Origin of the sequence: Acinetobacter sp. TUM15064 (genome assembly GCF_008980265.1) — a bacterium.
Classification (GTDB): Bacteria; Pseudomonadota; Gammaproteobacteria; order Pseudomonadales; family Moraxellaceae; genus Acinetobacter.
Map to the genome: position 1 here is coordinate 1 of NZ_BKFU01000017.1, position 56,467 is coordinate 56,467.

The following is a 56,467-nucleotide window of genomic DNA, read 5'->3' on the forward strand; positions in this document are numbered from 1 at the left end:
TATATATGATGCGTATCATACGCATCATATATAAAACGTTCTAGTTTGATATAATTGATCCAATCAATCATCTGATAGGTTTCATTTAAATTCCATGAGTCTTACTGAAATTAAAGTTCGCCAAGCTCATTGCAAGGAAAAAACGTGTTTTTTATCCGATGAAGATGGACTTAGCCTGAAGATTGAGACGAATGGAAGAAAATCTTGGTGCTATCGCTATACAGATCCACAAATAAAAAAACGTCGCCGCATTCAGTTAGGACTTTATCCTGATTTATCACTGAAAAAGGCACGACAAGTCAGAGATGATTTTAAAGACAATAATTTTAGTTTTGAAAAAGATACTATTTCTAATGTAATTACTTTTCGTAAAGTAGGGGAGGAATGGCTACAGTTCAAACTTAAGAATGCATTTAATGATTTACCCCGCTGCGGTGTACTACAGTTAGCAGAAAGATGTTTACAGCATGATATTTACCCAGACCTTCAGGATTTACCTTTTGAAAACGTCAAGCGCTATGACTTGGTTTCAGTAATAAAAAAAATAGAGGCGCGCCAAGTAAAAGAACCTGAACCGTACCGGGTTTGTCGGAGAGTCAATATTCTGAGAGACTATCCCGATGACAAAATTAAAATATACCCCTGAAATCAGAGAAAGAGCGGTTCAATTATTGATTGAATCTGAAAAAGATTATCCATCGAATTGGGCTGCGATCACCGCTATTGCTCCCAAGATAGGTTGTACTCCTGAAACACTACGTGTTTGGTATCAAAAATATTTAGATAAACTAAATCCAGTTAAAGTACAGCAGCTTTCAGATCAAGAACGTATTAAACAACTCTAACGTGAAAATAAAGAACTGCAACGCGCCAATGAGATTCTACGTAAAGCAGCCGCTTTTTTCGCCCAGGCGGAGCTCGACCGCCCACACAAATAATGGTGGATTTTATCCATAATAATAAAGAGCTGTACGGAGTCGAGGCGATTTGTAGAATTTTACCGATCGCACCCTCAACCTATTACCGGACTCTAGATCTCTGCGAAAATCCAGAACATCGAGCGAAACGAGATCTACATGATGAGCATCATGCTGAACAAATTAAACGAATTTGGAAAGAAAGTTCAGGTCGATATGGTGTGCGTAAGGTCTGGCAACAATTGAAACGTGAAGGTTATGTTATCGCACGTTGTACAGTTGCTCGATTGATGCAGAAGCTAGGTATACAAGGTGTTTGGCGTGGTAAGAATAAACAAACCACCCGTAGCCGAGATGACCAAAAACGAGCAGATGATTTAGTGAAACGTAATTTTACTGCTGATCATCCTGACCAACTGTGGGTCAGTGACTTTACGTATATTCAAACTCATTCAGGCTGGGTCTATACCGCCTTTATTATTGATGTGTTCTCACGAGCAATTGTTGGCTGGAAAGTATCTACACGAATGAATACAGATATGGTGCTCGATGCATTAGAGCAAGCATTGCATGATCGAGGCATGCCAAAGAATGTGATTCATCATTCCGACAGGGGTGTGCAATATCTTTCGATTCGCTATACCAATCGTTTAGAAGCAGCAAATTTACGAGCATCAGTCGGTACAACTGGTGATTCATACGATAATGCTTTGGCTGAAACGGTGAATGGCTTATACAAAACAGAGGTGATTGAATATTTAAAAGCAGATTGGCAAGGTTTAGCAGATGTACAACTTGCGACACTAAACTGGGTAGATTGGTTCAATAAAAAGCGTGTACACAGTGCACTGGGTTATGTGTCGCCTTTTGAGTTTGAAGCAATGTACTATGATAAGATTAACCCGTTAGGTCAGGTGGCCTAACTTAAATAAAAAAGTCTCCGACAAACCCGGTACGGTTCACCAATATGATGCCTCACTCGATGGCTGGGGGGCTCTAGAATTTTGGTGGCTATTCAGTCCATCATTACCTACATTCCAACTCTCTAGTTTTCCAACTAGCCCAGGTTATAATAGCCACCCAAAATACGATTGATCTATTATGAACACCTCCAATGACCCTTTACACGGCAAAAAACTTGCTGACATTTTGGATGAATTATTGGATTACTACGGTGGCTTTGAAGGCTTAAGTCACAAAATTGAAATTAGATGTTTTTGCATAGACCCAAGTGTTAAATCATCATTACGATTCTTGCGTACCATACCATGGGCACGTGAAAAAGTAGAAAGCTTATATTTGTACGTCTTACGCCAAAAGGCCAAACAGAAACCGTAGCCTCAGGCAACACCCCTCTCATCATAAAATTATACCAGTCAGTAAAATACCTTTAGATTAAGCATATGTATGTTGGTTATTATTGTTGATTATCACAATAAATTAGTGACCAAAAATCAAAGTACCCCACCCCATCTTAAATTACGTCACACAAAATAAAAACTCTATATAACTGTTATATATAGAGTTTATTAACGTACCAATTGTGTTATTTAGTGTATTTTATGTCGGTGACTCTTGCCAAGGTTGGGGTCGCGAGTTCGAGTCTCGTTTCCCGCTCCAGATTCAAAAAAGCCCTCATCGAAAGATGGGGGCTTTTTTATTGATTTGATTACAATTTTCTCTAACATCTAAAGGCAGTATAGACAATTTCAGCAAAGTCTTACCATAGATAGTGTCACCTTTACATCAATTTCTAAGCTGCCTACATGGCAGTGAACCATCCCCAAGCTCAAAACCTTTCTTTTTCCTATTTCTAAGCTGCCTACATGGCAGTGAACCGCGACATTTCGTTTTTACTGGTCTTGTACTTTTTCTAAGCTGCCTACATGGCAGTGAACATTTCTTGGGGCCAGTAAAAACTGCTATGGGTTTTCTAAGCTGCCTACATGGCAGTGAACGAGCATAAATTTGATTTGACAGCATACGCTCATTTCTAAGCTGCCTACATGGCAGTGAACGGGCTGTCGCAGTATCGGGTGCGACAGCAACTTTTCTAAGCTGCCTACATGGCAGTGAGCGTTGTAACTTGATCAATTCAAAGAGATTTGACTTTCTAAGCTGCCTACATGGCAGTGAACGAGGTCGGATAACTATTGCTCCTCGTTGTTACTTTCTAAGCTGCCTACATGGCAGTGAACAAATCAAGGCAAGCCCTGCAAAACTTCTACAATTTCTAAGCTGCCTACATGGCAGTGAACAGTTATTGTTTTTATGTAATTAGTGTTAGCCATTTCTAAGCTGCCTACATGGCAGTGAACGTTGAGTGCAACATTGTGCGAATCCACCTCATTTTCTAAGCTGCCTACATGGCAGTGAACTGACTAAGCATGCATCCAAAACACCAATCATTTTTCTAAGCTGCCTACATGGCAGTGAACCAGAACTAACGAAGTGAATGAGCGTCCTAATTTTTCTAAGCTGCCTACATGGCAGTGAACTCCAATGCTTCCGATCTTCTTGATCCTGCCATTTTCTAAGCTGCCTACATGGCAGTGAACACCAATTCATTGCACCAGTTGATTACCAAAATTTTCTAAGCTGCCTACATGGCAGTGAACTACGATTAAAGCATTAAAACTTTTATCGGGTTTTTCTAAGCTGCCTACATGGCAGTGAACGTTCGCCACATGTCCACCTCTTTTATGTCGATTTTCTAAGCTGCCTACATGGCAGTGAACCATCAATTTGATGCCTTTCAATTTCTTTTTCATTTCTAAGCTGCCTACATGGCAGTGAACACAACCTCCCCAGTAGTAGGGTCTACAACTTCTTTCTAAGCCGCCTACATGGCAGTGAACTAGCCTATATATCTAAAAAAGTCGCAGATACTTTTCTAAGCTGCCTACATGGCAGTGAACGAGGGTCTAATGCGTGGCATTGATTACGTAATTTTCTAAGCTGCCTACATGGCAGTGAACGGCTCTCTGATTCTCAATTGAACACTGTTCAATTTCTAAGCTGCCTACATGGCAGTGAACATATAGAGCTGGCTAATCCTGAATTGGTCTTATTTCTAAGCTGCCTACATGGCAGTGAACCGGTGAAGTAATTGGTCAGCCATTCTTAAATATTTCTAAGCTGCCTACATGGCAGTGAACTTCTGCATCGGTCAGAATACCTTGTTCATGCATTTCTAAGCTGCCTACATGGCAGTGAACTAGGTACTGATGCAGCAGCAATCCTTTTGATTTTTCTAAGCTGCCTACATGGCAGTGAACTTTATAAATGCCTAAATTCACTTTTAGATTGTTTTCTAAGCTGCCTACATGGCAGTGAACAAGAATCGTGCTTTCTGAGTAATAATCCAAATTTTCTAAGCTGCCTACATGGCAGTGAACTATTTTTCAAAGGCAAACAATTTTTTAGTTTTTTTCTAAGCTGCCTACATGGCAGTGAACCTAGAAGTAGCCATTTTCTAACACCATTTGCTTTTCTAAGCTGCCTACATGGCAGTGAACGTAGGTTTTTGGCTCTTGTGTTGGGGCTACAATTTCTAAGCTGCCTACATGGCAGTGAACGACAGTAGTGTGCCTCTCTGGAAAATCAGTCATTTCTAAGCTGCCTACATGGCAGTGAACCGTCAATATAACCATACATCGTGATTACTAAATTTCTAAGCTGCCTACATGGCAGTGAACTTGTAAAGGGGGCATGCCCCCTTTATTTTTTATTTCTAAGCTGCCTACATGGCAGTGAACGATCGTATGTAGGGTTTGCAACTTGTCGAACTTTTCTAAGCTGCCTACATGGCAGTGAACCCAATCATCTCGAAATAGAACCATTTCATAAATTTCTAAGCTGCCTACATGGCAGTGAACGTGATAGATAAAGTTTGATCCAAGTCATCAGATTTCTAAGCTGCCTACATGGCAGTGAACAGTAACTATCGCTTTGCTTTTGCACTTAAAGCTTTCTAAGCTGCCTACATGGCAGTGAACGATAAAAAGCTGAACCAATAATACTTGAACCATTTCTAAGCTGCCTACATGGCAGTGAACTCCAAATGTAAAGCGTGATTTACTTGGTATGATTTCTAAGCTGCCTACATGGCAGTGAACGAATAGTAATCACGTTCAGGATTCTTTTCATATTTCTAAGCTGCCTACATGGCAGTGAACTTATCAAATAGCACCATGGCATAACCTTGCTCTTTCTAAGCTGCCTACATGGCAGTGAACAGTAAAATTAACACAAAAAATAAAGCTATAACAGTGAGTTAAGCTTTAAATCTAGTAAAAGACCCAAGTTTTAACCCACGTTTATAACTTATTGATTTTATTAAGCTGTTAAAGAGTATAAAAATATTGGGTTAAAATTCGGGTACAGAACTCTGTGAACTTAAACCATAGGTACTAAAAACCTGAGTTGCAGATTTTTCCGTAGCGTTCTTTTCAATGAACAACTTAAACCATCTCTTATCTTGTTCATCAGAAGTACTTAAACTTTGCAATTGGATATAAGGTAAATCCGTTGTTGTTACAACATTACTATAACGAGCCAATGCTTCATCAAAACTAATATCACCACGCTTCACACGGTGACGAGCCAAACGCTGTGGATTAGTTTTCACCTGTTTACGCCTATAAATGGCATAGCCTGTGATTCTATTTTCAGGAACAGGACGTACACTCGTGATATGTGTGTAATCTAATAAACGATCTAGCCATTTTCGGATATCTAGTTTTTGTAAATCTATTTCAGATATAGCAAAAATACGTAGTTTCCCACCTAAACCAACTTTAGATCTTTTATTTTCCTTTGTTTCATACACATAATCAGGAAAAGAAATTCCGATTGGCACTTGATTGTACTGATCTTTCATTTCCACTAAAGCAAAATGTAACTGCATATAGATTTTTGACCAAAGGAAATAAGGTGAAATCTCAGCTTGATCAATCAAAGTAATTTCTTGGTAATAATCCATTGATTACTCCTTACCACTTTGACCAAATACTCCACCACGAACTAAAACTGCCATCACATAATGTTCTTGTTCAGTATTAGCCAATGACTCACCTAAAGCGTACTTATCAAATAAATTAAAAAAATCAACTTTATCTTTCGGTGTTCTATACGCTTTTCCTAGATTTGTAACCGCGCCATACGGTTCTATCGCAATTGCTGTTTTTTTCTCATCAAATTCAGGATACCAAGTATCAATTGTACGTAGTGCATTACCGATTTTTTGAGAATGCATTGCAGCAACATCATTCACTTGATAAAGAATTTTGCTCTTATTGCCTTTTCCTTTATCTAATACCAACTCTTCACTTGGATAGACTTCTTGCGCTTTACCAACTAATGCATAAGCTTCAACTTTAATTAATAGATAAGCAGTTTCACCTTTCAAAGCCTGTGCAATTTGGTTCGCTAAGTTTTGTACTTTCTCATCAATCTGATCAAAGTCATGCAATGGATATTCCAAAGCATTAAAAGTGATTGCTGCTTGATCATTAATCGTAACAACAACTTCTACTTTTTCAGCTCCAACACGATTACGCCATAAAAACCGAGCATTGGCTATATTAAGTGCATAGCGTTTAGCAAGCTCAGTAAAGCCATATTGTTCAATATAGTTTTTTGCTACAACTTGATAAGAAGCTAAGAAATTTTCATTGTTACAAGCAGATAGATTTTCAATTCCACCGAGTACTTTTAAGGTAAATCTAACTTTTAAAGTGTCCTGATTTTCTCCCAAAGCACATGCATCTACAGTCTGTAAATTGGCTTTCTCAACCTCTGCATTCAGTTTCATTGGGTCACCTGCAACAGCAGGCTTTAAACGGTTTGAAATCGTTCCTCGTACCGATTTTTCAATCAGCTTTAATGCTGTTTGTTCATTACGATTAGTCCAAGTTGTTCCGTAAAAATAACCATCTGATGGAACAAGTTTCTTTTCAAATGCCAATACACTTGCAACTGCTTTTTCATTTTTAGCCATGAGTTTTTCCTTTTTTCAATATCAAGTTAGTTTGTTGTAAAATTTTCACAAAGGTATAAATTATTTTCTAAATCAACATGATACTTCCATAACAGTTGATCAATGTGTTCTATACGATATGGCATCACAAATTCACCTAACGTTAAAACACTTTCTGCAAAGCGATGCGGAGTATTGGCATCACGTTGATTTTTTGCTTGTCCCAGTTCGGAAATTCCCTGAAAACCAACAGCAATAGGCACAAGCCAACCTTGAGCTTTACGCTTTGATGTCCATGTCACTTTGTCATCTTGATCTAGACTAGAACTATGTATGACTTTTAAATAATCTAAAACCGCATCTAACGCATCTCTGCCCTGATTCATACTTTCTATAACAAGATCACGACGCTCAATCAGTACATGTCCAAGCATGAGCTTATTTAAGATGGGTTTTAATTCCTTATCCTGACTTTCATCTTCATCAAAATCCAATATTTGACAATTCTTAACTGCTAAAACATCTCCACTCGCAAATTTCATGCTGCACACTAGATCAGGGATAAGCTCTAAAAGTTGATCTCTTTTTTTCTTACTCAAATTTTCAATTTCAATTAAAAGTGAAACTTCTAAATGACAACGAGCTTCTTCAATAAAAGCAGGTCTACTCCCATCCTTATCTAATGGATTCGCTGTACCTATAATGGAGTGAACAAAATCCCCTTGCCCTTTATAGGTTTGCAAATTAAATTCATGACAGCTAATTGCCACTTTAGTTAAAGCCACATCACACGTTTTAGTTTGTAATTTACGTTGCAAGGCATGAACTGCACCGAGCCACGCTGTCATTGCAGGAAATCCGATGGTATATGGACTACTCATTGCATTGGCATTGTGAAGTTTTAAATGTGAAATCAATAAAAAATGACGCATTAAAAAAACTCCTTATCTTCATCCAGTGCTTCAAATACAATACCTTTTAACTCAATAATTTCAGGGCTACCAAATAACTTAGAACCATAAAAGTCTTCAAAGCTGTCTAAAATCCATTTTGCAGTTCTTCGAGCAATTTCATCTCGCCATTCACTTTCGGTTTCTCTTACATCTAAATATGCATCGTCAAGCCATATTTTTTGCTTTAGAGCTAAGGATTGATAATGCTCCTTTTTAGACCATCCCTTTTCATTTTTACGTATACAAAAGGCAATAAATAAAATATCTCCAACCATTTGACGTAAAATTTTTTTAATTTTTTTACGTGTATGCTGATTATTAATTCCAGTGACATATTTCTGTAAGCTTTCAAATTCACTACCAAATCTTTTCCAATATAGACACTGTTGAAAAAAATCTTGACTGGGTAATTTAATATTACGGTTTTCAAACTTAGGTGGACAAGTTGATAATAAATAAGCTCGTCCTGCATTTTGACTATTTAAAACACTGACATTTTGAGGTTGAGTTCCACCATACCCCGTTACAGTTAAATCAAAAATATCGGAATAGCCTATTTCATGATGCTCATTTTTCTTACGTGACTCTTTAGCTTGTTTAGTGTCTTCAGAAAAACGTATCGCATCAATGGATTGTTTTAGTCGAGTGATTAATCCTGATGGCGTTAAAATAGAGAGTAAATGATATTGTGCTTCACGAACTGGAAAATAAACTTGTTTCACTAAGTGATCTGTTTTAACAGAATGATCTGTTACTTTTATTTTTAAAAATTCTGTACTTAAAGTATCAAAGTTTAATTTTGCATGAGTAATTAGAGTTTTCAATGCTTGATCTTGCTGTTCAAAACCGTCCAATACCGTGAACTTTTCATTTAATGGTAAGGACAAAAACTTAAATACATCCATTGCAGCAGCATTGCCAAATACATCTAATGAATAATCCACATTCCCACTTCGTAAATAGCCATCATTAGATTGTTCTACTTTAGCAATCACGCTTGAAGTTTTTGCACTTGGGTGACTGAATTTACTTGGGTGACTGACCATAGAAAGCTGTGTAACTCGCTTTGCTGCATCAGGTAGCCATTCATTTAAACTAAACTTATCATTTGCCTGTTTTTGTAATTCGCTTATTACCGTTTCATTTTCAGCCTTTTTTATTCGCTCTTTTAACCAAAGTTCTTTTCGCTCATTCAAAAATGTATAAATGCTTTCAGCCATATATCCCCCACTTATTATTTATCTAAAACTACAAGTCCAAATTGTTCAGAATAAACAAGTCTTTTATTCTCATCATATTCAGATAACATAATTTCCCCATAGCGTTCTGATAATGTTTCTACCTTTTCAGAAATATCCTCATTTTCGCTCAATTTATCAAGAGAGAGACGACACAAAATGTCGTGATAATTTCGATTTAACCATAATCTTTGTTGTTCTAATTCGTTTAATTGCATGTGATGAATATTATAAAAACCATTACGATCAATATATTTTCCAAAATCATCTTTTACACAAAATACAAGCTTGTGATTTTTTAACACTGCAAAAAGCTGACTATTAGGTGAACTTTGTCTAAAAGGCGTAAATCGCTGAGGTAAAGCCGTTAAAAACCAGTTTTGAGTCAACCACGCATTGAGAGGCTTCGCACCCACTTTATTATATGAAGTTAAAGCATCAGCCATGACCGCATGTTCAAGATCAGCCAATTTTTTTATAGCTTGTAAAGGTTGATTTGCCTGAATACGTGGAACGGCATTGATATTAAAATCAACATTTGAAATATCGAGTAATTCTTTTAGATCTTTGGTCTGTAATTTGAATTTATCATTATTCATTTCAAAACCTGGCTTTTCAAATGCGACCTTCGCCTTTCGTACGCCTTTCAAATTATATTGCATCAAAGCAATATTTGGTTTTTGAATATCCTGTTCCAGTTTTCGATGCCGTAATACCCGCCCAGCAAGTTGGATGATAGAGCGATAAGAGGATGGCTCTACAATTGCCCAATCAAAATCATGATCTCGACCAACTTCCTCTACAGGCGTAGCAACCAAGATAAAAACAACATGTTCATGCTCTGTTGAATCTAAATGCTGTCGAATCACATTTTCTGAAAATGCAGTCGCCTGCTCTCCTACTTTTTCTTTGCGCTTCAAAACCTGATCTAAATGTCGCTCCTGCTCACTACGTAATAGCAAAACTTGACGACTATGATATGCCATGACACGAGGTGCAATTCCTTGTGACCACTCGGCATTTAATAGATATTGAGTGAGCGCGACACATGGCGAAATATTCGCTATACGTACCACACCAAAAGAAACTTTTTTGCCTGTCTTAATATCGATGCTGTAATGATTTAGATGCAATTGTTCAGCATTCTGCTTAATTCGTTCAAAATATTGCGACTGTAAACTTTGATCTAAACGTTGTACTTCTTTTTCTGCAACAAGGTCAGCACAATCTATAATATAAGCTCTATGTTTTACGATTTGTTTACTTAATGCATTTACTCGAAGCTCAATAAATTGATCATGTGTATTCTTATATTGCTGTATCGTTTCTTTTGATTTGCTTGAATCAATGATTTGAATTTTAGTTTTAAATTCATCAACCCACATTGCAGTCATATTTGTATTTTTAAGTTTTTTAAACGCACAATACAATGACCAACCTTGCTGATACGCATTAAAGAAACCCTCAGCTAATGCAGGTGGAATGGTTGCCGAGGAAATCATCACTTTTCGCCCTAACATCCCTGCCAAATGTACAAGTCGAGCAATCGCAATTAAGTCCTGACCGTTAAAATCATCAACTTCATCAATCACCAAATCTGAAGATGAAAGTCTCAAACTGGGTAAAATATATTTTCCACCTCGTTTGGTTTCCGTGGCTGCCATCATATGATCAATGGTGCAAGCTAAAACAGGTTTATATAAAAAAGCTTTATTACGTTGTTCCTGATGCTTTGGAAATAAAGCATTCATAAACTCTGCTTGAGGCATAGCGTCATAATCAAGTTCATTGTCTAATAGTTCTTCCAGTGACTCTGAACCTATTTCCTCAATACTTACTTCATCTGGCTGAGTATTTTTTATATTTTGATGATGTAATTCCTGAACAGCTTTTGAACCAATTAAAACAGCAAGCTCATCATTGCTCAAACCAATATCATGACGATATGAATCACCAGTTTGTAAAGTTAATGTTCTGAGTCCTAAAGCTAAGATATAGCGTAATGATTGCCCATCTTTGGATAGAGCTTGCATAATTTTAGCATTGGCAATCGTTTTACCCTTACCCGTACTCGCCATATTGACAATAAACCAACCTTGTTTCTCCACTCCCTCATTTTTTTGAATAAACTGTTGTATCCCTTTCACTGCCTGATCTTGCCATTCAAAACCTTGAGGACTTTTCTTTTTTAATTTTTGAATATCATAAGCGGGTTCCATGTCATCGGCTAAGCGACTTAAAGACTGAGCAACTCGCATTGCATTGTCACTGACCCGTACTAAATGCTCATCTAAAAATTGTTTGGCTTGTTTCGTTTTTGGGTCAGTATTTGCAACGAGTGATAAATTGGTTTTCCACGTTTTATCTGCCTCACAAGATGAATAATAGTGATCACCCAACATGAGACATAATCGTGCATGATGTAAAATCACTCGCCAACTGCCATCAACAAAAATCTGCTGTGATGCTTGAGACTCTTGTAATAAACGTGTTGACCATTTTTTAATTTGCTTGTTCCATTCAGATGACTGAGTCAACAAACCTTGTTTAAACTCAAAACACAATTTAAGACGTTGTTGATACTCTTTTTCCTCAAATTTATTTTGATAACCCCAATCTGCTTCGATAAATTCAAATAATTCAACGATGCTATTTGCAGGTTGAACCGTATATTCTTTTAACGCTTTATCATCTTTTAAATTAGGTAAACGATGATGTGACACAATCAACCATGCGACCAACTGTGCTAAAGGTGGAAGTTGGTCTAAAACTTTTGATTGATCTGAATTTTTCACAATCGTTTGTTTGAGTACTTCTTCATTCCAACTTTGACTGATAAATAAATTTAGCCATGCTTCATCAGTTTCAATATCGCCTGATGATTGAACCAATGCATTGAGCAAAAGACAGGAAATCCATTCATGCCGTAAAGGATCACCTTTAAATTGATTGTTTTTACTGAGGAGTTTCTGCTGAAATAAAACCGTTGCTTTGCCCCAATCGTGAAGTAGTGCGGACACTGCAACCAACGCTTTAATAAGAGGTAAATAATGCCAATCATTTTCCCATTTATTTTGATCTAATTTTTTCTTCGTGGTATTTACAGGCACAATCCCCTGCGTATTAAACTTATTCCGATTTCCAACAATCCACAGCAACTCACTTCTACGACGACCACGTATCCAATGACAACTGACCGCCGTACTTTTGGTAACGGTCTTTCTCAACAATTTTTTAACAGCAATCAAACCATCTTCGGTAATGACTGTTTGCCATGTATTGTCACCAATTCGATCTGCAAAAGCATCGAGTACACGGCGAGTACGAGCAATCGCTTTCTTTTCACACTGGCTAATGAAGGTCACAATCATAATTCACTTGCCTCTGTATTAAAGTTTTTACAAGCTTGCGTTTTCACATGATCAAACATCCAATCCAAACAGCGATATTCAGTAAGTTTTTGTAGTAACTGCTGTCTAAACTCTTGCTCTTTCATGCCCTCTTTGGCACAAATAAATGCCCAAGGCAAAACCACAGTATCCTTAATTAAATCAGCGACATCAAACACCAAAGCACCACGTCGAGTTTTACCGTGCATCACTGCAAATGAATGAGAAATGCCTAACACCCAAAGCGTGGTTGCGGCTAAACCATAGGCGAGATAATTACCATGATTCAAAAAATCATTGGCTAAATCCCCCTGCTCAGGATTGCGTTCAAAACTGAGTTTGCAACGTGTTGCCGCAATCTTATAAAGTTGCTTGGTCATTTGTGCTTCAGCAAGCAACAAATCACCAACTTTGCTTTGATGCGGAATTTTCTTTTCAAATCCTGTTAACGCTTGAGTGATATCTTGGTCATCCAGATAAAATCCTTCGGCTTGTAAATCCCGATCTTTAGCCCAAACTTTACGAATAAACTCAATACGCGCGAACTGAAATTGTTTTGCGACCTCTAAACGTTTGGCATCGTCGAACCAAAAGCTCATCCACCCCTGCATATATTCCGTGGGGCGATATTCACTTTGTGGCATCATCCATTCAATTTCGCTCCCCATAAATAAAGGCGTTCCACCGCCGCCTGTAAAACCGACCAATACTCCTGCACTGGCGAGCATCCGCATCGCTGCTTGGGTAATGGATGTGCCTGTACCCAATAAAATGACCGTGGTATTGGCGATTGGAATATTCCAATATTGGTTTTCATTTTTGGCTTCTGTGAGATATAAAACTCGACCATCTTTTTGCATGACACGTGCATGTTCAAGGTAGTAAAGATTGGCACGTTTAGAATGTAAAATTGCTTTTAAATCGGAAGGATTAAGTTGTTCCATTATTGTTATCAATTTTAAAGAGGCGTTATTATTAAAATATCTTCACCCCATCTTTATTGAAATAAAATTAAGCAAGCTAACGTCACATCTTGACGCAGAATCTTCGCAAGATGCATCTGTATGGTAATTTATACCTCGATTTGCTGAAACTACTTCGTAACAACCCTCTTTAACTTCCTAAACCCCTAGTTATCTATTCTCAATAGAATTTCCATCAAGGTCATAAAGATTTACTGCTCGTGCACCAGTATCAAGAAATAATTCTTTAAAAGCTCGTATTTCAATCTTAGCTAAATTAGCCTGTATTGGCTCCATTATTTGGACAATCGCAATAGGAGCTGTAAACTTGAAAAAAGATAAACTATTAGAATGATGTTTCATTAAAGCTTTCAATGTTGTTGTAGCACTTTCAAAATCTGCCAAAATCATTCTCGGATGATCATAAGGTATTTGAGGAACTTCTGTTGCTTTGACAGTACCATCCCCTGACATCAAATCCATACGGTTTTTATAAAAATGTACCCACATTGCTTTAGGATGTTTCTTTAAATCGTCGCTTATCATCTTGATTCTTAATTTTCTCTAAATTAACATAATACGCTTATACGAAGTGCTTGAAATTTTCCTTTTAGCATCAATCCCCCAGCCAAAAAGATTTTAGAATTCAGCATACTAGAACGGCTTTTCATCATTATTCATGCTTCACACTTACTGTTTAAACAAGATAAAGCCACTGAGCCTAACCGCTCATGAAAACCGCTGACTTGAGCGATAAAACCATGATTATTTTATATCAAGCCGAGCCTTTCTCTTGTTTATAGAAAGACCCAGCCCATCAGTCACATTAGAACTTTACTAAGTCACCTTTTAACGCCACCCCTGCTAATGCCGTACCTTTCGCACATTGGTAAGTCGTGGTGCTACGTGTTTCGTTGGACTTATAGAAACTCACCAAATTGGTCACGGCATTTGCACCTTTTGCTTTTGCCGTATTTTGGAACTGAATCAACGCAGAACGTAGCACATGATCACATGAACTTTCTGCCGATTTAGCAAAACCATTGGTTTTTTTATTGGTCACTAAGCCTTTTTGAATGACCTTGCCACCTGACTTAGTGCCCGCTAAATAAAACTTGACTGAACCATCCAACACCCCATCAGCGACAGCACGGTTTACGGCTTCTTGGAAATTGAAATCATGCATTTGGTCAGCTGCTTGAGCCGATGCAATCCCACATAAAGACAATACTGTTACTGCAAAAGCTTTTTTAAAAGACATCATTTTTCCCTCATCTTATTTGAAACGTTTAAAAATTAAGGAGGTATTAATCCCTCCAAAAGCAAAATTATTGCTCATCATGGTTTGCGTTTCTGCTGAACGCATGCCCGATACCACATAATCCAGATCACCGCAGGCGCTGTCAATCTGATCTAAATTTAAAGTCGGCACCAATTGATTGCGTCGCATCATTTCAATACTGAGCCATGCTTCAATGGCGCCACACGCCCCAAGCGTATGCCCAAAATAACTTTTTAATGAGCTAATCGGTTTTTTGCCTAAGATCCGCGCAGTCGCTTGTGATTCAGCAATATCCCCCTGATCGGTCGAGGTACCATGCGCATTAACATAATCAATATCTTCGGCTGTAAGCTGTGCATCTTTGAGTGCCAACTGCATACAACGGCCCATCATTTCAGAATCAGGTCGGGTCACATGCTGACCATCGGTATTGCTGCCATACCCCACAATCTCGGCATAAATGGTCGCCCCACGTGCTTGCGCATGTTCATACTCTTCTAAAATCAAACAACCTGCGCCTTCACCCACCACCAAACCATCTCGGCTTGCATCAAATGGACGTGGGGTTTTCTCTGGATGGTCATTTTGCACACTGGTCGCCAATAGCACATCGAACACGGCTGAACCCGCTGCACTGAGCTCTTCCGCACCACCTGCAATCATCACAGTTTGCTTGCCATATTTGATCGCTTCATAAGCTTGGCCAATCGCCATAGAACCTGAAGTACAAGCACTCGAAGTTGGTAGGGTTAAACCCTTTAAACCAAAATACACCGTCATATTGACTGCACTGGTATGCGACATCATACGAATGTAGGTCGTGGCATTCAGTTGGCTCATATTGTGCTCAATCAACATGGCGCCAAACTCACGTACGGCATCCACACTGCCCGCAGAGGAACCAAAGGCCACACCTGCATCACCACTTTTTAAGATATCCGCATGCAGTAAACCTGCATCTTCTAATGCTTTTTCAGCACATACCGTAGACATTAAAGCAACACGCCCCATGCCACGGGTTACTTTACGGTTAAAATGCTTCGGTACAGTAAATGACTCCACCGGGCCAGCCAATTTACTGCGTAAATCAGGATAAATCTCCCAGTCAGGCATATAGCGAATACCGCTTTTGCCTTGTGCAAACTGCTCAAAAATTTGTTCTGCGGTTTCACCCAAAGAAGTAATTCCAGACATGCCTGTTACGACAACACGTTTCATTAGATCAAGCCTCCATTGACTGAAATCACTTGACGAGTGATATAACTGGCATCATCACTACATAAAAACTTCACCGCTTTTGCGACTTCTTCTACCTGTCCCATGCGTTGCATCGGGATCATTTTCAAGGCGTGTTCTTTAACTTCTTCGTTCACCATTTCGGTTTCAATCAAGCCCGGAGCAACACAGTTCACCGTAATTTTACGTTTGGCCAATTCCAGTGCCAATGCTTTAGTCGCTCCAATCAAGCCTGCCTTAGCAGCGCTATAGTTCACCTGACCACGATTCCCCATGATTCCAGATACTGAAGACAAGGTCACAATACGTCCGCCCTTTTTCAAGCGAATCATCGGCATCATCAGGGGTTTCAGCACATTATAAAAACCGTTCAGAGAGGTCGAGACCACATCATCCCAGTCTTCATCGGTCAATGCGGGGAAAGCACCATCACGGGTTAGTCCTGCATTCAACACCGCACCGTAAAAAGCACCATGCTGTGCTATATCTTGCTCCAAAATGTCAGCAATCTTTTCACGCTCATTCACATCGAACATCAGTACATGACTCGCCTGTCCAAGCGCTTGAATCTCCTGAGCCACTGCTTCGGCCTCAGACTGTCTTGAGCGGGCATGGACCGTGACATCAAAGCCTGCCTTTGCCAACTCCAAAGCGATCGCTTTACCTATTCCACGACTCGAACCCGTGACTAAAACTCTTCTGTTCACACTAATTTTCCAATGATTTCATTCATATTTTCAGGCTCAAATACGCTCAACATAGCGCTGAACCGATGTTCTTGATATTCAATTTCACAATTAAACTGCCCCAAACCTTCGTGCAGATAACTTTGTTCGACCCGAATCTGCACGGTTGTACCCAAACTAAAATAGGCACAGGGTAACTGCATTTTACGCGTTCCCAATAAAAAGCCAATTTTCGGTGGCCAACCCTTGGTTTGCCCTTTATAGCCTGCATAGGCACTAATGGTCTGCGCCATCAGCTCAATACTGCTCCATGTGGGCAAGCCATCTAGCTCACAAAACATCAAATCAGCTGTGATATTAAGTTCTGCAATCGCAAACGTATCATTGGCTTCAATCAGATGACTTACAAAAACCATCGGTTTCGCATGTGGAATAAACTGTACTGCGTCCATCATGACAAAGCCGTCCCGAAAATTAAACTGATATTGCTCCCCCCAAAAGCAAAAGAATTACTCATCGCATAGCGAATGGGTGTATTCAAATATGGTGTAAGCACATAATTTTGCCCAGCCAAAACATCATCCAATTCACCTGCATGATGCAGCGGCAACCAAGATTGATCTAATAAAACCTGCTGGCAAATAAAGGCTTCGATTGCACCCGCTGCCCCCAGACAATGCCCTGTTTTATGTTTGGTACTGCTCAAAGCCACAGCTGCATTTGAGAAAACAGTCTGTACCGCCTTGATCTCCATCGCATCATTTTGGGGTGTAGAAGTCCCATGCAAATTTAAATACCCAATATCGCCTGCTTCAAGCTGTGCCATATCTAAAGCTTTTTGCATCGCCTCCGCAGCCCCTCGTCCTTCTGGATGTGGTGCCGAAATATGCCATGCATCCATTGACTCGCCACTCGACAGTAACATCACAGGAGCGGGCGTTTTGGACAGTAAAAACAGTCCTGCGGCTTCACCAATATTGATACCGTCACGGTTGGCACCACAGGGCTGACAAATTCCGCTCGATAAGCTTTCTAAACTATCAAAGCCATTTAAAGTCAGCTTGCATAAGGTGTCTACTCCACCGACTAAGACAGCATCGGCCAGATCGGCATTCAGCAGACGTTGCCCCGCCGCCAGCGCTTTAGCTGCCGAGGAACAAGCGGTAGAAATGGTATAGGCAGGCCCTTTCCAGCCCAAATACTGTTGTAAGGCTTTCGCTAAACTGCCCATTTCTTGCTTTTGGTGCTGTACAGACTGCGGTACTGACTGTTGAAACTGGACTTTTAAGACAGGCTCATTATCTGCGATGCCTGAGGTTGACGTGCCGATAATCACAGCAAGACGTTGTTGAGCAAACTGTGCTGTATAAGCATGAATTTCAGTTTCAATGTGCGCCAAAGCCGTCAGCGCAAAGCGTAGATTCCGTGAATCTGCACCGCTCAAGCTTTCAGGCACTGCTTGAAGCAAGGTTTGATCAGATGCACCGACCCAGACCGAACGCCCCACGATCAAATCCTCTCGTTGCGACAAAGTATTTTCTGTGCCTGTTAAGGCATGCTGAAGCTCAGTGGCATTTTGCCCCAAAGCCGATAGCGCCGCACTGAACTGAATCCCCACGGCTGAAACATGCTGTAGATTTTTAGTCATGATGGTCACCTTGATCATCTTCTAAAGTATTGCTCACCGTGCTGATCACCATTTGATAAGGCACTTGCAGATTATCCAGTTCAATTGTTCCTTCATTTTGCTGAATTTTCAACACGGGTTGCTGCTGTATATAAATGGTATCGTCTTTCTGCACGACCGCATTTTGAGCAGTATGTAAGGCAGCAAAATTTGGATACGTAGCATACAGAATATCACGCACCACATAATCAAAAGGCAACCGTTTCATTGGATCAATCCGCTGTTCAACTTCGACCTTTTGACCATCAAAACTGAGCTTAAACAACTGCTGTCCTGTGAGGCTGAGCGCTAACATATCAAGCGACTGCCCCCGTTGTTGCTGATACAGTAAAAAGCTGAAACTCTGGGTTTTCCACTGTACTTCGATTTGATCTTGACGTTGATAATTTTGCACAGCCCACTGCGGGGTCGCGAGTCCCTGCGCCTTGGGAATCCAGCTTTGGCAGGCACTACAGAGCAGAGCACTGGCTAAAACCCAACTGACGGTTTTCAAACGCAGCTTAAGTTTCATCAGTCAACGACTCTTTTTGCGGTTGTTCTTCTCGGCAATATTCGGCCAAAGTGCTCAAGCGTTGCTTGGCATTACGATGAATCGGGTTGCTTGCATCCCACGCATAACCTGCCAGTAAGGAAGCAATCATACGGCGGATTTTTTCATCCTGATGAGTGGAGAACACCACATCCTGAAACTCCCCCGAATACCATGACTCGACATAGGCACGAAATACTTGAATGCCTTTACGTAGTGGCTTTTCATATTGCTCCATCCAATCGACTGCCTGACCTTGCAGCACTTGCTCAACCAATGGCACCGCTAGACTGGACGATTTTAAGGCAATCGTTACCCCTGAAGAAAAGACAGGATCGAGGAACTCTCCCGCATTACCGAGTAGCGCATAATTGTTTGATGCCAAATGTTTCACATCGGCAGAATAGCCCACCAAAGTACGCACAGGAGTATCATGTTTGGCGTGACGCAGTACATGCGACAAACTGGCATCATCGGCTAAAATACGTTTCTGCAAGGCTTCAAGGTCATAATCTGCACTGCCGTCATAACCATATTTTTCAAAGAAATCCTGCTCCGCCACGATGCCAAATGAAGAACGCCCATCGGCAAAGGGAATCAGCCAATACCATGCACGGTGGTCTTTTTCATGTACGGTAATTAAAATTTTCTCACGGTCAAACTCAGGGTCATTCAATAGACCGTCTTCAATGTGGGTAAAGACCGCACGGCGCACAGGAAAGTCCGATGGGCTTTCTAAGTCGAGAAACTTCGGCAAAATACGGCCAAAACCACTGGCATCTAACAGGAACTTGCCTTGAATTTGGTAGCTGTTGCCTTGCTCATCTTTGACCGTCAAAATCGGCTGTGTGGATTTGACATCGACGGCCAAGACTTCATGGCCAAAACGGATGTCCGCGCCCATTTTTTCGGCTTGCTGTGCCAAAAGCTGGTCAAAGTTGGCACGTCGGACCTGCCATGTAGTGCCTGGGCCTTCACTAAATTTTTGGGTAAAGTCATAAAAACTACGCTGTCTGCCTCTTAAAAAAGCCGCGCCATTTTTAAACTGAAAGGCATATTCGTCGGCATGTGCACGCACCGTTTCCAATAAACCCGCTTCTTCTAAAAACACCATACACTGCGGCAATAAAGACTCGCCGATGGAAAAACGCGGAAAATATTGCTTTTCAATGACCGTGACTTGGTAACCTTTTTGGCGCAACAAAGCTGCAGCCGAGCTGCCTGATGGTCCCGCCCCAATAATTAAAACATCTGTCTGTTGCATGGTGCTCATTGCACTGTACCCTTTGACTCAGCTCTTTGGCTGATATTGTTGAACCACCACATGTTTTGCATCGGAGGATGTAAAAAGTGTGGCATAAATAAATGAAAAAATAACGCCCAGCAACACTGTTAAGCCAAAACTGTGAATGGCATAGGTATGACTAAAGGACAGCAAACCAAAACTAAAAAACGTCGACATCATGCACAGGAATAAAGCCATCCCCACCACCTGCGGATGATCATGTCCGTGGCGGTAGAAAATCGCATAGTCCACCCCAATCCCAATGATTAGGAAGGTACCCATAATGCTGAATAAATTAATCTCGACACCCAGCCATGCTTGAATCGCAAACGTGGTCATTAAGGCCATGCTGACAGGCAACACCAAAGGCAGAATGGATTTTTTGCCATATAGTGTCCCTAAGCCAATGGCTAAAATCACCAAAGCGCTGAGTAATAGCCACTGTGCCTGCTCACGGTGCTGTTTAAACAATTCAGACAGTTGATGAACGGGACGTAACAGTTGTACATCAGCATTCTCAAGCTGCTGTACGGCTTTGACATCATGCACATTTTGCAGCATCACCAAACGTTGTGTCGGACTCATCTGCAGAAAATGCAGAGGATGATCTTTAATGACTGCTTCGGTCAACAACGGTTGGTCTTTTAAATGGGCTTGCCAGTTTAAAACATCGGCTGCGTTGAGCTGTAGCGCTTGCGCATATTTCACTAAAGCTGGCTTGGGAATCGCCTGCAACATCGCGATATTGTGCTTCTGCTGCTCAAGCGAGGGAATCCACTGCCCTAAAGCTTGTACAGCATCCAACTTGCCAGCCTGTTGTAAGGGCGCAAGCTCTGCCAGTAGTTGCTGTTCGCGCTGCTCCAACTCTGCTGGGGTTCTGCCCTGTACCACAAAGTATTCACTGCTTTGCTGTTGCATAAAACGCGAACGAATATATTGATCTTCCTGCTTTAAGGTGGCATCCATACTTTGTAAATTACGGATGTCATCATTGCTTCTCAGCAAGGCGAGACTACTACCCATCACCAGTAGAATCAGTGCAATCATGCCATAACGCAGTGTGTTACGGCTCTGCACATAACTGCGTGCTTTGCCAATAAAGCCCAAAGCACGTATCGCAGGTTCCGCATTCAACGCAGGCAAACGTGGTAGCAATAAAATACTGGTCACCCATGCTGCGCTCAGTCCAACCATGGAAAAGACCGCAATCTGCTTAAAACCCGGAAATGGGGTAAAACTCAGCACTACATAAGCCAACAATGTAGTCATCAAACCCACAAATAGGCTTGGCAATAATGGTTTTAAAACTGCAAATCCATCCACCTGTCGGTGCTGAGACTGCATGGCCATAAAGTAAAATGAAAAATCGACACAAACCCCTATCAGACTGGCGCCAAAGACCAGTGTCATCAGGTGAATTTCACCGAAAACCCAATACGTCACCGCAAAGGCCACCAGACTGCCGGTACCGACTGCAACCATTTCCGTCAGCATCGGGCGTATCGAACGGAAGCCAAACCAGACCAGTAGTAATATTCCGATGGTCGAACCCACGCCAATAGTCGAGATTTCCTCTTTGGCAGAATTGGTGCCAAACTGTGCAAACAGTAACGTGCCTGTCCAGTGCGGTTTAACCTGCAACTGGTTGAGCTGCCGATTGATATTCTGAATAAATGCAGCAGTCTGCTCTTGGTAGGCAATGTTATAGGGACTGCTATTGAACTGAAGCACCATCAGGCGCGAGATGCCCTGCTCATCACGAATCGTGGCAAAGCCCTGCTCTAAATTGATATCGGCATTACTTTGTAGGGCACTTAAACCCACTGCATAACGGGGAAACAGCAATAAAGGATCTTGCTTGAGCATTTCAGCCGTGATTGGCATGCCCGGACTCATCAGTTGTAATAAGCCCTGCTCCATCAACGCGGCATCATCCTGCCCTTGCACAATCTGTTGATCTGTCTTAGATAATAGCCCTGCTTTGTGCTGATACAGCGCTTGAGCAAATTGATCAGGATCGAGTTGTGGGCGAACAGGTAAAAATAGCTGACTTTGGTCGGCTTGGGTTTTGAGTGCTTGCGTTGCCTGTTCGAGTTGCTGATCTGTTTTGGCATCCAGCACCACAAAGACTTTGTCATTTAACTGCTGACTGACATATTGCTGTGCTTGTTCCAGATAAGCATCTTGATGTGCCTCAGGCAGCAAAGCAAAAATATTGGTCTCAATCTTAATGCCTTTATTCAGCCAAGCCACGCCCAGTGCCAAAGCAATGACACACAGCACCAACAGCCACAGGGCGCTAAATTTATTTTGCCAATTGGAAAAGCGCATTTTCCACAGCCGTTAAAGTTTGAGGTTGAGCCGTTTGCTGGCTAAAACGAATGATGGTGCGATTATTGGCTTGTTCCAAAATCGTAATACGATCCACATAACGCTGACCTTGCGCATCAACTTGGACAAAAAGCTTTTTAAACAGACTGCTTTTCGGCGTTAAGCTGACATTCCACTGCGTCGGACTGTAATTGGCAGACACCACATTAAAGTTTTTAGCGAGTGCCGCTTCATTGCCCGACATCAACTGTAAAAACATCGTCGCTACAGAGCCATAAGGAGTCTTATCGACTTCAATTTGACTGGATGTGCGTTGTGTCTTTTGTACCAGCTTACGCGGTGTCACCACCAAATCGGCTTTGACTGGACTTTGAATCTGCCACAGCACCCCTTGGTTTTTGCTGAACAGCACCGTGCCTTTGGACACATAGGTTTTATTCAAAGTGGCCAATTTCTTCTGCTGCTCAAATTGGGCACGCACCACAGGCGTTGCACCGAGCTGAGCAAACACCTGTTTCAATTCAGTATTTTGTGCATTCACTGCGGGAGCAAGCAGTGTCATCACGCTAGCTGTACACGCAACCAAAATCGGCTTAAAAAATTTGTATCGAATCATGCTTGCATTACTCCGCTTTAAATTCAGGCCATGCATTTAAACAGTCCAGCAACACCTGTGGTGACTGGAAGCACATTTCACGTTTTTCAATATGTACCGCCACTTGCGAGGTATAACCCTTGGTCAGCTTTCTGCCTGAAACCGCATCGAAAATCAGATATTCGATTTTTAAGCGATTTTCCCATTCTTTCAAAACGGCGCGCACACGAATTTTTTGCTCAAACTCAATGCCTTGTACATAACGCACATGACTTTCAATCACCGGCCATGCATAGCCCGAGTCACGCATTTGGTTATAGTTATAGTGAAATTGATCCAGCAATTTGCAGCGCGCAATTTCAAAATATTTTAAATAATGCCCGTGCCACACCACATTCATGGTGTCGACATCATGAAAAGGCACTTCAATGATTACATCAGCATGCATGCTCATTTCCTATGAATATTGAACAGCAATGCTGTCTAACAGTTCTAAATCCTCAAAGCGATGAACCAATGCCTGAAGCTCTTGTTGCAAAGGACGATCTTCCGCTACATAGGTGAAGCTCTGAAGCACCCAGTGTTGAAATGCTGTTAAAACAGGGCTGAGTTCTGTATCTACCCCTTTGAGTTTGACCGCCTGAACCGCTGCACAGCTGAGTGCCACAATCACTTGTTCAGTCAGGGTAATCACTCGACTGGCATCACGCGCAGCAATGGTACCCATACTGACTTTGTCTTGATTATGACATTCGGTTGAGCGTGAGAAAATCGACGCAGCGAGGGTTTGTTTCAAGGCTTCTGCTGTCCATGCCGAAACCCCAATTTGCACCGCTTTAAAGCCATGATTCAACGGCAAACGCTCAGGGCTTGAACCGGTTAAATTGCGCGGCAAACCATTGTTCATTTTATAGTCGACCAACTGTGCCAACTGACGATCCATCAAGTCGGCAATATTCGCGATCATAATTTTCAGGCTGTCCATGGCTTGGGCAATATGTCCTCCATAGAAATGTCCACCATGCAGTACCCGCAAATTGACAGGATCAATCAATGGGTTGTCATTACTTGAATTCAGCTCATTTTCAATAAACTGACGCAACCAGACTTTAGAATCTTCAAATACCCCAATCACATGCGGCGCACAGCGCAATGAATAACGGTCTTGCAGACGTGAACTTTGGTGTTCAGTCTGCACTTCACTGTTTAACCAGTCACGTAACTGAGCTGCAATATGTTGCTGTCCTGGATGTGGTTTCTGCGCAAACAGGACTTCATCAAAATGGCTTGGATTCCCTTCTAAAGCCAAGACATTCAGGGCAGTAATCAAAGTACTGGCAAAAGAAATCTGTTCGGCTTTTTTATAATTCAGGCAGGCAATCGCGGTCATAACCGCTGTACCATTCATCAGGGCTAAGCCTTCTTTAGGACGCATCACCAAAGGCTGTATACCTTTTTCGGCATACACTTGTGCAATCGGCACAATCTGGTCTTGATAGTACACATCACGCTCACCGACCAAGGCCCCAGCGATATAAGACAAAGGCGTCAAGTCCCCACTGGCACCCACCGAACCTTCTGAGGGAATTACAGGAATGACATCTTCATTCAGCATCCAGACCAAACGCTGTAACAAGGCATGTGAAACACCCGAATAACCGCGTGCTAAAGAACATAAACGCACCACCACGACAGCACGTGCGGTAATTAAGTCTAAGTTTTGTCCCATGCCACAGCCATGAAAACGCGACAAATGTAGTGGTAGCTCATGCACTTGATGGGCTGGAATTTCAACCAAGCACGAATCGCCATAGCCCGTGGTCACGCCATAAATGACGCCTTCGTCTTGCAACAGCTGATCGAGGAAATCTGCGCCACGTTGAATCAATGCTGTCCATTCAGCAGAGGCAGGCAATGCCACCTGTTTTTCTTTACGCGCTACAGCCACAACATCTTCAATACTGAGCGGAGTTTCCCCAACAATTAACACAAGACTTATCCTTTATTCCAAAAATTATAAAAATTAAACCATTGATAGGGTGCGCGTATGCAATGCTGTTCCAACAGCTCCACATACTGTCGTGTGGTCTGTTGCATGGCCTGTAAACGCTCTTTACGTGGCCAGTTTAACTGCTCCGCGACTTGATGGATATGCACTTCAAAATGTGTATCGACTCGATAGCAAAACACTGCTAGCACAGGAGCTTTCAACAAACTGGCCAAAATCCATGCGCCCTGTGGCCACAGCGCCTGCTCACCTAAAAACGCAACCGATTGTACCCGATCTGACTGCACAGGTACGCGGTCTGCAGCCACAATCACCCATTCACCTTGATCCAACTTATCCTGTAAAATCAGTGCTGTTTCAATTCCCAACTCATCCACCGAAACCAAATTAACATCGGCATGTTCATTCAGCTTTTTTAAAAACTCATTGAATTTGGTGGCATGTTTTTGATAGACCAACACATTAATTCTCTGCGGATGCTCTGCTTTGACAGCGCGCAACAATTCAATATTGCCAAAGTGCGACACCACAATCACCGCACCTTTTTGATAGTGCGAGCGAAAGTGCGCATGACCATGTAGCTTTAAGTTCTGTTCAGGAATATGCCCAAGCCAACCTTCAATTTTATCTAAAATACATTCGCCAAATTGCATCAAATGCGTATAGCTATGCCAAAGCTGCGGCTCAGCCTGAAACGGTGACTGTGCACCTGCAAAATGATGCAGTTTTTTTAAGTACAACAGAGAAGCCTGACGCGCGGTATTGGAAAAGAGCCAGTACCATAAAATCACAAAGTACAAGATGACCCGACACAGCCAGCGCCCACCCAAACGGTAGAAACCCAGCATCAGCATCAGCGGCAACATCCCGCCCCGCTCTTTCACGGCGCTCCATTTCTGCATATGCTTCTCTGACCGCCTTAGCCTTTAACTTTCTGATAAATCAGTTTGGGGAACCGCAGCAGCATGCCACCTAACAAGCGACTATGCGCGCGCGCCATGCCCAAATTGTCACGCCAAACATCAAAATGTGAAATGCCACCTTCAGGGTAAACGACATGCGTGGGCAAATTGATAAACGGCACATTATCCCATTTCAAACGCACCAAAATTTCCGAGTCAAAGCCCATCCGCGGTTGAAACTTGGCTGTATTTAGAATGTTCACCGTCTGCGCCAAAGGATAAACACGAAAGCCACACATGCTGTCTTTAATCTCAAAAGACAGACTGTTAATCCACACCCAAATATGGGTTGCATAACGGCCATAGAGACGTTTTTTTGGAACAGTCGCATCAAAGATCGGCTGACCAATAATCATGGCTTTGGGATGCTGGATAGAGGTGTCTAAAAAGCGTTGCACATCCTGCCAATCATGTTGTCCATCGGCATCCAGTTGCAAAGCATGGCTATAGCCACATTGAAAGGCATGCTTGAGACCCGTGATCACCGCCTGCCCCTTCCCTTGATTGTGGGTATGTTCAACCAAATCGACCCTTGGGTAGTCCTGCGCAAGCTGATGTAACACTGTTGTACAATCAGCATCACTGCCATCATTCACCATAATGATGGGTAACTCAAAAGCGCTTAAATGTGACAGTAACGCAGCCAAATAATGCGGATGGTTATACACAGGAATCACAAAGCAGTGTTTCATTTTTGTCTCTCGGCTTAAACGTCTACAGGGACAGCAAACAGCAAACGTCCTGATGCCAATATTTTGTCATGATTTTTCAGCTCAAAACTGATCTTATGTACTTTACGGCTGAGCACCAGTTCCAGCGTTTGATACGGTTGGATCAGCCCTTGAAATTTTAACTGCTCAAAACCATTGCACCACAGTAAATCTGCCCAATTTTGTTTGGCAAAATGTTGAATAAATCCAATTTGCCCTAAGCCCGGATAAATCGGGAAGTTCGGGAAATGCCCTTTAAAGCATTCCAGCTCAGGCACAAACTCCAAAGCATAACTGATCTGCATATCCTGAGACTGCTGTGTCAATACCACAGGCAAGGTCATCGGCTGAAAGAGTGATTTTAAATACTGTTTGTTCAGCTTCGATTGTGCATTTTGTGGCATTTGCGTTAAAAACCGCCACTGCCGCGGAATCGCGATACTTTCCAATTTCAGTTGTAAGTGTTTTTTCAGCTGTGCGGTAAAGGCAGCTTTACCCTTTTCAATGAGCAGCGCCCTTGCATCATCCGTTAACACTGCCACCACCGCCAACATCTGACGCTGTTCTTTTTTATGAATTAAAACATGGCACTGCTGTATTTCTGCCAACTCAGCGATTTTTGCTTCAATCGCATCGAGACTTAACCGCTTTTCTTCGAGTTTGACAATGCGATCCAAACGCCCCAATAACTGGAATGGACTTTTGGGATTATCTGCATCCATAACCTGCACTTTATCTCCCGTCAGAATCCAATCCTCGCTATAGGCATGGTTGGTTTTAACGGCTAACTCTTGCTGCTCGGCGCAGTTAATTTCGACATTGGCAAAGGGTGTCCATAGTGCATCATCCGCCTGACGGTGAGCAATCCCGCCTGTTTCAGAACTACCAAACACTTCGGTAATGGGACGGTTCAGCAAAGGACGCACGCCTGCATCCAACTTTCCGCCAGAGGAATAGACCCGATGGCAGTCTTGCAACACCACATCTGTGGTCCAGCGCTTCAACAATGCAGGACTTGAAATCAGATAATTGGGCAGTTGCAGATGGGCAATTTTCTTTTGAAGATCGACCACATCTTCAGGGAAAGCCAGTTGTTTTTGGTAGAAACTACGTCCACTGGCTAAGGGCCACAACAGCTTAAACAACAAACCATAAATATGCTGATGACTCACCGTGGCAATCGCAACTGCCTGCTCAGGCAAATCAAAACTGGCTTCTAAACCACAGACTTCATTGAACAATTGTTGCAAGGTGCGCGGAATCTTTTTCGGCTGCCCTGTTGAACCCGAAGTATAAAAATACAGCTGTGCCTGATTGAGAAAGGCAGCATCAAATTGAAGCTCAAAGGTTGACGTGGCTGTCGACGGCAAACGTTTTAAAAAATAAATCTGCTGTTCAGCCAATTCTTTTTCTAAGTCGCTGACCCGATGCGGCGGCAACAGCACTTGCTTACCTGCTTGCAAGGCTGCAAACAACAATACCAAAAACTCATAACTATCTTGTTCCCAAAGCGCCCATACTGGCTGTTCCAACTGCTGAATTTGCGTAGCCTGCCCAGCTACATCCAACCAAAAAGTGTGAAAGGACACAAAACTTGAGTCCGCCTGAATACACAAGGGACGCGATGAATGGAGATGGTGTTGAAAATGACAAGACATAAAATTTGTTTTTAAAAACCGTATTTCTAATCGCTATAGTTCGAGGCCACTGTTTCAGTTGCCCTGACGGAAATGCTGTTATTTCTGTGCCTGATGCAGTCGTTGCTGGCGTTTACGCAACACAAACTCGCCCAGTAACAGTCCACCCATCAAGACATAAGAGATCAAACCGTTATACAGCACCCAAATCTTCATCGGTGCAAAGAAAACAGTGATCAGGGCAATGACCGCATTGATGCAAAAAAAACCACACCAAACTTTGGTCACTTGACGGGTCCATTCTACTCCTTCTTCGGGCAGATTAGGCTCTGCCAAACGTGCAAAACGTTCAATCATTGAAGGCGGTCGAATCAAGGTGCTGGCAAAAATAAACAGTGCCCCAAGACTCATAAAGACAGGATAGAGTTTAAGCCACGCATGATCTTTTAAAATCAAACTCAGCCCGCCACATAAAATGGCAAAACCTGTCAATGGCCACAGCAGGGCATTGCCCTTACTCAAGAGACGTAAAATGCCCAGTGCAATCAATACAGCACTGACCCAGACATACTGTCCATGTGCCAAAGCATAAGCGACAAAAAAAGGATAGAGGATCAATCCGATCCCTGCTACCCCTTTTAAGATGTTGTTCATGCAACTGACATATTCTGAATGACGACCACCACATCTTCTACGGTGCGCACATTTTTAAAGTCTTCAGGGTTGACTTGTTTGCCTGTCAACTCTTTAATTTTTACCACCAAATCAATGGCATCAATACTGTCAACATCGAGGTCTGAAGCTAGGTTTGACTCTAATTGCACATCTTCAGGCGCAATTTCAAACAGCTCTTCCATCCATTCACGTAATTTTTCTAACACGGTTTCTTGTGCAAGCATAGCAACCTCTTATGCTGTTTTCTGTGCTTCAACCAAAGCCACTAAGCTTTGAATTGATTTAAAATGTTCTTTGGTTTCTGCAGACTCTGCATTCAAATGAATGCCATAACGTTTTTTCAATGCCAAGCCTAATTCAAGGGCATCAATCGAGTCCAAACCCAGACCATCGCCAAACAAAGGCGCGTCTGTATCAATGTCTTCAATACTGATGTCTTCAAGGGCAAGGACATCAATAATCATTTGCTTTAATTCATCAGCAAGATTAGTCATTTAGGGATAACTCTTGGTTAAAAAACCACTGTAATTGTTGATTTAATTGACGTACATTTTTTGGATTGACCGTTACGTCATCCAATACGTCTTCCACGCGGATCGCATCCAAGACTTTTACATGGATATGAAAAGGCTGTTCTGGAATGTGATACCATTTTTCGTTTTTAGTGAGTGTCGAGGGCGTACAGCTAATTAGCACAGGCCGAATCGGTACCCCTGCCCTTAGTGCAATATTGGCTGCGCCACGCTGGAACTCGTTCAACTGCTCACCTTTGGCCGTCCGTGTTCCTTCAGGAAAGATGAGCAATGAGGCAGCATGGTCTTGTTGTAATTTATGTACACAGTCCTGAATAAACTGCTCGGAACCTGCATTTAAAATATAGCCTGCGCTTTGTACAGGGCCTTTGGTAAATGGATTCGACCACAGCGCCTGTTTCACAACGCAATTCGCTTGTTCCATTAAACCAATTAAAACCACCACGTCAATCAGTGTCGGATGATTGGCAATCACCAGCTCTTGTTGGCTGTGCTGTAGCTTATCTAAACCTTCAACCGTATAGGTCATAATGCCCAGTTTTACCATCATCTCGGTAAAACCTTTGAAACTGTGCTTAATGACCTTTTGGGTGCGCTGCTTGCGAACTTCTGGGTCTTGTGAACTCAGCTTGACCATTGGTGCAATCAAACTACCAATCGCCACACCGCCTAAGCCAAAACTGGCAAAGCTAAAGCCCGTTGCCCCAACACGCCATGCATAGTTGGCTTTTTGCTTGATTTCATCTAGTTTCAGCATTTTGTCCACACTTCAAATTCGGTTTCGTTGTTATTGTTCCAAAACGCATTAAACGCTAAAGCTTGTTGATAAGCAGGATCTTGAGCGATGTGATGCTCTGACTCTAAAATCAAATTTGCTGGCGCTAATGAAATCACAGCACCCATCGCAAAAGCAGCAAATGGCTGATGCTCGATATAAATTTCAGGTAGTGCATCATCATAATACACCAGCAAAACCTGACGGGCTTCGGGCTGTGTTTTTAACCACGCATAGGCTTCAATCAACCCGTCATTCCACGAGCCTGCCAAACTGGTCGCAGGTGTCGCATCCTGACATAAAATAGAATACAAGCCTGAAATTGCATTATGAACCGAGGTTGAAAACTGTGTCGGTGAAGGCGTTTGCTCTCTCAAGACATCTTCTAATATATTCAGCGTTTTGGCTTCATCGCCATATTGCGACACCCAAACAATATAATCGACATTGCAGGTATCTAAAGCTTGTATGGCACTATTCAAAGCCAGCTTTGCCAGACGCGATAAACGTCGACGTTGCATCGCAGGAATGTGTTCTATAGCTGATAATTCTTGATCAACCGAACTTAGATTTAAGCGGGATACGTGGAGTTGCATCATCATGATCAGTGTTTAAAAAATTGACAAATTATCAGGCGCGCAATTATAGCACCGAGCCAAATTTTTCACAAAAAATAACAAAACCACGTTGTTTTCAAAAATAAAAATGTGAAATACCATTCACTTATCAATAAAAAATTGCCGCTTTTTTTATCAATACCTCTAAATTGGCGGATTTTTAGTATCCCCACGTAACATGGACTACATTTAACCTACACGTTGTATCATTTTAAAAGATCGCACCATAAGCCTTTGATTATATCTATTGGCAAACCAAAGGCTTAAAAAGAAAGGATCTTCATTAAGCTTGGGCAATGACGGGCTCAGTTTGTGGCAAACGACGTTTGATCACGGCATAAGCTACACCAGTCACCACGCTTCCAATCGCAATCGCCAATAAATATTTTAATGGATAATTCATCGCATTCGGAATGATCAGCACCATTACACCGCCGTGCGGAGTGACCAATTCACATTTAAACAATGCAACCAAAGCCCCCGTTACAGCACCACCTGCGATCGTACATGGAAGCACTCGAATCGGATCTTTGGCTGCAAACGGAATAGCTCCTTCCGAAATAAAACATAGGCCAAGGACCACAGCAGCCTTCCCTGCATCTTGCTCAGGTTTGGCAAATTTATGCTTTGCCAGAAAAGTTGCAATTGCCATACCCAATGGCGGTACCATACCCGCGGCCATGGTAATCGCCATCGGTCCGTATGTTTGTGACGTCAGTAAGCCTACCGTAAAGGCATAAGCGGCTTTATTAATTGGCCCCCCAACATCAATACACATCATACTCCCAAGAATAATCCCCATGATCATGGCATTGGTCGTACCCATATTGGCAAGGAAGTGTGTAAGTAATTCAAACAATTGTGCAACAGGCTGTCCAACCACATAAATCATGATTAAACCAACAGCTAAACTGGCTAATAGTGGAATAATCAAAATTGGTTTTAAGGCTTCTAGGCTACTTGGGAGTTTTAATTGTTTCGATAAAAATAACGCAATATAACCTGCAATAAAACCTGCAACTAAGCCACCGAGAAAGCCTGCCTCTAATTGTGTTGCAAGCAAGCCTCCAATCAAACCAGGGGTTAAACCTGGACGATCCGCAATAGAATAGGCAATGTAACCTGCCAGCATAGGTACCATGAGGGTAAATGCTGCAGCGCCTATTTGTTTTAAGGATGCTGCAAAGCTCCCTTCAACAGGATTGAGGCCAAACATAAACGAGATCGCAATGATCAAACCGCCCGCCACCACCATCGGCAGCATGAAAGACACCCCCGTTAAAAGGTGTTTATAAATTCCAGCTTTTTCTTTGTTTTCACTTTCTGTCTTGGTGGCTGTCTGCTTACCCGTTTCAAGCACTTTGGCCTCAGCAATTGCATTTGCAAAAGTCTTATCGGTTTGCTTAAGGGCAAATCCCGTACCGCAGCGATATACACGTTTGCCTACAAAGCGATCGGTATTGACCTCAATATCCGTTGCTAAGATCACCACATCTGCATTGGTAATACATTCTGCCGATAAAATATTTTTAGCCCCAACCGAACCTTGGGTTTCAATATCAATCTGATAACCATGCTTTACTGCACCTTGTTGCAAGGCTTCGGCCGCCATAAACGTATGTGCAACACCAGTTGGACATGCTGTAATTGCGACAAACCGTGTAACCTCCGCATTGTCTGCAATAGGTTCATCTACAGCATCTGAATGCTCAAAGACTTGTTGCAAAAGCATGGTCGCATCGTGTTGCGCGGCACCCAAACGAATGACTTTCACAACTTTGTCACGCAGTTGATCTGTATCTGTCGACTTCTGTCCCACAAAAACAACCGTATCAATAGCATTTGATAAATCGAGATGTTCGACTGACGTCGCTACATGATTGGAAATACCAAGTGCTGTTGCTGCTTTGGACAATTTTTTGGCAAAAATCACTGCATTAATCGGCTGCTCGGGACTATGTGGCACAAATAGAATATGTTTTATCTCTTGCATCGTATTAACTCAATGATTGGACTGAGATTTGCGATTTCAAATCTTCAATAACAGCAAATTCTGGAAGGGCAAACCCAATTTGGGTCACAGCATTGCTCGCAATTGCGGTTGCTGTTTTCAATGTTTCTTCTGGGGAAGTTGAACTCAACAAGCCATGAATCATCCCTGCCACTAAGGAATCTCCTGCACCGACCGTACTTTGGACGCTGACCTTCGGTGCAGTAGCATGCAGGGATTGTGTGCGGTGAAGCCAGTTCACCCCGTTTTCACCCATCGAGACCACAATGTGTTCTATCTGACTATTTAAACGGGCAAAAAGGTGCTGTTGTTCTGCAAAAGTTTCTGCTGGCAAATGGTAAGTTTCTGTCAACTCATCCGTATTGGGCTTAATCAACCAAGGATGGGCAGCAATTGCCGCTTTCAATGCAATACCACTGGTATCCACTGCGACTTTTTTACCCTCAGACTGTAACCATATAATCAGCGTTGAAAGCTCTTCTGCAGAAAAACCTTGTGGCAAACTACCTGCAATCACAATCGCATCCACTGCAAAAATCAGTTGTGATAAGCGCTCACGTAGCTGTTGTTTTGCGGTGGTATCCACAAAAAAGCCCTTGCCATTGATGTCTGTCATCTGACCAGAGGCTTCTGCAACTTTAATGTTTTGTCGTGTTTCACCTGCAACATAAATAAATTGGTTATCAAATTGCTCTTGCTGGATATGATGGTCAAAAATTTGACGGTTTTCTTGCCCCAAAAAGCCACTCACAATCAGTTCATGTCCCAAATCCTTAAGGACCTGTGCCACGTTTAAGCCTTTACCTGCTGCATGGCTTTGGGCCGTTAACTGACGATTGACCTCACCAATTTTTAGTTGATCCAATTGCACGGTAAGGTCAATTGCAGGATTCAGGGTAATGCTTAATATCTTAGCCATTCGGTAATCACTCCACCAATGCACGTACGGCAGTTGCACTGTCACAACTTAAGGCTTGCCGTGCGATCTGTTGGCAATTTATATAGTTCAAACCACGAATTTGCGCCTTCACCAATGGAATACTGGTACTCGACATACTCAACTCATCCACGCCCAAGCCCATCAATACAGGCACAGCTTTTGGGTCAGCAGCCAATTCACCACAAATGCCCACCCATTTACCATGCTGATGTGCTGCCCGAACCGTCTGATCAATCAATAACAAAATACTCGGATGTAAGCCATCAGCTTCAGCAGACAACAGCGGATGACCACGGTCAATCGCCAGAGTATATTGAGTCAAGTCATTGGTTCCAATACTAAAAAAATCAACTTCTTGAGCAAGAATCGGAGCCAATAATGCTGCCGCAGGAACCTCAATCATAATACCGACTTGTAAGTTTTCACATGGATGCTGTATGCGAACCTCATCCAAAATCGCTTTTGCTGCTCGCCATTCTTCAACCCGCCCAATCATAGGAAACATAATCCTTAATGGGCGATTATCCGCCGCTTTAAGTAAAGCAACCAATTGCTGACGTAACAATTCTGGCTTACGTAAAGTCAGACGAATACCACGTAAGCCCAAGAATGGATTTTCTTCTTTTTCAATAGGCAAATACGGCAAAGGTTTGTCCCCACCCACATCAAGTGTACGTACCACCAATGGACGACCCGCCAAAGCATCTAACACCACCCGATAATCGGCTTCCTGTGTAGCCTCATCAGGCGCACTGCTGTGTGACATAAAGACCAATTCTGTGCGTAGCAAACCAATTGCTTCTGCCCCATCTGCCACAGCCTGTATCGTAGCGCCCACTTTGCCAATATTGGCTGCAATTTCAACTTGATGTTGATCCAGTGTGATGGCAGGTTCTAAACAGTGCTGTTCCGCTTGTTCTCGTAACTCACGCTGGCGTTGGCGCTCTGCAATAGCATGATCAATCTGGCTTGGCTCTGGTGAGACCACATACTCACCTGTATCCCCATTAATCAGCACGGTGGCATGGTTCTCAATACTTAAAACAGTTGCACCCGCACCTACGACCGCTGGAATAGCCAAAGCACGTGCCACAATAGCACTATGGGCACTCGCCCCACCAACCGCAGTCAAAATACCTGCAACCCGGTCTTTATTCAGACGAGCAACATCACTTGGACCAACATCATGCATGATTAAGATATAAGGTTGCTCGGGTTCTGTGACCTCAGCAACACCGCACAAAGCAGCCAAAACACGCTCACCAATATCTCTCAAATCAGCCGCACGCTCTGCCAGTAAATGATCACTAAGTGCAGCCTGCGCAGTCGCAGCCACTTCAATATGCTCATGCCAAGCCGCCGCAGCAGACAACCCTTGTTTTAAACCGCGTTGCACACTTTGGATGAGGTCTGGGTCATCCAGCATTTCCAAATGTGCCATGAAAATCTGCTTAATGGCGGTAGATTCAGTATGTGCAATGAATTGACGTAAGCTGTTTTTCACCTGATGAAGCGCAATTTCAAGCTTTTCATTCTCAGCTTTAAAGCTCTGTCCGAGACGTTCATAGCTAAATTCACGTGGCTTCACCACATGTGCAGGACCAAAAGCAAGGCCAGTTGATGCTGCAATACCGCAGCTCCCCGTATCGCCATGTGATTCAAAACGCAGTAATTCCAAAGTATTTACGACTGGGTCACTACTGCTGTGCTGATGAGATACAAGGTCAACAGCTTCAACCTCTTCTCCTAAGCCCTGTTGAACTGCATCAATAATCTGTTCTAAGCCTGCTACAGCATCGGTATCAGGTTGTGCAATAAAAGTCAGAGTTTGACCACGACGGCATCCCATGGCTAATAATTTGGTTAAACTTTTTGCCGAAACGTAAGCCCCCTCATCTACAGCAACGAGAATATCCCCTGCAAATTTCTTGGTCATATTGACCAAGTGTGTCGCGGGACGCGCATGTAGTCCATGAGCGTTGGCTAAGACAATACGACGAGATGGCCAATCAGGAATCAGTTCAGCACCAATTAACTGCGCCAACTGGTGACTATCTTGCTCTTGGTTGAGGGTATGAACTTGTTCAGTATCAAACAAAATATCCATTAATTGTTGAAACCGTGGCATATCCAGTTGCTCATTACTGGCAATACACACCAAAGTCTTGAGCATTTCCTGCTGATGACTTAAAACCTGTTCCGCTTTTACCAAACTTACAGCTGGGCTCAAAACATGCTGGTTCGAAGTGATCGACCAGACCCCCTCCCCTAAATGAATCATGCTTTTTAGGTTTAAACCCGACAGAAAACCACACTCCACCATTTTTTGCTGTTTCAGCAGCTGTGTTGCCTGCCAAATCAAATCCTCCACATCCAGTGCAGGAACTTGAGTGGCGATTAAATTTTCATGCAATGCCAAAGATGCTGGTTGGGCTTGTAATAATGCAATAATTTGCTCTGCAGATTGAGCCTGTTTCACTTGGTCAGCGACCTCGTTAATTAAAGCCCGTGTCAAAACTTGTAAGACTTGCAAATGCTCATCTGATTTCGCAGCAATCACCACCGCTAAATAAATTTTATTTTCACCGTCCCAAACAATTCCTTCAGGAAAGTGCGCCAGACGAATACCCGTTTTTAAAATAGATTGGCGCGACTGAGGTGTCCCATGCGGAATGGCAATTCCTTGCCCTAAATACGTTGCACTTTGTTGTTCGCGCGCGGTCAAGCCATGAATATAATCAGGGGTAACCAATTGGTCTTCGACTAAGATATCGACTAGACATTGCAACGCTTGTGCCTTATCAGTGGCGTGTTGTTTCATTCGAACATGTTGTATATCTAGCGCGAGCATAAAACGTCCTTGCAAAGCAGCATAGTGAGAAGCCATGCCTTTTTTACTGGAGAAAAAATAAAAGTCGAATTCTACTCAGGATTTACCCGAAAATCTGTATATTTTAGTCAATCATTTAAATGATTGTTATCGTGAATAAAGGTTTAATATTTTATGAAGAAAAATTTTCATAAATTATAAATAGTTAAGAATAGTTAAAAAAAGAGAAGGAAATATGTTCCTCCTCTTTTTATTTTTCAACTAGATATAGTATTGCGCTCTTTTTTTGGCAAATTTATCGAGCTGCTTTAAAAAGCCTTCAAAATAGTCTTTTTCTTTTTCTTCAGTACGATATCCAGCGTAGAGAGTACGACGCAAACCTTCAGGTGCTACACAGTCCAAACGACGTGAAGTCACCCAGCCTTTTTGTTCATATTCATTCACTACCCAGTCTGGCAACGCACCAATACCACGACCACTTGCCACCAACTGGATCAGCATTTGAGTCAGATCGGTGGTACGGATTTGTTTTGGCAGAATATTGGCTGGAATAAACAGACGCGACATAATATCCAAACGATGTTTATCAACTGGATAGGTAATAAGAGTCTCTTCGGCAAGCTCTTGTACAGTAATCTCTTTAGCACGAACCAAAGGATGGGTATTGGATAAGACCAAACGTGACTCGTACTCAAAAATTGGGAAATATTCTACCCCTTTTAATGCAATCGGATCGGCTGTAATCAATAGGTCAAATTCGCCCGTCTGTAATAATTCATGCGGGTTCGCCTCAAAGCCTGAAGCAAAGTCCAAATCAACATCAGGATATTGCTGACGATATTGATTTAACAACGGCATTAACCAATCAAAACAACTATGACACTCAGAAGAAAAGGTAATGCGTCCTGTTTGCCCATGTACGATACGGGTAATGTCGCTTTGTGCAATTTGTACCTGTGGTAACACCTCATCCGCTAACTTTAATAGACGCTGTCCAACATTCGAAAAACTAACAGGGCGACTGCGACGATTCACCACCTCCACACCAAACCATTGATCAAGCTCACGCAACTGGTGCGATAGTGCTGAAGGGGTTAAACACAAATCCCCTGCAGCAGCGACCAATGAGCCATGCTCTCTTAAGGCGGTTAAAGTTTTTAAATGGCGGAGTTCTAACATCTGGCTCAACTCAAGGTTTAATTTTAATAGATACGGTATAGCTTAACTGATAATTACGCCTAATACTTAATATTTTTCACCTTTAAATTAAACTTATTAATTTATTTCATTATTTAATTTTAAATCATGCTGTCTATAACAAAAACTTTACCGCCCTACACGGTATGTAAATATATTCAGCACACAATCAATAACTCAGAGATGCAAGCCACAATTTACTGCTGAAGCCCGTTTTAGACATGAAAGCAACTCTCAAACAAGTAAAGAAAATGATTGGCACGATCAACTACAAGTTAAAAACCACAGCTAAACACTTTTTATGGGTTAAGCTCAACCCTCCCTATTGTATACCTGAGTAATATTCATCTCACTTATATAAAGCTGATGTTTTCGAACACCTCCAATCAACTAAAGCACACTACATTATTTGCCTCAGCCTTGGTTTTTGATGTTCCACGTGAAGCATCATGTAAGCAGGGAGCAAAAGTCGTTTGTATCTCAAACTAACGAGATACAAAACAAGGCATGCAAAAACAAAAAAAGCTTCCTATTTTGGAAGCTCTTTTCAATCTTAACTTAACTATCAATCGTGAGTTTTAAAATCTCAGCCTTGGTATAACCTCTTTCTTTTAAAAGATGTTGAATGGCTTTTTTCTCATCTTGATCTTCAAGAAATTTACAGCGTTGGATCAAACGCATATCAGTTTCAAATTGGAAATTATGACGACACTCCAATTCCTTATTAGAAGGCGTAGTAAAAAAATGCAGCACTGTTAGATACTCTCTTTCTTGCTGTTGAAGTGGCCCGCCTTCAACGAATACCTATCTAACACAACTGTTAAACACCCTTTGTGTAAATGATGACGAATCTCGATCCATTATGCAAGTTTAGGCCGCTCAAATGTTCTCTCTATATCCATTACAAGGCTAAGTGCATATCTTAATCATCGACTCAACTCGCTTTTGATCATGAAAATTCATCAGCTCATCCTGAGAATTCTTCACCCAATCTGGATTGATCTGTCTTTTAGACGTTTTAAACTGTCTGGTTTAAATATATAACCATTCAATATGTCGAAGCTCGAACGTCAGAAACTTACCCTCCCCACAGGTCATGACAAACTGCTCCTGCATTCCTGCTGTGCACCTTGTTCAGGTGAAGTCATGGAAACCCTGATTGAGTCAGGTATCAATTTTTCCATCTTTTTTTACAATCCCAATATTCATCCCGTGAAAGAATATCTAATTCGTAAAGAAGAAAATATTCGCTTTGCAGAAAAACATCATATTCCATTTATTGACTGTGATTACGATACAGACAACTGGTTTGCACGTGCCAAAGGGATGGAAAATGAGCCAGAGAAAGGCATCCGTTGTACCATGTGTTTTGATATGCGGTTTGAACGAACGGCGTTATATGCGGCAGAACATGGCTTTAGCCTAATCAGTAGCTCTCTCGGCATTTCCCGTTGGAAGAATATGCAACAGATCAATGAATGCGGACACCGTTCTGCTTCACATTATGCAGGCATTCAGTACTGGGACTATAACTGGCGCAAACATGGCGGTGCGGTACGCATGCTAGACATCAGCAAACGTGAAGAATTTTATCAACAAGAATACTGTGGTTGCGTGTATTCACTGCGGGATAGCAACCGCTGGCGCATGAGCCAAGGCCGTGAGCGCATCAAACTCGGAGAAAAGTTCTATTCAAATGCTATGGATCAGGACAGCTGATTTTAGTCTGCAGACGCCACATACCAATTTTTCCAAGAGCTGGTTCCACGTACCGCAATCGACACGGTCGGAATCAGCTTTTCTTTTAAAATCGCTGTTTGTCCAACCGCTTTGGCTAAGCGTGCTTTGACGGAATGAATGCATTCACGGTCACCAAATTCACAGCGGTCTAAGCTGGTTCCACCACAAGGACCATTAGCCAAGCCTTTGGGGCAAGTTTCTGGGCAAATGTACAGGGTCTCGCCTAAACGGCATTGACCACAACTCTCACAGCCCACCACCGCATGCTTACTCAAATGTTCCGTTTTCAGTAATGCATTGTTGGCTTTCGTTCGATCCCAAACATTAAAATTAAAAATAAACCGCCCTACTCCTTTAGCCAGTTTAGATTCAAATAAAGCATCGTGCATCAGATGCAGATGTTGGTATTTAATGATCTGACTTGAGGTCGCAGGCCGTGAATAATAAGTCAGCTTCGGATGAAATTCCGTACCTGTTTGCACCTGCCAAAGCGTATTCCAAAGTCGTTCACACTCAGCAAAACTCAAGTGTCGATATTCTTCAATATAGCGTTCCAACAACATTTGTTCTTCAGGCTGATGGCAAGCCGATAAATGCACTCCCGCAAAGCCCAAATGTCGACACATAAGAATCTGTAATGCGCAGCGCACATAAACGCGATCACTTAAACCCTGTTCTTTTTCCTGTTGCAACACTTTCAATATATGCGGGGTAATCACAATGCCGGCTACTTTATGTTTCAGCATAAACTTAGCCCGCGCTAAGGTCAGTGGCATAACGCAGGCTAAAATTTTCTGCGCATACTGATGTTGCACTAAAAATGCATGCGCATCCTGTAAAGCAGCCATGTCATAGCCCAATTGGGTAATCACATAATCCGCCCCTGCTTTCATCTTTTTATGCAGTTTCAGATATTGTGCCTCTTTTTCCGCTTCCGCATATTTAAACGGATTAAACGCCACACCGATATGAAAACCGCCTTGGCGTTTGGCTTCCATGACAGCATTCACAGACTCCAAATAACGTGTCCGTGGCTCTAAGTCATGGCTGTAGTGGTGCTGTTTTAATTTATCGCCCGTTAAGAGCAACAGGTTCTTTTGACCCTGTGTTTTTGCATTCTGCAAAAACTGCTCAAAGTCCCGTATATCGCGCGCTTTCCCCGAAAAGTGAATGACTTTTTCAATCGCTTGTGGATACTGCTTGGCGACCATTAAAGGCGCTTCATCGTCATCCGCATGTACCCGATCGGCCAGCGTCATAGCCGCAGGAAAACCTGCAAATTGAGTTTTGACAGGCGATTGGGCTTGCTGCACGCTTAAGTATTCAACCAATACGCAAAATTGTTGCTGTGCAAAATATTGAGCAAGTAAGGACATCACAGGAGAAATAATCCAGAGGATTAAAAAAAGAAGAATTATAGTACAAATCAAAAAGAGATGACGAATCGTCTGATTATTCACTATGGCACATTTAATATTTCGTTAACTCACCCTCTACCCGATAAGTGCCCCCCTGATCTGATTACTCAATTGCAGTGTCCATCTCGAATTAAACCTGATGCTCAAATGCAAAAAAGAATGACTTGAGCGCTCAACCACACGCCACCCATAGCACAACATTTGTCTAGACCCTTATTTACTACGCCGATTGACTTATTTTCGATAAGATTGTTCTTTTTTATGCTTTTCAATCGCTTAAAGACTAAGCACATTTAAGCTTTTTAAAATAAAGGTCTCTTTTCAAGCTGAGATTGACTGTGTATAACAATGGACAACTCAGGGAAATGATTCGCGCATAGGCAAAAGCCTGAAAAAAGCTTAAACTATGTGCCAATGAAAACAAATGATACGTCGTCCATGACGACAACAATGAAGGTGAAGGTTGATGCCGCTCAATACTGTTGAAGAGCTAGTTGCAGATATCCGTGCAGGTAAGATGGTCATCCTGATGGATGACGAAGATCGTGAAAATGAAGGTGATTTAGTTATTGCAGCGACCCATGTTCGCGCAGAAGACATCAACTTTATGATCACCCATGCCCGTGGTTTGGTGTGCTTAACGCTCAGCCGTGATCGCTGTAAACAATTGAATCTTCCATTAATGGTCGATGCCAATGGCGCACAACATGGCACCAACTTCACGCTTTCAATTGAAGCGGCAGAAGGTATTTCTACAGGGATTTCACCTGCGGAACGTGCGCATACCATTCAAACGGCTGTAGCGGCACATGCCAAACCATCAGACATCGTTCAACCGGGTCATATTTTCCCATTGATGGCGCAGCCTGGCGGTGTACTGCACCGTGCCGGGCATACCGAAGCAGGTTGTGATTTATCTCGCCTAGCGGGTTTAGAGCCTGCATCGGTCATCTGTGAAATCATCAATGAAGATGGCACAATGGCGCGTCGTGCCGATCTTGAAATTTTTGCTGAAAAGCATGGTTTAAAAATTGGCACCATTGCGGATCTGATTCACTACCGTATGACCAATGAGCAAACGGTTGAACGGATTGATCAGCAAAGCATTGATACCGAATATGGGACTTTTGACTTATATCGTTACCGCGAATTGGGCAACCCAGATATTCACTTGGCTTTGGTGAAAGGTGAACCGAAAGAAGGGGTAACCACCGTTCGTGTTCATGGTTTCAACCCTGTTCGTGACTTGCTTAAGTTCAATAAAAAGGACGGCGAGCCAGCATGGAATCTCGACAAAGCGCTGCAAGAAATCGCAAGTAGCGATCGGGGTGTTTTGGTTTGGATTGGTCAACGTCACTTACAAGACCTAGGCCCAGCCTTAGACAGCCTTACCGCACCAAAACCAACCAAATCCAATGCTGCTTTATCTCAGCAGTACCAAACCATTGGGGTTGGCGCACAAATTTTACGTGATTTAGGCGTAGAAAAGATGAAGCTTTTAAGCTCACCTTTACGCTTTAATGCACTCTCTGGGTTTAATTTAGAAGTGGTGGAATATATCACCGCACATCAAACAACTTAAAAAATCATCGAGGTTGCTATGGCAATTCGCCGTATTGAAGGTATGTTACATCTCGCTAGCGAAGGCCGTTATGCGATTTTAGTGGGTCGTTTTAATAGTTTTGTTGTCGAACATCTATTAGAAGGTGCAATTGATACATTGAAACGTCATGGTGTATCAGAGGATAATATCACTGTTGTTCATGCACCAGGCGCGTGGGAACTTCCTGTCGTGGCTAAGAAATTAGTAGCGTCTGAACGCTTCGATGCCATCATTGCACTGGGTGCTGTGATTCGTGGTAGCACACCTCACTTCGACTTTGTTGCAGGTGAATGTGCCAAAGGTTTAGGCGTGGTTGGCCTAGAATCTGGTCTTCCAGTGATTAATGGTGTATTGACTACGGATAGTATCGAACAAGCGATTGAACGCTCGGGTACAAAAGCAGGTAATAAAGGTGGCGAAGCTGCTCTTACTGCAATTGAAATGGTTAACTTGTTAAAGGCTATTTAACGCTATGTCGCAAACATTGCAAGCAACTTATGCAGCAAAACGTAAAGCACGTCGCTTTGCTGTACAAGGAATTTACGAATGGCAAATGAGCCACAATCCAGTCCATGAGATTGAAGCACGTACGCGTGTGGAAAATGCCATGCACAAAGTGGATCTGAGCTATTATCATGAATTGTTAACCCAAGTGGTTGCCAATCATGAAGCATTGGATGCGCTCTTAATCCCTGTGCTTGATCGCGACGTTTCTGCGCTTGACGGCGTTGAACTGGCGACCCTTCGTTTAGGCGCATATGAACTCAAGGAACATCTTGAAATTCCATATCGTGTGGTTTTAGACGAAGCAATCGAGCTTGCTAAACACTTTGGCGGTGCAGACAGCCATAAATACATCAATGGTGTATTAGATCGTTTAGCAACAACTTTACGTGCAGCAGAAAAGCAACAAGCGAACTCACAGTAGTAGATTTGTTGTATGGCTGAGTTTTCGATCATTGATAGCTATTTTAATCGTAAGAGTCCTTATTCTGTCGATTTAGGCGTCGGTGACGACTCAGCCTTGCTCACCCCTCCTCCACAGCAACAATTGGTCATCTGTGCCGATACTCTCGTTGCTGGACGTCACTTCCCGCTTGATACCAGTCCCCATGCGATTGGCTGGAAATCTGTCGCGGTCAATTTATCTGATATCGCCGCAATGGGCGCGAAACCTCAGAGTATTTTACTGGCCTTGAGCTTACCCCAAATTGATCATGACTGGCTTAAAGGCTTTAGTCAGGGTTTATATGATTGTTGCGATCAATTTGGCGTGAGTTTAATTGGTGGAGACACCACCCAAAGCCCACATCTGACCATTTCAGTGACTGCACTGGGCTGGGTCGATATCGGCCAAGCCGTCACCCGCTCCGCTGCTCAAGTGGGTGATTTAATTTGTGTTAGTGGTACGGTTGGTGATGCCGCCTTCGCACTGCAACACTTGGGCCACCCTCTGCAACAACGTTTGGACTACCCTACCCCACGCTGTGAACTGGGCCAAGTACTCAAAGGCTTGGCACATAGTATGATTGATGTGTCCGATGGCTTAGCACAAGACTTAGGTCATATCTTAAAGGCCTCAAATGTCGGTGCGACCCTACAACTTGATCAACTGCCCATCAACACCGCTCTACAAGATTTAACACGAGAACAACAATGGCAATATGCTTTGGCGGGTGGCGATGACTATGAATTATGCTTTACAATAAGTCCGCAGAATTATGAAAAACTTTTGCAACAACAAAACCATACTAAGATCAACGTGATTGGAAAAGTTGACGCTCAAAGCGGTCTACGTTTTCAACAAAATGGCTTAGACCATTCATTGCAATTTACTGGATATCAACACTTTGCATAAGCCTCCTATCCTCTTTCGTCAGATGTCTGGGTACGACCGTTTCATCGTGTTTTGCGGTGTAGGTTTTGGCTCAGGACTAGCACCCAAAGCACCAGGAACATTTGGTTCAGCCTTTGCACTGCTGTTCGTCCCAATCTGGCTTGCAATTGGCTTATCCAACACCATTATTGCCATCATCTTCATGTCTCTGATCGGCATTTATATTTGCGGCCATACCGCCAAAGTCATGGGAGTACATGATGATGGACGTATCGTATGGGATGAATTTGCAGGCCAATCCATCACTTTCTTGCCTGTACTGTATTTAGGGCAAATGAATTGGCTGTGGCTGTTGCTTGGTTTTGCCTTATTCCGCTTATTTGACGTATGGAAACCCTGGCCAATTCGTGTCATTGACCAAAAAGTCGATGGTGGTTTCGGCATCATGCTTGATGACATTATTGCTGGTCTTTGGGCCGCACTTTGTATTGGGCTTTATTTTTATTTCACCGTGGCCTAGGCCATTTTTAGGATTAGAACATGTCAACGACTGTTATTATTCTTGCTGCAGGTAAAGGAACGCGTATGCGTTCGACGTTACCCAAAGTGCTACAACCACTTGCAGGGCGTCCTTTACTCGGTCATGTGATTGAAACAGCAAAAAAAATCCACGCTGAAAACATCATTACGATCTATGGTCACGGTGGCGATCGGGTTCAATCGGCTTTTGCAGATCAAGACATTAAATGGGTTGAACAAGCAGAACAACTCGGTACTGGGCATGCGGTACAAATGACCCTGCCCGTTTTACCTCAAGATGGTATTTCGCTCATTCTCTCTGGTGATGTGCCTTGCATTAGCCAGAATACGCTACAAAAACTATTAGATGCATCGAGCCAAACTGGTATCGGCTTAGTCACACTCACTGTGGATGATGCAACAGGCTATGGTCGTATCGTCCGTGAGAATGGTCAGATTCAAGCAATTGTTGAACATAAAGATGCAACAGAGCAACAGCGCCAAATCAAAGAGTTTAATACCGGCATTTACTGTGTGAGCAATGCCAAATTGCACGAATGGTTACCCAAACTCAGCAATAACAATGCGCAAGGCGAATATTACCTGACAGATATTGTGGCAATGGCATTGGCTGATGGTTTGACCGTTGCCTCAGTTGAGCCTGAACAAGCCTTCGAAGTTGAAGGGGTCAATGACCGTATTCAGCTGGCAGCTTTAGAACGCCAGTTCCAAGCAAATCTAGCCAAAAAACTCATGCAACAAGGTGTGCATTTAATTGATCCTAGTCGCTTTGATCTTCGTGGTAACTTAGTCGTTGGACAAGATGTGCGCATTGATATCAATGTCATCATTGAAGGCGAATGCGAATTCGGTGACTATGTAGAAATTGGCGCAGGCTGCATCATTAAAAATACCAAAATCGCGGCAGGCACCAAAGTTCAGCCTTATAGTATTTTTGATCAAGCTATTGTCGGTGAAGATGCGCAGATTGGACCTTTTGCCCGTTTACGCCCAGGTGCCAAACTCGCGGCTGAAGTACATATTGGCAACTTTGTAGAAGTCAAAAACTCAACAGTCGGTGTCGGGTCTAAAGCCAACCACTTTACTTATTTGGGTGATGCTGAAGTGGGCTGTGGCTCTAATATTGGTGCAGGAACCATTACCTGCAACTATGATGGTGCAAACAAATTTAAAACCATCATTGGCGATCATGCCTTTATTGGTTCAAATAGTGCTTTGGTTGCCCCAGTCACCATTGGCAACGGCGCAACTGTCGGGGCTGGCTCAACCATTACCCGCGATGTCGAAGAAAATAGTTTAGCGGTAGAACGTTCTAAGCAGTTTACGAAAGAAAACTACCAACGTCCGCAAAAAATCAAGAAATAAGAGGAATTTGTTATGTGTGGTATCGTCGGTGGCGTTGCAGAACGTAATATTAGTAATATCCTCATCGAAGGTTTAAAGCGTCTAGAATATCGTGGTTACGACTCTGCGGGCTTAGCTCTCATTAACCAAGGCCATGTTCTACGTGAACGTCGTGTCGGTAAAGTAGCCAATCTGGGTGGTGCGGTTGAAGAATCACAGATTATCGGTTCATTAGGGATTGCACATACTCGCTGGGCAACCCATGGCAAACCAACTGAAAACAATGCACATCCGCATATTTCAGGCAACGTTGCTATCGTACATAATGGCATTATTGAAAACTATCAAGAACTAAAAGATGATCTTGAAGCACGGGGGTATGTATTTACCTCTCAGACCGATACCGAAGTGGTTGCCCACCTGATTCATGATGCATTGAAGTCAACGCCAAGTTTACTTGAAGCAGTCAAACAAGTCGTGCCACAACTTAAAGGAGCTTATGCTCTCGGTATCGTACATACTGATTATCCAGATGAACTGATTACCGTGCGTGAAGGTTCACCTTTGGTCATTGGCGTAGGTATTGGTGAAAACTTTATCAGCTCAGACCAATTGGCGCTGCTTCCGATTACCAACCGATTTATTTATCTCGAAGAAGGTGATATTGCGCGTCTCACTCGTAATAGCATTGAAATCTTTGTTGATGGTCAATTGGTTCATCGCCCAGTAAAAGAGTTAGATGCGACCGTCAGCAATGCATCAAAAGGCGAATATAAACACTACATGCTCAAAGAAATTTATGAGCAACCTGAAGCGATTCAACAAACCATTTCACAAGCCTTAAATGGCAATGCCCTACGTGAAGATTTCCTTGCGAATGCTGTTGCAGATTTATCTCAAATTCAGCAAATCCAAATCATTGCCTGTGGTACCAGTTACCATGCGGGTATGATTGCAAAATATTGGTTTGAACAGCTCATTGATCTGCCTTGCCAAGTGGAAATCGCGAGTGAATTTCGCTATCGCACACCAGTGATTGTCAATAATACCCTATATGTCTGTATTTCTCAGTCCGGTGAAACAGCAGATACTTTAGCTGCCCTGCGCGATACTCAAAAGCGTGCTACAGCAAAAGGCTTAGACATCATTACGATGACCATTTGCAATGTCGCAACATCTTCCATGGTACGTGAAACCAACCATAGCTTATTAACTCTGGCAGGTCCTGAAATTGGTGTTGCATCCACCAAAGCATTTACCACGCAGCTTGCAGCGCTTATGTTATTGGTACTCAAAATAGGTACGATTAAAAATCGTATCTCTACACAACAGGTGGCTGAGATTACCGCTGGACTTTGGCACTTACCTAAAGTCATTTTAGATACTTTACGGAACGACGCTGAAATTCTCCGCCTCTCTGAACTATTTGTAGAGAAACAGCATTGCTTGTTCCTTGGTCGTGGGACTCACTTCCCTATTGCACTCGAAGGTGCATTGAAACTAAAAGAAATTTCTTATATTCATGCAGAAGGCTATGCAGCAGGCGAACTTAAACACGGTCCACTCGCTTTAGTTGATAATGAGATGCCAGTGGTCATTCTCGCACCGCAAGATGACATGCTCGATAAACTCAAATCCAATATGGAAGAAGTCCAAGCGCGTGGCGGGGAACTCTTTGTCTTTGCCGATGAAAACAGTGGCATCCAAGCCAAAGACCGCCAACATGTGGTCTATGTGCCAAGCATCAGCCCTGTATTAGCTCCGATTGTTTATAGCGTTCCCGTACAGCTCTTGTCCTATCATGTTGCCGTACTTCGAGGAACCGATGTCGATCAGCCTCGAAACTTAGCTAAATCCGTAACTGTTGAATAATAACGTTTAAAGGGCTGACTTCCAGCCCTTTCATTTTTAAATAGGGTAATAAAATGACTTTAACCTGCTTCAAAGCCTACGACATCCGTGGAAAGCTTGGCACAGAACTCAATGAAGATATTGCATATAAAATTGGTCGTGCTTATGGGCAAATTTATCAACCAAAAACAGTTGTGATTGGTGCCGATGTTCGTCTAACCAGTGAAAGCCTTAAACAAGCAACCATTCAGGGTTTAAATGATGCAGGCGTAAATGTTCTTGATCTGGGTATGACAGGTACAGAAGAAGTTTACTTTGGCGCATTCCATTTAGATGTCCAAGGTGGTATTGAAGTAACGGCCAGCCATAACCCTATGGATTACAATGGGATGAAACTGGTTCGCGAGAACTCACGACCAATTAGTGCGGATACAGGTTTAAAAGAGATTCAAGCGCTTGCTGAATCAGGCAACTTTATCGACGCGACTCAAAAGGGGCTTGTAGAAAAATACAATATCCTACCTGAATTTGTAGATCACCTCATGACCTACATTGACCCGAATAAGATTCGCCCAATGAAACTTGTCACCAATGCAGGTAATGGTGCAGCAGGACATGTGATTGATGCGATAGAAGAAAAATTTAAAGCATTAAATATCCCAGTCGAGTTCATCAAGATCCACCATGAAGCTGATGGCAATTTCCCAAATGGAATCCCTAACCCTATTTTAATCGAAAACCGTGATAGTACCAGCCAAGCAGTACTTAAGCATGGTGCAGATATGGGGATTGCTTGGGATGGGGACTTTGACCGTTGTTTCTTGTTTGATGAAAAAGGCCAATTCATTGAAGGTTATTATATTGTTGGCCTCTTAGCACAAGCCTTTCTACTCAAACAAGCAGGTGAAAAGATTGTGCATGACCCTCGTTTAACCTGGAATACATTAGATATTGTTGAGAAACATCAAGGGATCGCCGTCCAATCTAAATCAGGCCATGCATTCATTAAAGATGTAATGCGTGAGCACAATGCTGTATATGGTGGTGAAATGAGTGCCCACCATTACTTCCGTGATTTTGCTTACTGTGATAGTGGAATGATTCCGTGGTTATTGGCTGTTTCTGTACTATCTGAAACAGGTCAATCTTTATCTTCATTGGTTGAGGATATGATTGCAAAATTCCCGTGCTCAGGTGAAATTAACTTCAAAGTTGCCGATACACAAGTCACCATTCAAAAGATCTTTGATCATTTTGCTGACCAAAATCCAGTAATTGATCAAACTGATGGCGTGAGTTTAGATTTTGGTATTTGGCGTCTAAATGTACGGGCTTCAAATACTGAACCACTATTACGCTTAAACATTGAAAGTGATGCAAGTAAAAACCCTGAACCAATACAAGTCTATGTCGATCAGTTGACCCAACTTATCCAAGCTTAAGCAATATTTAGCCTCAAATAAAAAACCATTCAAACGATTTAACATCGTTTGAATGGTTCATGTATAGATACGTTTTTTAAGAAAGTCTTTTTAACTTAGTAAAATAAAGAACGATCCAAAGGAATTTCAACCCCTAAAGACACGCCGCTATCTCCACCATACACGTCAGAGTCACTGACCCAACCACTTAATTTCAACGGCGTATTCGGACGAAGATAATGTGTCCACGTTAAATCCAGAGCTTTGATTTCATCTTTTTGTGGAAAAGCATGATTGATTTCAAGTCCTGACTGATTCACTTTTGCCAACAAGATGCGACCATTTAAACGATTCATTTTATCGAAACGAATATCCCCACCTAAACTATACATCTGACCATCACCGCCCATAGCGTGACCTAAAGGGAATCCATGTTGGTAGTAACCATCTGTATAATTATGATGATTATATGAATAACCCCAAACATCACCATTGGTACGTGTATCTGCCCATTCAGTATAAAGCTGGAACGGCATATTCTTCACTTGTGAGGAATAATCGAGTCCTGCCAAATACATTTTCCGAGATGGCAGTAAACCTGATTCATCTTCACCGACAAACTGCCCATACAAACTCAATGGAACTTTAAACCATTGTTGTAGATTTAAACGCGCATCTAGGCCTGCAATTTGGTTTGAGGCATTCCCCTCTCCAGTACACCCACTATCATCACATTCGTTATCTTTACCAATAAAAGCATTCCAATAGGCTTTGAAACTATCAGGTTGACCTTGACCATCTATTTGGAATGTACGTGATGCACCCAATTCAAGATAAGGTAAAGGTTGGGCTGTTAAACGCATTCCCAAGAGATTTGTATTTGGCACGGCCTCATAATCATCTAATCGGCCAGCAAAAACTTGATACTGCCAAGGGCCAATCCAAGACAGCCATTTCGTTTCAAATGCCTTTTGCTCAGCGCGTTGCATTGTAAAACCGTATACTGGACGACTTGCATCCCCTCGAATTAGACTACCATCATGTCCAGGCCCCCAATAGGTCGGAATCTGCCCTGCAATCAACCATTGATTCCACAACTTTCCAGCTAAATATGACCCTTCAACATTCACATCATGCCCATTATCAATAATAGGGTCTTTTTCAGCATTAATACGCAGTCTTGCATCCCATTGCGCCCCACCAGCATTGAACTCAACAGCCGCTTGGTATTGTGATTTTTGTTCATCTGCAAAATGTTGCGGTACATTTTGTGGATCAGATTCAGCATATAAACTGGCTTTGGCCGTTGTATTTTCCGCACTTAAAGCAGCTTGCACGGAGTCCAAGACTTGTTGCTGAACTTGATTATCAATCTTTGCATTAGATAAAGCACGTTGTATTTCATCACCACTTAAAGGCCATGTAGACGTGCTAATTTGAATCACACCTTGTTGATTTAACCAATTTAAATCAGTTCGTAAGTCTTCATTATTTAACACAATTCCTTGTGCAATGGCTGGCAAAGAAAGTGCAGATAAAACCGCAAGTGACAAAAATCTAATACTTTGATATCTCATAAATATTCTTCATCTAAGTTCATTTTTAAAAAACATCATAGCGATGTTTTTTAAAATAAGGGAATAAATACATGATTGTTTGCATAATCAATACATGATTCAATCATATTTTAAAGACTCATGAGATTTTTTATTCAACACATCTAACTTCGGTCAACTAAAGCCATGATAAAAATAAAAAAATCACTCATAATATTCTTTTAATCATTAAATTTTTGTCTAAAAATAAAACGAATAACTTGAGGAAAGAAACAAATTTTAGGCAGTCTGAACCCTATTTACCTAGTAAAATATCCAACAGCCCTCGCGTTGAACTATCGAATTCAGAGTAATCTTTTTCTGTACCTGTTAAAATCGGAAGTACTTGATTTGCAATTTGTTTTCCTTTCTCAACACCCCATTGGTCAAAAGCATTGATATTCCAAAGTACAGATTGCACAAACACTTTATGCTCATACAATGCCACAAGCATTCCCAGTGTATAAGGGCTCAGTTCTTTAAGTAAAATTGTTGTACTTGGTTGATTACCGTCATATTTTTGATAATTTTCTAAACCTAAAACCTCTTCAGCGTCTAATGCTTGATTACCAAAGGCCAATAGTCGAGACTGAGCCAAACAATTCGACAGTGCTAAATGATGCTGATCAATTAATGCATTGGCATTTTTAACATAGGTAAATTGGTTCGCTGCATAACGATTAACGGGCGCTATAAACTCACAACTCACTTTATGCGCACCTTGGTGTAACAACTGATAAAAAGCATGTTGTGCATTCGGACCAACTTCCCCCCAGACAATTGGGCAAGTGTTTAGCTCAACTTTCTTTCCGTTACGCTGAATAGATTTACCATTCGATTCCATTTCAAGCTGTTGTAGATATGCAGAAAAATACTTTAAACGACCATCATAAGGTAAAATAGCCTGCGTCTGAATTCCCAAAAAGTTATGATTCCAGATCCCTAAAATACCCATAAGAACAGGAATATTTTGCTGTAAAGGTGCGTTTTGAAAATGCTCATCAATTGCATAGGCCCCTGCAAGTAATCGCTTAAATCCTTGCACACCAATATTTAATGCAATCGGCAAACCAATACAAGACCATAAAGAGTAACGGCCACCCACCCAGTCCCAGAGTAAAAACTGATTATGGCTTGCTATACCCCATTCTGTCATTTTCTCAGGCTTAGTCGATACACCAATAAAATGATGCTGATTTACTGCTTCAGATTGCCCCAATTGCTTTTCGAGCCATTGGCGTGCTGTTTGTGCATTGTATAATGTATCAATCGTTCCAAAGGATTTGGATGAAATAATAAACAATGTCGTTTCTGGACGTAACTGATGCAACAGATCTGAAAGTTGAGTGCCATCCATCGTTGACACGAAATGCACCTTCAGAGGCTTAATCGTATTAACTTTAAAATCAGACAAAGCATGACTCACCATCAATGGGCCTAAATCAGACCCACCCACACCAATATTGACCACATCTTGTATAACTTCACCTGTTGCACCACGGTACTGACCCGCATGAATTTTCTCAACCAATGCATACATTCGCTCTAATTGCTCATGTACTTTGCCTGCTAATTTAGGATGCTGTTCATCATGCTTCGGTAAACGAAGCGCCCAATGCATAGCTGCACGCTGTTCTGTATAGTTAATTTCTTCTTCTGAAAATAAACGTTTCGTCCACGTAGAAAGATCACGAACTTGTGCAAAGTCAATCAATGCGCTTATTACAGACTCATCAACACGATGTTTGCTGTAATCAAAAGTAATTTCGTCATACTGAACAGAAAAATGCTTAAATCTTTGATTATCTTCGGCAAAAAACTCGTTTAAATGCTTTTGACCTACGGTCAAACTTAAATCTTGTAAATGCTCAAGTGTTGTTGGTAATGTTTTTTTAGGAAAAATAGTTAAATTTATCATTATCTTCCTACTCCCATATATGCAAAACCCTGACTTTTAACATAATCAGGTTGATAAATATTACGTCCATCCAAAATTAAAGGATGAGCTAACTTAAGTTTTAATTGCGTATAATCAAGTGACCAATATTGCTTCCATGCAGTCAGAACACATAAACCATGTGCTTGATTCACCGCGTCATACTGATCTTCACATAAAATTAAATTATCACGTTCACCATAAATTGTATGTATTTCTTCTAAGGCTTGTGGATCATGCAAACGAACAGTCACACCTTGCGCCCACAGTGCGGCAAGCATCGGATGAATAGGTGAGAAACTGGTACTTGAGGTATGTTGCTTAAAAGCAGCCCCCCAAATCGCAATCGTTTTTCCAGCTAAATTTCCATGAAAATAATTCCACAACTTGCGAAAAAGAAACTCTTTTTGTTGCTCATTGATATCCCAAACCTGTCCCAATAGCTGACTTTTTGTTCCAGTATTACTGATGGTATTTGATAGAGTCAAAATATCATGTGAAAAGTTTTCACCACCAAAACCTGCACCTGAATATAAATACGATTCACCTATCCGACTGTCTGCTGCCATTCCATCTCGAACATGGGCAATATCAATACCCAACTTTTCAGCAACATCTGCCAAATCATTCATATAACTGATACGAGTCGCCAACATGCCTGAAATACTGAGTTTGGTAAATTCAGCATCTAAAACAGGCATAAATAAATATTGTTGCTGGCGTGGGAATAAAGGTCGCAACATTTCCTCTAAGTCACCCTGTGCTTGTTGGTCAGCACAGCCAATAATCACTTTAGAGGCACTCGTCACACTTTTAAAAGCTTGACCTTCCTGAATAATATCCGGGAAATAAACCCAATGATCTTTTGTTAATACGGCTTTTAATTTTTCAGTACCATTAAGACCAAAAGTAGAGGCATTAATCATCAATTTAGGATGAATAATCGTGCGCATTTTTAATTTCTGTACAACATCAAGTGCCTCAGCCTCTTGAGTTGGATTGAAACTAAAAAAATACGCATCAATATCTAAGGGAAGAGCCGCAAAATTACAATAACTTAGAAAACCACTTTGATGTTGTTTTTCTAAAGCACGAACAACATCTTGATCTCTAAGATTGAATAGCGCTGTATGGTCTTGTAAATCATTACAAATAAAGACCTGATGTCCACTCTCTGCAAGTAATGATGAGATAACACCCGCATACAGCGTTGTACCAAACATTGCGATTTTCATGGCTCATCCCTCTTTTTTTTATAACTCTAACTCTTTAATCAGTGCTTTAAACTCATCACCTAACTTGGGATGGTCAACACCATAATGTAAAACTGCTTTCAAATAGCCAATTTTGCTACCACAGTCGAACGTTCGTCCTTTCATGCGATATGCTTCAACAGGCTTTGATTGCTGTAGCATTGCAATCGCATCTGTCAGTTGAATTTCATTCCCAGCACCTTTCGGTGTTTGTTCTAATAAAGTCATAATCTGTGCAGGCAATACATAACGCCCAACAACTGACAAATTAGAAGGAGCCGTACCTATTGCAGGTTTCTCTACAATTCCTTGCATGACATAACTTTCGCCTTCAGCAGGAATTTCAGCAACATCGACAATGCCATATTGATCAACCAAACTATCAGGGACAGCTTCAACCATAATTTGGGCTGCGTTTGACTTAGTATAACGCTCAATCATTAAGCTTAAATCGTTGCGCGTATCACTATCTTTAACCAAGACATCAGGCAGGAGCACAGCAAAATCATCATCACCAACAATAGATTTAGCACAAAGAACAGCATGGCCAAGCCCTAAAGGTTGTGGTTGGCGTACACTAACAACACTTACACTTGCAGGTAAAATGTCGGTAATTTCCTTAAGTAAATCAAACTTCTTTTTTTGTTCTAATATCGCTTCTAATTCAAAGTTACGATCAAAGTAGTTTTCTATAGATGCTTTCGATGAATGTGTGACTAAAATGATTTGCTCGACCCCAGCAGCTACTGCTTCTTTGATGACATACTCAATTGCTGGGCGGTCTACCACAGTAACCATTTCTTTAGGAATCGCTTTACTTGCAGGCAAGAATCGGGTACCTAGTCCAGCCACAGGAAGAATCGCTTTTTTAATCATCGAAGTTACACTTTTTCATCAAAAAATTATTTATTAACACTACACTATTTTTTATTTCAAAATGTTTAAAAATAGTGCAAACAACCCAAAGTTTGTATAAACGTATCAAATATTGAAAACACAAATATTTAATATGCAGCTTTATTAATGAAACCCTTAAACACCGTTAAAAATATAATTTTAATATCCAATAGAAGACTCCAAGTTCGGATGTATTCCAAGTCACATTCAACACGCTTTTCCATCTTATCCAGAGTATCTGTTTCCCCACGCCACCCACGAATCTGTGCTAAGCCCGTAATACCAGGCTTCACTTTATGTCTAAGCATGTAGCCCGTGATTAGTTTGCGATATTCTTCATTGTGCGCTGCTGCATGTGGACGCGGACCTACAACAGACATACTGCCTAATAAAACGTTAAAAAATTGCGGTAGTTCATCTAAAGATGTCCGTCTTAAAAAGCCACCTATTGGGGTCAACCGAGGGTCATTTTTAATGGCCTGAGTTACTTTTGTTCCATTTTCCATGACATTCATACTTCTAAATTTGTAAACTAAGATCGGCTTTCCATTTAAACCATAACGCGTCTGCTTAAAGAAAACCGGACCTTTAGATGTCAATTTAATAGCAATTGAAATACCAATTAAAATTGGAGAAATCAACAGTAAAATAACCAGTGCAAAACAAATATCTTCAATGCGCTTCAGTAAAGTATTAATACCTGTTAAACGAGTATCTATAATTGGAATGATCGGCGTACCATTAATATCTTCAACACGCGAGTATAAAAAGTCATGCGAGAACAACTCAGGAATAATTACTGTTGAACATGTAGTATCTGCTAAAGACTTAATAACTTGATCAGCTTGTTCAATATTATCTTGATTGATCACCACATAAACCTTATTAATTTTTTGTTTGTGAACAATCTCCATCGCATCATCAAGTCCACCAGAATAAACAAAGCGGTCATAGTCCTGTCTAAATGAGAACACACCTATTGGGTTAAAACCCGTCCACTCTGAGTGCTTTAAGTCTTGAAAAAGCTTCAACGCTTTGTCTGTATTACCCAATATCAGGACATCATT

At 41.9% G+C, this 56,467-nt stretch carries 46 protein-coding genes, 4 pseudogenes, 1 CRISPR repeat array and 1 other annotated feature; of the genes and pseudogenes, 12 read left to right on the forward strand and 38 right to left on the reverse strand.

Going from position 1 to position 56,467, the window contains the following annotated elements:
* Positions 1-94 precede the first annotated feature (94 nt).
* The 3 genes and pseudogenes from GBI16_RS07380 to GBI16_RS07390 form a co-directional block, all read left to right on the forward strand.
* Positions 95-616: pseudogene (locus GBI16_RS07380) on the forward strand (integrase arm-type DNA-binding domain-containing protein); the annotation flags it as partial.
* A gap of 4 nt (positions 617-620) precedes the next feature.
* Positions 621-1,840, forward strand: a pseudogene (locus GBI16_RS07385) (IS3 family transposase).
* Positions 896-1,012: a sequence feature (AL1L pseudoknot), on the forward strand. (Overlaps the previous pseudogene by 117 nt.)
* A 178-nt stretch (positions 1,841-2,018) precedes the next feature.
* Positions 2,019-2,255: a VF530 family DNA-binding protein gene (locus GBI16_RS07390; protein WP_005005662.1), complete on the forward strand. Its 237-nt coding sequence runs from the start codon at positions 2,019-2,021 to the stop codon at positions 2,253-2,255.
* A 412-nt stretch (positions 2,256-2,667) separates the two neighbouring features.
* Positions 2,668-5,155: direct repeats of the CRISPR family, unit length 28 nt; unit sequence TTTCTAAGCTGCCTACATGGCAGTGAAC.
* Positions 5,156-5,286: 131 nt separating this feature from the next.
* Here the strand turns inward: GBI16_RS07390 and cas6f are convergent.
* The 32 genes and pseudogenes from cas6f to GBI16_RS19030 all read right to left on the reverse strand — a co-directional run bounded on the left by cas6f (position 5,287) and on the right by GBI16_RS19030 (position 38,646).
* Entirely contained in the window at positions 5,287-5,901 is a 615-nt protein-coding gene (cas6f, locus tag GBI16_RS07395) for a type I-F CRISPR-associated endoribonuclease Cas6/Csy4 (protein WP_151706820.1), read from the reverse strand.
* A gap of 3 nt (positions 5,902-5,904) precedes the next feature.
* Positions 5,905-6,918 carry a type I-F CRISPR-associated protein Csy3 gene (gene csy3 / locus GBI16_RS07400; RefSeq protein WP_151706821.1) on the reverse strand — a complete coding sequence of 338 codons (1,014 nt, stop codon included), beginning with the start codon at positions 6,916-6,918 and terminating at the stop codon, positions 5,905-5,907.
* A 26-nt stretch (positions 6,919-6,944) separates the two neighbouring features.
* A complete protein-coding gene (gene csy2 / locus GBI16_RS07405; protein WP_110975694.1) occupies positions 6,945-7,829 on the reverse strand; it encodes a type I-F CRISPR-associated protein Csy2 in 885 nt (294 codons plus the stop codon).
* Complete coding sequence (csy1, locus tag GBI16_RS07410; protein ID WP_119064436.1) at positions 7,829-9,070, reverse strand: type I-F CRISPR-associated protein Csy1; 1,242 nt, start codon at positions 9,068-9,070, stop codon at positions 7,829-7,831. Before csy1 ends, csy2 begins: the two co-directional genes overlap by 1 nt.
* Positions 9,071-9,084: 14 nt before the next feature.
* The gene (gene cas3f / locus GBI16_RS07415; RefSeq protein WP_151706822.1) at positions 9,085-12,459 is read right to left on the reverse strand and encodes a type I-F CRISPR-associated helicase Cas3f; all 3,375 of its coding nucleotides are present in this window, start codon (positions 12,457-12,459) and stop codon (positions 9,085-9,087) included.
* A complete protein-coding gene (cas1f, locus tag GBI16_RS07420) occupies positions 12,456-13,421 on the reverse strand; it encodes a type I-F CRISPR-associated endonuclease Cas1f (RefSeq protein ID WP_151706823.1) in 966 nt (321 codons plus the stop codon). The genes cas3f and cas1f overlap by 4 nt, the downstream gene beginning before the upstream one ends.
* Positions 13,422-13,610: 189 nt before the next feature.
* Positions 13,611-13,985: a rod shape-determining protein gene (locus tag GBI16_RS07425; protein WP_086210670.1), complete on the reverse strand. Its 375-nt coding sequence runs from the start codon at positions 13,983-13,985 to the stop codon at positions 13,611-13,613.
* Between the two features lie 280 nt (positions 13,986-14,265).
* Positions 14,266-14,700, reverse strand: a complete 435-nt coding sequence (locus GBI16_RS07430; RefSeq protein WP_086210747.1) for an excinuclease — start codon at positions 14,698-14,700, stop codon at positions 14,266-14,268.
* A gap of 15 nt (positions 14,701-14,715) precedes the next feature.
* Positions 14,716-15,939, reverse strand: coding sequence for a beta-ketoacyl-ACP synthase (locus GBI16_RS07435; protein ID WP_086210671.1), 1,224 nt, complete (start codon positions 15,937-15,939; stop codon positions 14,716-14,718).
* A complete protein-coding gene (locus tag GBI16_RS07440; protein ID WP_151706824.1) occupies positions 15,939-16,664 on the reverse strand; it encodes a 3-ketoacyl-ACP reductase FabG2 in 726 nt (241 codons plus the stop codon). The genes GBI16_RS07435 and GBI16_RS07440 overlap by 1 nt, the downstream gene beginning before the upstream one ends.
* The gene (locus GBI16_RS07445; RefSeq protein WP_151706825.1) at positions 16,661-17,098 is read right to left on the reverse strand and encodes a 3-hydroxylacyl-ACP dehydratase; all 438 of its coding nucleotides are present in this window, start codon (positions 17,096-17,098) and stop codon (positions 16,661-16,663) included. Before GBI16_RS07445 ends, GBI16_RS07440 begins: the two co-directional genes overlap by 4 nt.
* A complete protein-coding gene (locus GBI16_RS07450; protein WP_151706826.1) occupies positions 17,095-18,291 on the reverse strand; it encodes a beta-ketoacyl-[acyl-carrier-protein] synthase family protein in 1,197 nt (398 codons plus the stop codon). Before GBI16_RS07450 ends, GBI16_RS07445 begins: the two co-directional genes overlap by 4 nt.
* The gene (locus GBI16_RS07455) at positions 18,284-18,841 is read right to left on the reverse strand and encodes a DUF3261 domain-containing protein (protein ID WP_151706827.1); all 558 of its coding nucleotides are present in this window, start codon (positions 18,839-18,841) and stop codon (positions 18,284-18,286) included. The genes GBI16_RS07450 and GBI16_RS07455 overlap by 8 nt, the downstream gene beginning before the upstream one ends.
* Positions 18,831-20,132: an NAD(P)/FAD-dependent oxidoreductase gene (locus GBI16_RS07460; protein ID WP_151706828.1), complete on the reverse strand. Its 1,302-nt coding sequence runs from the start codon at positions 20,130-20,132 to the stop codon at positions 18,831-18,833. The genes GBI16_RS07455 and GBI16_RS07460 overlap by 11 nt, the downstream gene beginning before the upstream one ends.
* Before the next feature lie 18 nt (positions 20,133-20,150).
* A complete protein-coding gene (locus tag GBI16_RS07465) occupies positions 20,151-22,475 on the reverse strand; it encodes an MMPL family transporter (RefSeq protein ID WP_086210677.1) in 2,325 nt (774 codons plus the stop codon).
* Entirely contained in the window at positions 22,450-23,091 is a 642-nt protein-coding gene (locus GBI16_RS07470; RefSeq protein ID WP_086210748.1) for an outer membrane lipoprotein carrier protein LolA, read from the reverse strand. Before GBI16_RS07470 ends, GBI16_RS07465 begins: the two co-directional genes overlap by 26 nt.
* 7 nt (positions 23,092-23,098) lie before the next feature.
* Positions 23,099-23,518: a thioesterase family protein gene (locus tag GBI16_RS07475; protein WP_005012597.1), complete on the reverse strand. Its 420-nt coding sequence runs from the start codon at positions 23,516-23,518 to the stop codon at positions 23,099-23,101.
* 9 nt (positions 23,519-23,527) lie between these two features.
* Positions 23,528-25,060, reverse strand: a complete 1,533-nt coding sequence (gene hutH, locus GBI16_RS07480) for a histidine ammonia-lyase (RefSeq protein ID WP_086210678.1) — start codon at positions 25,058-25,060, stop codon at positions 23,528-23,530.
* 5 nt (positions 25,061-25,065) lie between these two features.
* Positions 25,066-25,980 (reverse strand): acyltransferase, encoded by a 915-nt coding sequence (locus GBI16_RS07485; protein WP_086210679.1) that lies wholly within the window; start codon positions 25,978-25,980, stop codon positions 25,066-25,068.
* A 17-nt stretch (positions 25,981-25,997) separates the two neighbouring features.
* On the reverse strand, positions 25,998-26,732 hold the full coding sequence (locus tag GBI16_RS07490; protein WP_151706829.1) for a glycosyltransferase family 2 protein: 735 nt from the start codon (positions 26,730-26,732) through the stop codon (positions 25,998-26,000).
* 14 nt (positions 26,733-26,746) lie between these two features.
* Positions 26,747-28,408 (reverse strand): AMP-binding protein, encoded by a 1,662-nt coding sequence (locus GBI16_RS07495; protein WP_151706830.1) that lies wholly within the window; start codon positions 28,406-28,408, stop codon positions 26,747-26,749.
* 78 nt (positions 28,409-28,486) lie between these two features.
* A complete protein-coding gene (locus GBI16_RS07500) occupies positions 28,487-29,041 on the reverse strand; it encodes a septation protein IspZ (protein WP_086210682.1) in 555 nt (184 codons plus the stop codon).
* Complete coding sequence (locus GBI16_RS07505; protein ID WP_058868645.1) at positions 29,038-29,286, reverse strand: acyl carrier protein; 249 nt, start codon at positions 29,284-29,286, stop codon at positions 29,038-29,040. The genes GBI16_RS07500 and GBI16_RS07505 overlap by 4 nt, the downstream gene beginning before the upstream one ends.
* 9 nt (positions 29,287-29,295) lie before the next feature.
* The gene (locus GBI16_RS07510) at positions 29,296-29,556 is read right to left on the reverse strand and encodes a phosphopantetheine-binding protein (protein ID WP_005090854.1); all 261 of its coding nucleotides are present in this window, start codon (positions 29,554-29,556) and stop codon (positions 29,296-29,298) included.
* Entirely contained in the window at positions 29,549-30,352 is an 804-nt protein-coding gene (locus GBI16_RS07515; protein ID WP_086210684.1) for a 1-acyl-sn-glycerol-3-phosphate acyltransferase, read from the reverse strand. The genes GBI16_RS07510 and GBI16_RS07515 overlap by 8 nt, the downstream gene beginning before the upstream one ends.
* Positions 30,346-30,969 carry a beta-ketoacyl synthase chain length factor gene (locus GBI16_RS07520; RefSeq protein ID WP_119064462.1) on the reverse strand — a complete coding sequence of 208 codons (624 nt, stop codon included), beginning with the start codon at positions 30,967-30,969 and terminating at the stop codon, positions 30,346-30,348. The genes GBI16_RS07515 and GBI16_RS07520 overlap by 7 nt, the downstream gene beginning before the upstream one ends.
* A gap of 301 nt (positions 30,970-31,270) precedes the next feature.
* Positions 31,271-32,980, reverse strand: coding sequence for a fructose-specific PTS transporter subunit EIIC (locus GBI16_RS07525; protein ID WP_151706831.1), 1,710 nt, complete (start codon positions 32,978-32,980; stop codon positions 31,271-31,273).
* A gap of 4 nt (positions 32,981-32,984) precedes the next feature.
* The gene (pfkB, locus tag GBI16_RS07530; RefSeq protein WP_086210687.1) at positions 32,985-33,917 is read right to left on the reverse strand and encodes a 1-phosphofructokinase; all 933 of its coding nucleotides are present in this window, start codon (positions 33,915-33,917) and stop codon (positions 32,985-32,987) included.
* A gap of 7 nt (positions 33,918-33,924) precedes the next feature.
* Positions 33,925-35,574, reverse strand: a pseudogene (gene ptsP / locus GBI16_RS19105) (phosphoenolpyruvate--protein phosphotransferase); the annotation flags it as partial.
* Between the two features lie 86 nt (positions 35,575-35,660).
* Positions 35,661-36,789 (reverse strand): annotated as a pseudogene (fruB, locus tag GBI16_RS19110) (fused PTS fructose transporter subunit IIA/HPr protein); the annotation flags it as partial.
* Positions 36,790-37,029: 240 nt separating this feature from the next.
* Complete coding sequence (locus GBI16_RS07540; RefSeq protein WP_058952405.1) at positions 37,030-37,947, reverse strand: LysR family transcriptional regulator; 918 nt, start codon at positions 37,945-37,947, stop codon at positions 37,030-37,032.
* 576 nt (positions 37,948-38,523) lie between these two features.
* Positions 38,524-38,646, reverse strand: a complete 123-nt coding sequence (locus tag GBI16_RS19030) for a hypothetical protein (RefSeq protein ID WP_265733404.1) — start codon at positions 38,644-38,646, stop codon at positions 38,524-38,526.
* A 372-nt stretch (positions 38,647-39,018) separates the two neighbouring features.
* On the opposite strand from GBI16_RS19030, the gene GBI16_RS07545 reads away from it, so the two are divergent.
* Positions 39,019-39,684 carry an epoxyqueuosine reductase QueH gene (locus GBI16_RS07545; protein WP_086210688.1) on the forward strand — a complete coding sequence of 222 codons (666 nt, stop codon included), beginning with the start codon at positions 39,019-39,021 and terminating at the stop codon, positions 39,682-39,684.
* Positions 39,685-39,686: 2 nt separating this feature from the next.
* On the opposite strand, the gene GBI16_RS07550 is transcribed toward GBI16_RS07545, so the two are convergent.
* Positions 39,687-41,081 (reverse strand): methylenetetrahydrofolate reductase C-terminal domain-containing protein, encoded by a 1,395-nt coding sequence (locus GBI16_RS07550; protein ID WP_151706832.1) that lies wholly within the window; start codon positions 41,079-41,081, stop codon positions 39,687-39,689.
* A 508-nt stretch (positions 41,082-41,589) separates the two neighbouring features.
* Between GBI16_RS07550 and ribBA the strand changes: the two genes are divergently transcribed.
* Genes ribBA through GBI16_RS07590 form a run of 8 tightly spaced genes read left to right on the forward strand, consistent with a single transcriptional unit; the run spans position 41,590 to position 49,740 of the window.
* On the forward strand, positions 41,590-42,705 hold the full coding sequence (gene ribBA, locus GBI16_RS07555) for a bifunctional 3,4-dihydroxy-2-butanone-4-phosphate synthase/GTP cyclohydrolase II (RefSeq protein WP_058868641.1): 1,116 nt from the start codon (positions 41,590-41,592) through the stop codon (positions 42,703-42,705).
* 18 nt (positions 42,706-42,723) lie between these two features.
* Positions 42,724-43,194 (forward strand): 6,7-dimethyl-8-ribityllumazine synthase, encoded by a 471-nt coding sequence (gene ribE / locus GBI16_RS07560; protein ID WP_004684294.1) that lies wholly within the window; start codon positions 42,724-42,726, stop codon positions 43,192-43,194.
* Between the two features lie 4 nt (positions 43,195-43,198).
* Entirely contained in the window at positions 43,199-43,654 is a 456-nt protein-coding gene (gene nusB, locus GBI16_RS07565) for a transcription antitermination factor NusB (protein WP_058952409.1), read from the forward strand.
* A gap of 12 nt (positions 43,655-43,666) precedes the next feature.
* The gene (gene thiL, locus GBI16_RS07570) at positions 43,667-44,584 is read left to right on the forward strand and encodes a thiamine-phosphate kinase (protein ID WP_151706833.1); all 918 of its coding nucleotides are present in this window, start codon (positions 43,667-43,669) and stop codon (positions 44,582-44,584) included.
* Positions 44,562-45,083: a phosphatidylglycerophosphatase A gene (locus GBI16_RS07575; protein ID WP_086210691.1), complete on the forward strand. Its 522-nt coding sequence runs from the start codon at positions 44,562-44,564 to the stop codon at positions 45,081-45,083. Before thiL ends, GBI16_RS07575 begins: the two co-directional genes overlap by 23 nt.
* Before the next feature lie 20 nt (positions 45,084-45,103).
* The gene (gene glmU / locus GBI16_RS07580; RefSeq protein ID WP_151706834.1) at positions 45,104-46,468 is read left to right on the forward strand and encodes a bifunctional UDP-N-acetylglucosamine diphosphorylase/glucosamine-1-phosphate N-acetyltransferase GlmU; all 1,365 of its coding nucleotides are present in this window, start codon (positions 45,104-45,106) and stop codon (positions 46,466-46,468) included.
* A 12-nt stretch (positions 46,469-46,480) separates the two neighbouring features.
* Entirely contained in the window at positions 46,481-48,319 is a 1,839-nt protein-coding gene (gene glmS, locus GBI16_RS07585; protein ID WP_086210693.1) for a glutamine--fructose-6-phosphate transaminase (isomerizing), read from the forward strand.
* A 53-nt stretch (positions 48,320-48,372) separates the two neighbouring features.
* Positions 48,373-49,740 (forward strand): phosphomannomutase CpsG, encoded by a 1,368-nt coding sequence (locus GBI16_RS07590; RefSeq protein WP_151706835.1) that lies wholly within the window; start codon positions 48,373-48,375, stop codon positions 49,738-49,740.
* Positions 49,741-49,835: 95 nt separating this feature from the next.
* Here GBI16_RS07590 and GBI16_RS07595 read toward each other — a convergent pair whose 3' ends face one another.
* The 5 genes from GBI16_RS07595 to GBI16_RS07615 all read right to left on the reverse strand — a co-directional run.
* A complete protein-coding gene (locus GBI16_RS07595) occupies positions 49,836-51,302 on the reverse strand; it encodes a capsule assembly Wzi family protein (RefSeq protein ID WP_171494543.1) in 1,467 nt (488 codons plus the stop codon).
* A gap of 268 nt (positions 51,303-51,570) precedes the next feature.
* Entirely contained in the window at positions 51,571-53,232 is a 1,662-nt protein-coding gene (gene pgi, locus GBI16_RS07600; RefSeq protein WP_042891518.1) for a glucose-6-phosphate isomerase, read from the reverse strand.
* A complete protein-coding gene (locus GBI16_RS07605) occupies positions 53,232-54,485 on the reverse strand; it encodes a UDP binding domain-containing protein (RefSeq protein WP_042891516.1) in 1,254 nt (417 codons plus the stop codon). Before GBI16_RS07605 ends, pgi begins: the two co-directional genes overlap by 1 nt.
* An 18-nt stretch (positions 54,486-54,503) precedes the next feature.
* On the reverse strand, positions 54,504-55,379 hold the full coding sequence (galU, locus tag GBI16_RS07610) for a UTP--glucose-1-phosphate uridylyltransferase GalU (RefSeq protein WP_151706837.1): 876 nt from the start codon (positions 55,377-55,379) through the stop codon (positions 54,504-54,506).
* 128 nt (positions 55,380-55,507) lie between these two features.
* The coding region (locus GBI16_RS07615; RefSeq protein ID WP_151706838.1) for an undecaprenyl-phosphate glucose phosphotransferase at positions 55,508-56,467 on the reverse strand (960 nt) is incomplete at its 5' end.

Coding starts and splice junctions, on each gene's coding strand:
- glmS (WP_086210693.1), top strand. CDS start 46,481: ATGTGTGGTATCGTCGGTGGCGTTGCAGAACGTAATATTAGTAATATC.
- pgi (WP_042891518.1), bottom strand. CDS start 53,232: ATGATAAATTTAACTATTTTTCCTAAAAAAACATTACCAACAACACTT.
- GBI16_RS07465 (WP_086210677.1), bottom strand. CDS start 22,475: ATGCGCTTTTCCAATTGGCAAAATAAATTTAGCGCCCTGTGGCTGTTG.
- cas3f (WP_151706822.1), bottom strand. CDS start 12,459: ATGATTGTGACCTTCATTAGCCAGTGTGAAAAGAAAGCGATTGCTCGT.
- GBI16_RS07450 (WP_151706826.1), bottom strand. CDS start 18,291: ATGACTAAAAATCTACAGCATGTTTCAGCCGTGGGGATTCAGTTCAGT.
- GBI16_RS07425 (WP_086210670.1), bottom strand. CDS start 13,985: ATGATAAGCGACGATTTAAAGAAACATCCTAAAGCAATGTGGGTACAT.
- ribBA (WP_058868641.1), top strand. CDS start 41,590: ATGCCGCTCAATACTGTTGAAGAGCTAGTTGCAGATATCCGTGCAGGT.
- GBI16_RS07485 (WP_086210679.1), bottom strand. CDS start 25,980: ATGCAGAAATGGAGCGCCGTGAAAGAGCGGGGCGGGATGTTGCCGCTG.
- nusB (WP_058952409.1), top strand. CDS start 43,199: ATGTCGCAAACATTGCAAGCAACTTATGCAGCAAAACGTAAAGCACGT.
- csy3 (WP_151706821.1), bottom strand. CDS start 6,918: ATGGCTAAAAATGAAAAAGCAGTTGCAAGTGTATTGGCATTTGAAAAG.
- GBI16_RS07490 (WP_151706829.1), bottom strand. CDS start 26,732: ATGAAACACTGCTTTGTGATTCCTGTGTATAACCATCCGCATTATTTG.
- GBI16_RS07540 (WP_058952405.1), bottom strand. CDS start 37,947: ATGTTAGAACTCCGCCATTTAAAAACTTTAACCGCCTTAAGAGAGCAT.
- GBI16_RS07475 (WP_005012597.1), bottom strand. CDS start 23,518: ATGCATGCTGATGTAATCATTGAAGTGCCTTTTCATGATGTCGACACC.
- GBI16_RS07500 (WP_086210682.1), bottom strand. CDS start 29,041: ATGAACAACATCTTAAAAGGGGTAGCAGGGATCGGATTGATCCTCTAT.
- pfkB (WP_086210687.1), bottom strand. CDS start 33,917: ATGGCTAAGATATTAAGCATTACCCTGAATCCTGCAATTGACCTTACC.
- GBI16_RS07495 (WP_151706830.1), bottom strand. CDS start 28,408: ATGTCTTGTCATTTTCAACACCATCTCCATTCATCGCGTCCCTTGTGT.
- thiL (WP_151706833.1), top strand. CDS start 43,667: ATGGCTGAGTTTTCGATCATTGATAGCTATTTTAATCGTAAGAGTCCT.
- GBI16_RS07505 (WP_058868645.1), bottom strand. CDS start 29,286: ATGCTTGCACAAGAAACCGTGTTAGAAAAATTACGTGAATGGATGGAA.
- cas6f (WP_151706820.1), bottom strand. CDS start 5,901: ATGGATTATTACCAAGAAATTACTTTGATTGATCAAGCTGAGATTTCA.
- GBI16_RS07515 (WP_086210684.1), bottom strand. CDS start 30,352: ATGCTGAAACTAGATGAAATCAAGCAAAAAGCCAACTATGCATGGCGT.
- GBI16_RS07430 (WP_086210747.1), bottom strand. CDS start 14,700: ATGTCTTTTAAAAAAGCTTTTGCAGTAACAGTATTGTCTTTATGTGGG.
- glmU (WP_151706834.1), top strand. CDS start 45,104: ATGTCAACGACTGTTATTATTCTTGCTGCAGGTAAAGGAACGCGTATG.
- GBI16_RS07590 (WP_151706835.1), top strand. CDS start 48,373: ATGACTTTAACCTGCTTCAAAGCCTACGACATCCGTGGAAAGCTTGGC.
- csy1 (WP_119064436.1), bottom strand. CDS start 9,070: ATGGCTGAAAGCATTTATACATTTTTGAATGAGCGAAAAGAACTTTGG.
- GBI16_RS07470 (WP_086210748.1), bottom strand. CDS start 23,091: ATGATTCGATACAAATTTTTTAAGCCGATTTTGGTTGCGTGTACAGCT.
- GBI16_RS07545 (WP_086210688.1), top strand. CDS start 39,019: ATGTCGAAGCTCGAACGTCAGAAACTTACCCTCCCCACAGGTCATGAC.
- GBI16_RS07455 (WP_151706827.1), bottom strand. CDS start 18,841: ATGAAACTTAAGCTGCGTTTGAAAACCGTCAGTTGGGTTTTAGCCAGT.
- GBI16_RS07605 (WP_042891516.1), bottom strand. CDS start 54,485: ATGAAAATCGCAATGTTTGGTACAACGCTGTATGCGGGTGTTATCTCA.
- GBI16_RS07460 (WP_151706828.1), bottom strand. CDS start 20,132: ATGAGCACCATGCAACAGACAGATGTTTTAATTATTGGGGCGGGACCA.
- GBI16_RS07520 (WP_119064462.1), bottom strand. CDS start 30,969: ATGATGCAACTCCACGTATCCCGCTTAAATCTAAGTTCGGTTGATCAA.
- GBI16_RS19030 (WP_265733404.1), bottom strand. CDS start 38,646: ATGCGTTTGATCCAACGCTGTAAATTTCTTGAAGATCAAGATGAGAAA.
- GBI16_RS07525 (WP_151706831.1), bottom strand. CDS start 32,980: ATGCAAGAGATAAAACATATTCTATTTGTGCCACATAGTCCCGAGCAG.
- GBI16_RS07445 (WP_151706825.1), bottom strand. CDS start 17,098: ATGATGGACGCAGTACAGTTTATTCCACATGCGAAACCGATGGTTTTT.
- GBI16_RS07390 (WP_005005662.1), top strand. CDS start 2,019: ATGAACACCTCCAATGACCCTTTACACGGCAAAAAACTTGCTGACATT.
- galU (WP_151706837.1), bottom strand. CDS start 55,379: ATGATTAAAAAAGCGATTCTTCCTGTGGCTGGACTAGGTACCCGATTC.
- csy2 (WP_110975694.1), bottom strand. CDS start 7,829: ATGCGTCATTTTTTATTGATTTCACATTTAAAACTTCACAATGCCAAT.
- cas1f (WP_151706823.1), bottom strand. CDS start 13,421: ATGGAACAACTTAATCCTTCCGATTTAAAAGCAATTTTACATTCTAAA.
- GBI16_RS07550 (WP_151706832.1), bottom strand. CDS start 41,081: ATGTCCTTACTTGCTCAATATTTTGCACAGCAACAATTTTGCGTATTG.
- GBI16_RS07510 (WP_005090854.1), bottom strand. CDS start 29,556: ATGACTAATCTTGCTGATGAATTAAAGCAAATGATTATTGATGTCCTT.
- GBI16_RS07435 (WP_086210671.1), bottom strand. CDS start 15,939: ATGAAACGTGTTGTCGTAACAGGCATGTCTGGAATTACTTCTTTGGGT.
- ribE (WP_004684294.1), top strand. CDS start 42,724: ATGGCAATTCGCCGTATTGAAGGTATGTTACATCTCGCTAGCGAAGGC.